General features: G+C 52.2%; 54 protein-coding genes and 1 other RNA gene (2 of these 55 running past the window's edge). 33 read left to right on the forward strand and 22 right to left on the reverse strand.

Going from position 1 to position 57671, the window contains the following annotated elements:
• On the reverse strand, nt 1-398 hold the 5' end (the start) of the coding sequence (locus EFA69_RS18415; protein ID WP_123134523.1) for a DegT/DnrJ/EryC1/StrS family aminotransferase. It extends 733 nt beyond the left edge of the window; the window shows 398 of its 1131 coding nt (coding positions 1-398); it begins with the start codon at nt 396-398; its stop codon lies beyond the left edge, outside the window.
• A gap of 228 nt (nt 399-626) precedes the next feature.
• Between EFA69_RS18415 and EFA69_RS18420 the strand changes: the two genes are divergently transcribed.
• A complete protein-coding gene (locus EFA69_RS18420) occupies nt 627-1484 on the forward strand; it encodes a DUF6565 domain-containing protein (protein ID WP_123134524.1) in 858 nt (285 codons plus the stop codon).
• A gap of 106 nt (nt 1485-1590) precedes the next feature.
• Here EFA69_RS18420 and EFA69_RS18425 read toward each other — a convergent pair whose 3' ends face one another.
• The 6 genes from EFA69_RS18425 to EFA69_RS18450 all read right to left on the reverse strand — a co-directional run bounded on the left by EFA69_RS18425 (nt 1591) and on the right by EFA69_RS18450 (nt 6039).
• Complete coding sequence (locus EFA69_RS18425; RefSeq protein ID WP_123134525.1) at nt 1591-2478, reverse strand: glycosyltransferase family 2 protein; 888 nt, start codon at nt 2476-2478, stop codon at nt 1591-1593.
• The gene (locus EFA69_RS18430; protein ID WP_123134913.1) at nt 2468-3178 is read right to left on the reverse strand and encodes a cell division ATP-binding protein FtsE; all 711 of its coding nucleotides are present in this window, start codon (nt 3176-3178) and stop codon (nt 2468-2470) included. Before EFA69_RS18430 ends, EFA69_RS18425 begins: the two co-directional genes overlap by 11 nt.
• A 90-nt stretch (nt 3179-3268) precedes the next feature.
• On the reverse strand, nt 3269-3472 hold the full coding sequence (locus EFA69_RS18435) for a fructose-6-phosphate aldolase (RefSeq protein WP_123134526.1): 204 nt from the start codon (nt 3470-3472) through the stop codon (nt 3269-3271).
• A 91-nt stretch (nt 3473-3563) separates the two neighbouring features.
• Complete coding sequence (gene fsa, locus EFA69_RS18440) at nt 3564-4220, reverse strand: fructose-6-phosphate aldolase (RefSeq protein ID WP_123134527.1); 657 nt, start codon at nt 4218-4220, stop codon at nt 3564-3566.
• Nucleotides 4221-5115: 895 nt separating this feature from the next.
• Nucleotides 5116-5215: signal recognition particle sRNA small type (gene ffs, locus EFA69_RS18445), an RNA gene on the reverse strand.
• Nucleotides 5216-5379: 164 nt separating this feature from the next.
• Nucleotides 5380-6039 (reverse strand): hypothetical protein, encoded by a 660-nt coding sequence (locus EFA69_RS18450; RefSeq protein ID WP_148041413.1) that lies wholly within the window; start codon nt 6037-6039, stop codon nt 5380-5382.
• A gap of 255 nt (nt 6040-6294) precedes the next feature.
• Here EFA69_RS18450 and guaA point away from each other — a divergent pair, with 255 nt between their 5' ends.
• From guaA to EFA69_RS18505, 11 genes are all read left to right on the forward strand, one after another.
• On the forward strand, nt 6295-7824 hold the full coding sequence (gene guaA / locus EFA69_RS18455; RefSeq protein ID WP_123134529.1) for a glutamine-hydrolyzing GMP synthase: 1530 nt from the start codon (nt 6295-6297) through the stop codon (nt 7822-7824).
• Between the two features lie 27 nt (nt 7825-7851).
• On the forward strand, nt 7852-9543 hold the full coding sequence (locus EFA69_RS18460; protein ID WP_123134530.1) for an ABC transporter substrate-binding protein: 1692 nt from the start codon (nt 7852-7854) through the stop codon (nt 9541-9543).
• 111 nt (nt 9544-9654) lie between these two features.
• Nucleotides 9655-10953 (forward strand): glutamate-1-semialdehyde 2,1-aminomutase, encoded by a 1299-nt coding sequence (hemL, locus tag EFA69_RS18465; RefSeq protein WP_123134531.1) that lies wholly within the window; start codon nt 9655-9657, stop codon nt 10951-10953.
• 228 nt (nt 10954-11181) lie between these two features.
• Nucleotides 11182-12501, forward strand: coding sequence for an NCS2 family permease (locus EFA69_RS18470; RefSeq protein ID WP_123134532.1), 1320 nt, complete (start codon nt 11182-11184; stop codon nt 12499-12501).
• Between the two features lie 83 nt (nt 12502-12584).
• Nucleotides 12585-12989: an acyl-CoA thioesterase gene (locus EFA69_RS18475; protein ID WP_123134533.1), complete on the forward strand. Its 405-nt coding sequence runs from the start codon at nt 12585-12587 to the stop codon at nt 12987-12989.
• Nucleotides 12990-13152: 163 nt separating this feature from the next.
• Nucleotides 13153-13542 carry a hypothetical protein gene (locus EFA69_RS20160; RefSeq protein ID WP_148041414.1) on the forward strand — a complete coding sequence of 130 codons (390 nt, stop codon included), beginning with the start codon at nt 13153-13155 and terminating at the stop codon, nt 13540-13542.
• Nucleotides 13543-13598: 56 nt separating this feature from the next.
• Complete coding sequence (locus tag EFA69_RS18480; protein WP_123134534.1) at nt 13599-14636, forward strand: TQO small subunit DoxD; 1038 nt, start codon at nt 13599-13601, stop codon at nt 14634-14636.
• Between the two features lie 85 nt (nt 14637-14721).
• Nucleotides 14722-15087, forward strand: coding sequence for a DsrE family protein (locus EFA69_RS18485; protein ID WP_123134914.1), 366 nt, complete (start codon nt 14722-14724; stop codon nt 15085-15087).
• Nucleotides 15088-15373: 286 nt separating this feature from the next.
• Complete coding sequence (locus EFA69_RS18495) at nt 15374-16363, forward strand: glycoside hydrolase family 5 protein (RefSeq protein ID WP_245964631.1); 990 nt, start codon at nt 15374-15376, stop codon at nt 16361-16363.
• A 169-nt stretch (nt 16364-16532) separates the two neighbouring features.
• Entirely contained in the window at nt 16533-17069 is a 537-nt protein-coding gene (gene dcd / locus EFA69_RS18500) for a dCTP deaminase (RefSeq protein ID WP_123134536.1), read from the forward strand.
• Between the two features lie 234 nt (nt 17070-17303).
• Nucleotides 17304-17783, forward strand: a complete 480-nt coding sequence (locus EFA69_RS18505; protein ID WP_123134537.1) for a hypothetical protein — start codon at nt 17304-17306, stop codon at nt 17781-17783.
• A 71-nt stretch (nt 17784-17854) separates the two neighbouring features.
• Here EFA69_RS18505 and gldC read toward each other — a convergent pair whose 3' ends face one another.
• Nucleotides 17855-18205, reverse strand: coding sequence for a gliding motility protein GldC (gldC, locus tag EFA69_RS18510; RefSeq protein WP_123134538.1), 351 nt, complete (start codon nt 18203-18205; stop codon nt 17855-17857).
• Nucleotides 18206-18816: 611 nt separating this feature from the next.
• Here gldC and EFA69_RS18515 point away from each other — a divergent pair.
• Both EFA69_RS18515 and EFA69_RS18520 read left to right on the forward strand, forming a co-directional pair.
• Nucleotides 18817-19119 (forward strand): hypothetical protein, encoded by a 303-nt coding sequence (locus tag EFA69_RS18515; protein WP_123134539.1) that lies wholly within the window; start codon nt 18817-18819, stop codon nt 19117-19119.
• Between the two features lie 63 nt (nt 19120-19182).
• On the forward strand, nt 19183-19671 hold the full coding sequence (locus EFA69_RS18520) for an energy transducer TonB (protein WP_148041415.1): 489 nt from the start codon (nt 19183-19185) through the stop codon (nt 19669-19671).
• A gap of 76 nt (nt 19672-19747) precedes the next feature.
• Here EFA69_RS18520 and dnaN read toward each other — a convergent pair whose 3' ends face one another.
• From dnaN to EFA69_RS18560, 8 genes are all read right to left on the reverse strand, one after another.
• On the reverse strand, nt 19748-20872 hold the full coding sequence (gene dnaN, locus EFA69_RS18525; protein WP_123134541.1) for a DNA polymerase III subunit beta: 1125 nt from the start codon (nt 20870-20872) through the stop codon (nt 19748-19750).
• Between the two features lie 213 nt (nt 20873-21085).
• A complete protein-coding gene (locus tag EFA69_RS18530; RefSeq protein WP_123134542.1) occupies nt 21086-21856 on the reverse strand; it encodes a hypothetical protein in 771 nt (256 codons plus the stop codon).
• 222 nt (nt 21857-22078) lie between these two features.
• On the reverse strand, nt 22079-23191 hold the full coding sequence (locus EFA69_RS18535) for an AMP-binding protein (RefSeq protein WP_245964632.1): 1113 nt from the start codon (nt 23189-23191) through the stop codon (nt 22079-22081).
• A 320-nt stretch (nt 23192-23511) separates the two neighbouring features.
• Nucleotides 23512-24336, reverse strand: coding sequence for a 1,4-dihydroxy-2-naphthoyl-CoA synthase (menB, locus tag EFA69_RS18540; protein ID WP_123134544.1), 825 nt, complete (start codon nt 24334-24336; stop codon nt 23512-23514).
• Between the two features lie 109 nt (nt 24337-24445).
• On the reverse strand, nt 24446-24889 hold the full coding sequence (locus tag EFA69_RS18545; protein WP_123134545.1) for a DoxX family protein: 444 nt from the start codon (nt 24887-24889) through the stop codon (nt 24446-24448).
• Between the two features lie 147 nt (nt 24890-25036).
• Nucleotides 25037-26749, reverse strand: coding sequence for a 2-succinyl-5-enolpyruvyl-6-hydroxy-3-cyclohexene-1-carboxylic-acid synthase (gene menD, locus EFA69_RS18550; RefSeq protein ID WP_123134546.1), 1713 nt, complete (start codon nt 26747-26749; stop codon nt 25037-25039).
• Nucleotides 26746-27966, reverse strand: coding sequence for a chorismate-binding protein (locus EFA69_RS18555; protein WP_123134547.1), 1221 nt, complete (start codon nt 27964-27966; stop codon nt 26746-26748). The genes menD and EFA69_RS18555 overlap by 4 nt, the downstream gene beginning before the upstream one ends.
• Before the next feature lie 8 nt (nt 27967-27974).
• Nucleotides 27975-28394 (reverse strand): hotdog fold thioesterase, encoded by a 420-nt coding sequence (locus tag EFA69_RS18560; protein ID WP_123134548.1) that lies wholly within the window; start codon nt 28392-28394, stop codon nt 27975-27977.
• 52 nt (nt 28395-28446) lie between these two features.
• Here EFA69_RS18560 and EFA69_RS18565 point away from each other — a divergent pair, with 52 nt between their 5' ends.
• Together EFA69_RS18565 and EFA69_RS18570 are read left to right on the forward strand one after the other, a co-directional pair.
• The gene (locus tag EFA69_RS18565) at nt 28447-29064 is read left to right on the forward strand and encodes a histidine phosphatase family protein (protein WP_123134549.1); all 618 of its coding nucleotides are present in this window, start codon (nt 28447-28449) and stop codon (nt 29062-29064) included.
• Between the two features lie 134 nt (nt 29065-29198).
• A complete protein-coding gene (locus EFA69_RS18570; protein WP_123134550.1) occupies nt 29199-30920 on the forward strand; it encodes a pyruvate dehydrogenase complex dihydrolipoamide acetyltransferase in 1722 nt (573 codons plus the stop codon).
• A gap of 329 nt (nt 30921-31249) precedes the next feature.
• On the opposite strand, the gene nagB is transcribed toward EFA69_RS18570, so the two are convergent.
• Nucleotides 31250-33229, reverse strand: a complete 1980-nt coding sequence (gene nagB / locus EFA69_RS18575; protein WP_262697000.1) for a glucosamine-6-phosphate deaminase — start codon at nt 33227-33229, stop codon at nt 31250-31252.
• A 249-nt stretch (nt 33230-33478) separates the two neighbouring features.
• On the opposite strand from nagB, the gene hslV reads away from it, so the two are divergent.
• The 4 genes from hslV (at nt 33479) to EFA69_RS18595 (ending at nt 37797) form a co-directional block, all read left to right on the forward strand.
• Nucleotides 33479-34018 carry an ATP-dependent protease subunit HslV gene (gene hslV / locus EFA69_RS18580; protein WP_123134552.1) on the forward strand — a complete coding sequence of 180 codons (540 nt, stop codon included), beginning with the start codon at nt 33479-33481 and terminating at the stop codon, nt 34016-34018.
• Nucleotides 34019-34107: 89 nt separating this feature from the next.
• Nucleotides 34108-35079 (forward strand): deoxyhypusine synthase family protein, encoded by a 972-nt coding sequence (locus EFA69_RS18585; protein WP_123134553.1) that lies wholly within the window; start codon nt 34108-34110, stop codon nt 35077-35079.
• Between the two features lie 395 nt (nt 35080-35474).
• Nucleotides 35475-36071, forward strand: coding sequence for a DUF4136 domain-containing protein (locus tag EFA69_RS18590; protein ID WP_123134554.1), 597 nt, complete (start codon nt 35475-35477; stop codon nt 36069-36071).
• Nucleotides 36072-36327: 256 nt separating this feature from the next.
• Nucleotides 36328-37797 (forward strand): pyridoxal phosphate-dependent decarboxylase family protein, encoded by a 1470-nt coding sequence (locus EFA69_RS18595; protein WP_123134555.1) that lies wholly within the window; start codon nt 36328-36330, stop codon nt 37795-37797.
• 56 nt (nt 37798-37853) lie between these two features.
• On the opposite strand, the gene EFA69_RS18600 is transcribed toward EFA69_RS18595, so the two are convergent.
• Nucleotides 37854-38429 (reverse strand): 2'-5' RNA ligase family protein, encoded by a 576-nt coding sequence (locus EFA69_RS18600; RefSeq protein WP_183906867.1) that lies wholly within the window; start codon nt 38427-38429, stop codon nt 37854-37856.
• A gap of 258 nt (nt 38430-38687) precedes the next feature.
• Between EFA69_RS18600 and abc-f the strand changes: the two genes are divergently transcribed.
• Both abc-f and EFA69_RS18610 read left to right on the forward strand, forming a co-directional pair.
• A complete protein-coding gene (abc-f, locus tag EFA69_RS18605) occupies nt 38688-40613 on the forward strand; it encodes a ribosomal protection-like ABC-F family protein (protein WP_123134557.1) in 1926 nt (641 codons plus the stop codon).
• A gap of 205 nt (nt 40614-40818) precedes the next feature.
• Nucleotides 40819-42147, forward strand: a complete 1329-nt coding sequence (locus EFA69_RS18610) for a type IX secretion system plug protein (protein ID WP_123134558.1) — start codon at nt 40819-40821, stop codon at nt 42145-42147.
• Nucleotides 42148-42232: 85 nt separating this feature from the next.
• Here the strand turns inward: EFA69_RS18610 and EFA69_RS18615 are convergent, their stop codons facing one another.
• The 3 genes from EFA69_RS18615 to rsmA are packed head-to-tail and all read right to left on the reverse strand — an operon-like array spanning nt 42233 to nt 45324.
• The gene (locus EFA69_RS18615) at nt 42233-43195 is read right to left on the reverse strand and encodes an NAD(P)-dependent oxidoreductase (protein WP_123134559.1); all 963 of its coding nucleotides are present in this window, start codon (nt 43193-43195) and stop codon (nt 42233-42235) included.
• A gap of 4 nt (nt 43196-43199) precedes the next feature.
• Complete coding sequence (gene mgtE / locus EFA69_RS18620; RefSeq protein ID WP_123134560.1) at nt 43200-44552, reverse strand: magnesium transporter; 1353 nt, start codon at nt 44550-44552, stop codon at nt 43200-43202.
• A complete protein-coding gene (gene rsmA, locus EFA69_RS18625; protein WP_123134561.1) occupies nt 44542-45324 on the reverse strand; it encodes a 16S rRNA (adenine(1518)-N(6)/adenine(1519)-N(6))-dimethyltransferase RsmA in 783 nt (260 codons plus the stop codon). The genes mgtE and rsmA overlap by 11 nt, the downstream gene beginning before the upstream one ends.
• Before the next feature lie 54 nt (nt 45325-45378).
• Here rsmA and EFA69_RS18630 point away from each other — a divergent pair, with 54 nt between their 5' ends.
• From EFA69_RS18630 to EFA69_RS18675, 10 genes are all read left to right on the forward strand, one after another.
• Complete coding sequence (locus EFA69_RS18630) at nt 45379-46815, forward strand: leucyl aminopeptidase family protein (RefSeq protein WP_123134562.1); 1437 nt, start codon at nt 45379-45381, stop codon at nt 46813-46815.
• A gap of 3 nt (nt 46816-46818) precedes the next feature.
• Complete coding sequence (gene pdxA / locus EFA69_RS18635; RefSeq protein WP_123134563.1) at nt 46819-47826, forward strand: 4-hydroxythreonine-4-phosphate dehydrogenase PdxA; 1008 nt, start codon at nt 46819-46821, stop codon at nt 47824-47826.
• A gap of 232 nt (nt 47827-48058) precedes the next feature.
• Nucleotides 48059-48613, forward strand: a complete 555-nt coding sequence (locus tag EFA69_RS18640; RefSeq protein ID WP_123134564.1) for a YceD family protein — start codon at nt 48059-48061, stop codon at nt 48611-48613.
• Nucleotides 48614-48644: 31 nt separating this feature from the next.
• Nucleotides 48645-48839, forward strand: coding sequence for a 50S ribosomal protein L32 (gene rpmF, locus EFA69_RS18645; protein ID WP_123134565.1), 195 nt, complete (start codon nt 48645-48647; stop codon nt 48837-48839).
• Nucleotides 48840-48903: 64 nt separating this feature from the next.
• Nucleotides 48904-49845: a phosphate acyltransferase PlsX gene (plsX, locus tag EFA69_RS18650; RefSeq protein ID WP_123134566.1), complete on the forward strand. Its 942-nt coding sequence runs from the start codon at nt 48904-48906 to the stop codon at nt 49843-49845.
• A 37-nt stretch (nt 49846-49882) separates the two neighbouring features.
• Nucleotides 49883-50881 (forward strand): beta-ketoacyl-ACP synthase III, encoded by a 999-nt coding sequence (locus EFA69_RS18655; protein WP_123134567.1) that lies wholly within the window; start codon nt 49883-49885, stop codon nt 50879-50881.
• A gap of 123 nt (nt 50882-51004) precedes the next feature.
• Complete coding sequence (efp, locus tag EFA69_RS18660) at nt 51005-51568, forward strand: elongation factor P (RefSeq protein WP_123134568.1); 564 nt, start codon at nt 51005-51007, stop codon at nt 51566-51568.
• Nucleotides 51569-51572: 4 nt separating this feature from the next.
• Nucleotides 51573-52064: an acetyl-CoA carboxylase biotin carboxyl carrier protein gene (accB, locus tag EFA69_RS18665; RefSeq protein ID WP_123134569.1), complete on the forward strand. Its 492-nt coding sequence runs from the start codon at nt 51573-51575 to the stop codon at nt 52062-52064.
• 267 nt (nt 52065-52331) lie between these two features.
• Complete coding sequence (gene accC, locus EFA69_RS18670; protein ID WP_123134570.1) at nt 52332-53675, forward strand: acetyl-CoA carboxylase biotin carboxylase subunit; 1344 nt, start codon at nt 52332-52334, stop codon at nt 53673-53675.
• A gap of 116 nt (nt 53676-53791) precedes the next feature.
• Complete coding sequence (locus EFA69_RS18675) at nt 53792-54667, forward strand: DUF6340 family protein (RefSeq protein WP_123134571.1); 876 nt, start codon at nt 53792-53794, stop codon at nt 54665-54667.
• A gap of 147 nt (nt 54668-54814) precedes the next feature.
• On the opposite strand, the gene EFA69_RS18680 is transcribed toward EFA69_RS18675, so the two are convergent.
• Nucleotides 54815-55390, reverse strand: coding sequence for a DUF3109 family protein (locus EFA69_RS18680; protein WP_123134572.1), 576 nt, complete (start codon nt 55388-55390; stop codon nt 54815-54817).
• Between the two features lie 326 nt (nt 55391-55716).
• On the opposite strand from EFA69_RS18680, the gene EFA69_RS18690 reads away from it, so the two are divergent.
• Nucleotides 55717-57671, forward strand: the 5' portion of a protein-coding gene (locus tag EFA69_RS18690; protein ID WP_123134574.1) for an ATP-dependent helicase. It continues 283 nt past the right edge of the window; only the first 1955 of its 2238 coding nucleotides appear in the window; the start codon lies at nt 55717-55719; its stop codon lies beyond the right edge, outside the window.

The following is a 57671-nucleotide window of genomic DNA, read 5'->3' on the forward strand; positions in this document are numbered from 1 at the left end:
TGCACCGGCATGATGGCCACCGTTCGCTCCGTGATGGCGGCACGCACTTTAGCGGGGTCAATACAGAAGGTGTCTGGCAGCACGTCCACAAACACCGGGGTTAGGCCCAACAGCGCAATCACTTCGGCGGTAGCCACATAATTGAAGGCTGGCACAATCACTTCACCACCCGCGGGCAAGTCCAGGGCCATGAGCGCAATCTGCAAGGCATCTGTGCCGTTGGCGCAAGGAATTACGTGGTCTACCTGTAGGTACTGGGCTAAATGCTGGGAGAAGGTTTTCACCTGTGGTCCGTTGATGAAAGCTGTGCTCTCTACCACTACCTGCATGGCGGCGTCTATCTCAGGTTTAAGGCGTTGGTACTGACCCTTGAGGTCCACCATCTGGAGTTGGTTCATGCGTAAAAATATTGCAGGCAAATATACAGATAGGAATCGGGAACCGTGCTTTCTAACCCCTGAATATTAAGAGCAGCCAATGCAAACCCAGCATTTCTTGAATATTAGTAAAGTTCAAAAGAAGTATTTATACGGTATACGTAAGCAACTTTTGAAACATACTTATTATACCCACGTTAAAAGACAAATTAATATGGATCGCTTTATTAAAACCACAAGCTACAACCTATGAAAAAGACTAATTTATTCAAAAAACATACGCTCATTTATGCGGCCTCCCTGTTCTTGGTTTCTGCCCAATTCGCCTGTAGCCGCACTGAAAACGCAGAGGGTAACCAAACCGCCCAAGGCACTGCCCAAACCAGCGATCAAGCGTATGAGGATTACAAGAACTATGTCTCACAGTTGGAGACTGATGTGAAACAGGGCTGGGATTCTACCGCCACCGACTGGGACCAGCGTATGGAGACCGCCCGCGCTGATTATGACGCCAGATATTCTGCCGTTAACCAATACGCCGGCGACTTTGACGAGAACCGCCGCAAAGAGTACGATGAACTGCAGTCTAGATACAACACCGCCTGGGCTACCCGTGAAGAGCAGTACAATACCTGGCGCATGAATCACCAGGGCGCCGGCATGGCCACTACCGGTACTTCATCGGTAGACATGTCTGCCTTAGACGAAAGCAAAATCCCGAGTTATACCGCCACCGACATCCGGAAGGCGTATGAAAACTTTGTAGCCCACGTGCAGAAACACAAGTCTGGCTTCAGCAATGAAGATTGGAGAACGGTAGAGAAATACTGGAACCAGCTGGATGACCGCAAAAATGCCATCCAGAGCCAGTTAAGCGATAAAGACAAGTGGGAAATTGCCAAGGCCAAGACCCAGTACATCACCATGAAGAACGCCAGCAAAGTGGGCAACACCGCCTCTAAATTTGGTTCAGACGCCAAAGAAGTTGGCAAAGATGTATCTAACAGCAAAGTAGGCGAAGCTGCCAAAGACGCCGGTAAAGCCGTAGGCAATACCGCCAAGAAAGCCGGCCAGAAAGTAGGCGACGCCTTTGACGGCAAAGAATAATCTTACCTTCCTTTCAATCCTGGAAAAAGCCTCTCTGCATGGGAGGCTTTTTTTATGGCTTCTGTTTTAGGCCTCTTTTCAGATAAAGAGCCCCTAAACCCATGGATCACTGCTGGAGATAACGCGCCAACAGCAGCAGACGGTACAGATCAAAAGCCCGCAGATTGGGGGTAGCCGAAACCAGATTTCTTTTGAGGAGAGGGAACAGCCAGTTTCTATTTTCCTGCAACAGGGCCTCCACTTTCCATTTCCTAAACCGCATATAGGCCTTGAAAAGCTTTGTGCCGGTGCCCAGGTGGTACCGTTGGTGCAACTGCACCAGATTATGGACAGCTTGCTGCGTTTTCAGAAGGTATACATCAGTGGGCTCCAGGCCCAGGTGCCAAACGGGATTATCAATGTGCAAGACCGGGATCTGCCGCTGCTCTAACCGCCAGGCAAACAAGGTATCTTCATGCCCGTACCCGCTCACTTCCGCCTGAGGGAAATGCTCCAGAAAAACCGTTTGGGGCACCAGCATATTGCTAAGAAACACCCGTTGGTAGGGAGTCTTTTGTCGTACGGCCGCCGGGGCTTCCTCACGGTTTTTGCCGTATTTCCAGCGAAGTTCCGCACCGGCAGGAGCTTTTGGTTTGTACGCCACCCCTCCCACGGTCACCGCCTCCCCTGCACTTTGCAAATAAGAGTGCAGGAAATCTGGCCGGGTGGGTAGCACATCATTGTCCAGGAAAAGGAGGGTTGGGTATTGGGCCTCGCGGGCCAGGAGCGCTCTTATTTGCGAACGGCCAATGTTCTGGGGAAGCTCTCGGTAATGTACGCAGGGCAGATGAGCTAATGCTTGGTTCTGGTGCCGGGTGGGGGGAGTGGATCCATCGTCATAGACCCTGATCTCATAGGGTACGGCAAGCGCCTGCGCTTCCTGCTGAAGTGTATGCACCAGGTCCAGTACGTTCTGGTTGTAGACCGGGATGAGAATGGAAATCTCAGATACCATCTAAGAGCGAGAACTCTTCACGGGCAGAATCCAGCACGCGGCCTCTCTCGCATTTGATGATACGGCGCGGAAACCTTTGCAGGATGTGGTGGTTGTGGGTGGCCATGAGAATAGCCGTACCGCTGTTGTTGATTTCCTGGAACAGATCCATGATGCCTTGGGTCACGTCGGGGTCCAGGTTACCGGTAGGCTCATCGGCGAACAGGATCACCGGCTCGTTGAGCAGGGCGCGGGCAATGACCACCCGTTGCTGCTCCCCCCCCGAAAGCTGGTGGGGCATTTTGTTGGCCACGGAATCCAGGCCTACCCGCATGAGCACCTCAGAGATGCGGTTTTTCATTCGGGACTTATCGCTCCAGCCGGTGGCTTTGAGCACGAACTTGAGGTTATCTGCCACGCTGCGGTCAAAGAGCAGCTGGAAGTCCTGGAACACTATCCCGATCTTGCGGCGCAGGAACGGAACCTGTTTCCAGGTAAGGGAATGAATGTTAAAACCGGCTACCTGGGCCGTGCCCACCTTCAGGGGAAGATCGGCGTACAGGGTTTTGAGCAGGGAGCTTTTCCCGCTGCCGGTTCGGCCCACCAGGTACACAAACTCGCCTTTCTCAATGCCAAAACTCACGTCGCTCAGGATGGTGTTCACATCCTGGAAAATAGAGACTTTGTGCAGCAAGACCACAGGGTTAGACGAGAATTCCATCATGGTAAAGGTATTATGAGGTAAGGAAGCCGGCGCAGCGGCAAAAGATCATGCAAGGTAAAGGGAGCGGTGCCTCTCAGAGGTAGAACACTAGAGTTCCAGTTTCTGCAGTTTCCCAAACTCAAGCCCAGAGATGAGGGCAGCCAATTGCTCCTCCTTGTTCTCCAGACCATAGCGGTCCAGATTCTTCAACGGGCGGTCTGCCCTGAAATACGCAATCAGGACGAAGTTCTCATCGCGCAGCTGAATGTAATCCGGAATCTTGGCCTTGCCTTTTACCTTAATGATGTACACCGTTTTTTAATTAGGAATTAGGAATTAAGAATTAGGAATGCCTGAAAACACCTTCCAATTCTTAATTCCTAATTCTAAATTCTCAATTAAATTATCCGTTCGCTTTTTTGTGGTCTGCCAGGAATTTGGCCAGGCCGCTGTCGGTGAGCGGGTGGTTCAGGAGGGCAGTGATCACGTTCAATGGGCAGGTTACCACATCGGCTCCAATCTCGGCGCACTGCACCAGGTGCATCACGTGGCGCACAGACGCGGCCAATACTTCGGTTGGGTAGCCGTAGTTCTGGTAGATCTGCACAATCTGCTCAATCAGCGCGATCCCGTCGGTGGCGATGTCGTCTAAACGGCCCACGAACGGAGACACGTACGTGGCACCGGCTTTGGCGGCCAACAAGGCCTGTCCGGCGGTGAATACCAGCGTACAGTTGGTTTTGATTCCTTTGTCAGTGAAATATTTGATGGCCTTTACCCCGTCTCTGGTCATAGGCACTTTTACCACAATGTTAGGGTGCAGCTGGGCCAGTTCATCCCCTTCTTTCACCATATTCTCGAAATCTGTGGCGATCACTTCGGCACTGATGTCGCCGTCTACGATCTCGCAGATGTCTCTGTAGTGCTTCATGACGTTGTCATAGCCTACAATGCCCTCTTTGGCCATCAAAGATGGGTTGGTGGTCACGCCGTCCAATACACCTAGGTCGTGGGCTTCGCGGATTTCGTTCAGATTTGCGGTATCAATGAAAAATTTCATAACAAAAATGGTTTTGGACACAAATCTACTTTAATCCACTTGGAAAACCGAACCCGCAGGGGAAGTATTTTAACAAGAAACAGAGAGGGAAAGGCAGGGGCGTTTAGGGGCTGTTTTTCTGAAAAGAGGCGCTAAACGGGATTTTCTTGGGTTAATGCCTGGGCTGTGGCGTTTGTCTAGGGCTTTATGGGCGGTGCTGTTTCATCTTTGGCGGTAAGCGCTCACGGCCGCGGGGCCCCGTCTTCCCCTCTCGCACTGCCCTTGCGGCCAAGTGAATGCAGTTTTCTCTTAGTTTCTTTCCTGCTTGGCCACAAGCGAGGCGCTCTAGGGAAAGACTGGAGATGGTGCGGGTAGTAAAGGCCGTTGCGGGATGAGGCAAATATTCTGCTGGAGATAACGGAAGCTCAGCAGGAGTACACCCACCCCTACCCCTCTAAGGAGGGGAATAACGGCTGAAAGCGGCTAGTGCAGCACTGGTGGTAAGTGAACGTTGGCGTAACGGCGGCAGAAAACTTACGGCATGAACTGAGCTCCCCAGCAATTTCCTTACTCGTGCAGATGATTCCCCTCCCGGGAGGGGCAGGGGTGGGTTCTTCCGTTTAGCGGCTGTTTTTCTCAAATCAAGGCAAAACCGGGCTCTTGACTTAGAACTCAACACTTATAACTAACAAAGACCTCTTAGCGTCTTCGCCGATTTCCGTTTAGCGGCTGTTTTTCTCAAATTAACTTGAAACCAGAGTGCCCGGCTAATCCTGAGACAGCTGGGGATTGGGAAACGGCATTTGTGTTTAGGGGCTGTTTTTGGAAAAACAGCCCCTAAACACAAATGCCGTGGGTAAAGCAATATTGATATGGAGATCACTAACGGAAGAGAATCCGTTGGGGTATGGGCAAAAAAAGCGGCAAACCGAGTATCGCGCCGCTCAACCACTTACCCTTGCTCCCTTCCGGGCCTGGGGGAGTTCAGTAGGAGCTGGCCGTACCGATTTGCCGTTGCAAAGATACAAACGGTTTCTTTCTCCGCAAGCTATTTTTGCCCTGTTTTCAGAAAAAGAGCCGCTAAGCCCATTCCGTTCGGCCGCCTATAAACAATAAGCCACAGATTCCTAAAAGTTTAGAACCTGTGGCTTGCGGCGTATTCCCTTAAAAAGAAGTTTGTTTATTTTTTCCGCCTTACGTTTTTGAATGAGATGCTGAGGTTTCGGCTAGAGCCGCTGTTCTTGAAAACGTTTGACTCCAGGTTGGGGAAAGAGTAATCCGGCACATAATATTCCAGCGGGAGCTTCAGGTTAGTGATGGAACCACTGATCACATCGGTGGCGGGGTCATAGTGGAGGTTGATGGTTCCGTCCAGCACGGCGTTACAGCCCGGTGATAGCACCGTGGAGCCATCAGCGAAGTTCTGTCCGTCTTCCACGCAAACCACGCCCGCCTCCCGGGCCAATAGCGTGGTGGGCAAATGGTTCACGGCTCTGTCTTTGAACGTGAACGCCACCCAAGGCCGCTCCACCCCATTGGCGACGGCCCTAAAATAAAGCACCACGCCTTGGCGGTCTTCCTGGAAAAAAGCCTCTACCTGGTCATTAGCGGTCATAGAGTAAGTTTTGCCGTTCAACGCGAAGGCATGGGCGTACGCATGCTGGAACGTAGCGTCTACCTTAATACTGTCCACCAAAGAGAAGCTCGCCTGTTGCGGGGCGGCGGCCATAAGCACTGGTTCTTCTTCCTCACTTTCTGAACTACAGGAAACCAGCGCAAGAGAGAGCGCCAGCCCTGTCAAAAGTGATTTCACCTTATATATGAGTAAAGTTTTGTTCATTTTATAGTAGCTGTGTTTTCGTAGCTCGGGTTCTCCATTGCCAATTTCTTGCCACAGTTCGTTTCAAGTGCAAAATTTACGGATAATCTTTCAAAAGATAGCCAGAATGGCCGGATATTGACAGAATAGCGGTGCGGCTGTGTGCTTAACCTCTCTAGAGACAAAGCGGTATCCCCTTGCCCCTATCCGCCGCGGCAAAGACATAACTCTTTATTTTTAGCTTTCAAGTTTTAGTTAGGGCTCTTACCTTTGCACATGCCAGAAAAAATTCTCATTCTCGATTTCGGGTCCCAGTACACCCAACTGATTGCCCGTCGCGTTCGCGAGCTCAATGTTTACTGCGAAATCCATCCGTTCAACAAAGTTCCGGAGCTTACCCCAGATCTGAAAGGGGTCATCCTTTCGGGGAGTCCATGCTCTGTGCGGGATGTTGATTACCCTAACCCAGACCTGACGCCGTTTTTGGGCAATCTGCCGGTGTTGGGCGTTTGCTACGGGGCGCAGCTCATGGCACAGGAAGGCGGCGGCGAGGTCATTGCCTCTACCATTAGAGAATACGGAAGAGCAAAGCTCAACTACGTAGACCAGCACAACCGCCTGTTCAAAGAAATCACCTTAGACTCCCAGGTGTGGATGAGCCACGGCGATACCATCAAACGCATCGCCGACAATTTTGAAATCATCGCCAGCACAGAATCTGTGCAGGTAGCCGCCTATAAAGTAAAAGACCAGGAAACCTACGGCATTCAGTTCCACCCAGAGGTTACGCACTCCACAGAAGGCAAGCGCTTGCTCAGAAACTTTGTGGTGCACATCTGCGGCTGCGCCCAGGACTGGACCCCAGATCAATTCATTGAAAGCACCGTAGCCGAGCTGCGCGAACAGATTGGCAACGATAAAGTGATCCTGGGCCTTTCAGGCGGGGTAGACTCCAGTGTGGCGGCCATGCTCATTCACCAGGCTATTGGAAAGAATCTGTACTGCATCTTCGTGGACAACGGATTGCTGCGTAAGAATGAGTTTGAGGATGTGTTGCACTCCTATAAAGACATGGGCCTCAACGTGAAAGGCGTAGATGCCAAAGACCAATTCTACACCGCGTTGGCCGGCCTCACAGACCCCGAAGCCAAACGCAAAGCCATTGGCAAGATCTTCGTGGATGTGTTTGACCAGGAATCGCACCAGGTGGAAGACGCCAAATGGCTGGGCCAGGGCACCATTTACCCAGACGTGATCGAGTCAGTTTCGGTGAAAGGGCCATCGGCTACCATTAAATCGCACCACAACGTAGGCGGTTTGCCAGATTACATGAAACTGAAAGTGGTGGAGCCGCTCAAGACCTTGTTCAAAGACGAGGTGCGCCTGGTGGGCAAAACCCTGGGAATTTCTGAGAATATCATCGGTCGGCACCCCTTCCCGGGTCCCGGATTGGCCATCCGTATCTTAGGCGACATCACCCCGGAGAAAGTAGCCATCTTACAGGAAGTAGACCACATCTTTATCTCGTCTCTGAAGAAAACCGGCCTGTACGACCAGGTTTGGCAGGCGGGTGCTATGCTATTGCCTATCCAGAGTGTAGGCGTGATGGGCGATGAGCGCACCTATGAGCGCGTGGTGGCCCTGCGCGCCGTTACCAGCGTAGACGGCATGACCGCCGACTGGTGCCATTTGCCGTATGAGTTTCTGGCAGATGTCTCCAATGAGATCATCAATAAGGTGCGCGGGGTAAACCGCGTGGTCTATGACATCAGCTCTAAACCACCAGCTACTATTGAGTGGGAATAGCGTGTTAGGCTTACTATTCTGAAAGAGATGAAAAAACGAATTGTTCTGTCGGCGTTACTGGGCTTGTCCCTGGGTTGGAACGTGCAGGCGCAAAGCAACGGTGAATTGAGCACCCGCCTGGAAAACGGGCGGCTTTTGGTTGACCAGCAGAAGTATGAATTGGCCATGGCCGAGCTTCTGCCCCTCACCACTGCCGCCACCGGGAAAACCTATGCGCCAGATGCCGCTTACCTGTACAGCGTGGCCGCCTCCAGAAACAAAAAATGGTCTGAGGCCGATAAAATGCTCACCCAGCTCATCAGCGGGCACCCCACCTGGGGCGGCCTCGCCGATGCGCAGTACCTGCACGGGTATATCCTGTTTGAGAAGAAAGAATACCTGCGGGCGCTTAATGCGTTGGCGGCCATTCAGGGGAACACTCTGCAGGATGAGGTGGCCAACATGAAGCGCCACTACCTGCTGCAGCTCCCCGACAAGGCCACGTTCCAATACCTGCTGCGCCAGTTCGCAGATGATGCCACTTTGTCAAAAACCTACGCAGACAAACTGGTGAGCGGCTGGTTCACGGAGCAGGACAGAAGTCAGCTGGAGGGAATCGTGAACCGCTTCAAACTGGACAGGAGCTATTTGCAGCGCTCAGCCAACATCAAGAAGAATGAGTACAATGTGGCGGTGCTTCTCCCCTTCCAGCTGCCTGAGAACGGGGTGCGGGTAGACAAGAAGAACCTTTTCATCACAGACTTCTACGCGGGCATGCTGTCGGCACAGGACTCTCTGCAGAAGCGGGGCGTACGGGTAAACATTTACCCCTATGATACTAAAAACGATACTGCCCAGGTACGGAAAGTGATGGAGCTGCCAGAACTGGCATCTATGGATCTGGTGGTGGGGCCTATCTACAAAAGCAACAGTGCCGTTGCCGCCAAGATAGCCCAGCAGCGCAACCTGAACATGGTCAATCCTTTTTCAGATGATCTGGAGGTAACTAAAGGCAACCCATATCTCTACCTCATGGAAGCCTCTGTCGCTACTCAGGGACAACGGGCCGCGGCGTACGCGTACCAGACGTTCCCTAAGAAAACGGCTGTTCTCATTTTTGATAGCGGCAAAGACGACACCACCTTTGCCGGTAACTTCCGGCGTACTTATACCGCCCTGGGAGGGAAAGTGCTGGTGGCGCAGAAAATCAATTCTAAAACCGGAGCCGGCATCAGTGGCATTTTGGGCAATGTAAACCTGAAAGATCTGGGAGCTCTGGTGATTCAGTCTACTGCCCAGAACGTGGCTACCAACACCGTGAGTTATCTGGAGCAACGTGCCTCTAAAGTGCCGGTTCTGGTACCGCAGGCGTGGCTGGAGCATCCGCAGATCAGCCTCTCACAGCTAGACTTTCTGGAATTTTACTTCCTGGCGCCTAAGTTCATAGATGCAGAGAACCCCACGGTGCAGCAATTCAGGCAAGCCTACGCGGCCAAGTATAAATTGCCTCCCTCCTCGTTCACCTATAGTGGTTTTGAGCTTATGAACTACTATGGCCGGCAGTTGCAGGAAAACGGTTATGCCGCCCCACCCAAACTTAGCGGCGTACAGCCCGGCACTTTCTACCAGGGAATAGGCTATCTGAACAATGCCACTGCTAAACAAACCCAGGACAACCAATACGTACCCATCCTTAAATTGGAGAATGGTCGCGTGCTGGTAGTGAATCCGGTGTTTTAATTATCAATTGAGTGCCGATGGCGGAAAGGCGAAAGGAATAGAGCCAGCTTTTTGCTTCACCTTTTTTTCTCTCCTTTCCGCTGCCACTCCTCCACCCAATCTACTTTAACCATGTCACTTACCCATACCACCAGTCAAGAACTGTTTCAACGGGCCCAGCAATCCATTCCCGGAGGCGTTAACTCGCCGGTGCGGGCGTTTAGGGCAGTGGGCGGCCAGCCCCTGTTTATGACCTCGGCCAAAGGTGCCTATCTCTTTGATGAAGACGGAAATCAATACCTGGACTTAATCAATTCCTGGGGACCCATGATTCTGGGGCACGCCCACGAAGTCATTGAGAAAGCCGTGCGTGATGCCTTGCCTGGCTCTCTATCTTTTGGAGCTCCCACCCGCCGTGAAGTAGAGATGGCCGAGCTCATCATCAGCATGATTCAGGGGGTGGAGAAAGTACGCATGGTAAACTCCGGCACGGAGGCCACCATGAGCGCCATACGGGTAGCGCGGGGCTATACCGGCCGGGACAAGATCATCAAGTTTGAAGGCTGCTACCACGGCCATGGCGATTCTTTTCTGATTGCCGCCGGAAGCGGTGCGGTGACCTTGGGCGTACCAGACAGCCCCGGGGTAACCAAAGGCGTGGCCAATGACACCCTTACCGCTCCGTACAATGATTTAGCGGCCATACAAACGCTTATAGAGGCCAACCCAGCCCAAATTGCGGCCATCATTCTGGAGCCGGTAGTGGGGAACATGGGCTTGGTTCCGCCCGCCCAGGGCTTCCTGCAAGGCCTCCGCGATCTCTGCACCAAAGAAGGAATCGTGCTCATCTTTGACGAGGTAATGACTGGTTTCCGTTTAGCCAGAGGCGGAGCGCAGGAGTTGTTCGGGGTAACGCCAGACATGACTACGTTGGGCAAGATCATTGGCGGCGGCATGCCTGTGGGTGCCTACGGCGGAAAGCTGGAGATCATGAACGCCGTGGCCCCGGCCGGACCGGTGTATCAGGCAGGTACTCTCTCCGGTAACCCCATCGCCATGTCAGCGGGGATGGCGGCTCTCACGTACCTGAACGAGCATCCGGAAGTATACACGCAGCTCCAGCACATCACAGATAAACTGGTGAGCGGCACAAAGCAGAATATGCAGCAACTGGGGCTGAACTACACCATCAACCAGGTAGGCTCCATGTACAGCTTGTTCTTCACGGAGCAGCCGGTCACTGATTTCGCCTCGGCGAAGACCTCAGACTTACAGTTGTTCGGGAAATATTTCCATGAGATGCTGCAGCGGGGCATTTACCTGGCGCCGTCGCAGTTTGAGACCTTGTTCGTTTCCGCGGCCATCACCGAAGAATTAGCCGATCAGTACCTTGCCGCTAACCTGCAAGCCCTGAAAGCAATACAGGCTTAGGAAGTACATTGGCATTGAATGAAGCAGCGGCACTTGGGCAGTCAGGTGCCGCTGTTGCTTTTATAGAGGAATGAAGCCTTTCCAACGGTTACCTCCCCTCTTCGCGTTTAGGGCCTCTTTTTCCAAAAACAGCCCCTAAACGCAAACCCAACTGTCATCCGCAATACCATTGTATTTACAGTTCTTTTCCTTTTTACGTACCTTTCTTATTATCACCCTATCTCACCCATGGCTTCCTATTTTGACCTGAAGAAGAACGGCACCACCCTGCAAACCGAGATCATTGCCGGCATCTCTTCGTTTCTGGCCACGTCTTACATCATTGTTGTGAACCCCAGCATCCTGAGCCAGGCGGGCATGCCTTTTTCAGCGGTACTCACGGCTACGGTACTGGTCTGTTTCTTCAGCAGTTGCATGATGGGGCTGTACGCCAAGAACCCTATTCTGGTGGCGCCGGGTATGGGTTTGAACGCGTTCTTCACCTTCACGGCGGTTTTGGGTATGAAGGTGCCGTGGCCCGTGGCTTTGGGGGCGGTGTTCTGGTCCGGCATTGTGTTTCTGCTGCTATCGGCGTTTAACGTGCGCACGTACATTGTGCAGGCCATTCCCAGACCCCTGCGCTACGCCATTGCGGCGGGCATAGGGTTGTTCATCTCGCTCATCGGGTTTTCCAACGCCAAATTTGTGGTTTCTAATCCGGCTACCATCATTGGCATGGGCGAATTAACCCCGGCGGTGCTCACCTTCATTGCCGGTTTATTGATCACGGCGGTACTGGTGACCAAACAGGTGAAAGGCGGAATTCTGCTGGGCATTCTGTTCACGACGCTGGCCGCCTACCCTATTGGCCGCTGGTGGGGATTGGAAGCTGCGGGCGGCGTTCCCGCCACGCTGATTAACTGGAACGGCATTTTCTCGGCCCCAGACTTCAGCCTTTTCTTTCAGTTGGACCTGGTGAACTCGCTGCAATGGTCGGTGGTGCCGGTTATTTTTGCCTTCGTCTTCACCGATATGTTTGACAGCCTCTCCACGTTAGTAGGCTTAGCCGAGGCCGCCAATCTGCTGGATGAGCGCGGCGAACCGCGCAACGTGAAGCGCTCCCTGATGGTAGATGCGTTCGCGACCACCATGGCCGGTTTGGTGGGTTCCAGTCCCGGCACGGCCTATATTGAATCGGCGGTGGGCATTGAGGCGGGCGGGCGTACCGGGCTCACGGCCGTAGTAGGCGGACTGCTGTTTCTGCCCTTCCTGTTTCTGGCGCCTTTGCTGTCTATGGTGCCGGCCATTGCCACCGCTCCCGCTGTGGTGCTGGTAGGCGTGTTCATGGTTAGACCGGTCATCAAAATCAATTGGCAGCAATTGGATGAGGCTATTCCGGCGTTTCTGGCCATGGTGCTCATTCCGTTCTCCTACTCCATCACGCAAGGCATTATCTGGGGCTTCCTTTCCTGGACGGCTCTTAAACTGATCATGGGCAAGAAAGAAGATGTTCCCCTTCCCCTGCTCATTGTGGATGTGTTCTGTGTGATCGCCCTTATTTTGGAATAGTTTGCGTTTAGGGGCCATTTTTGGAAAAAGAGCCCCTAAACGCAAATTCACTTTCTCATCTATGTCAACCAGCCTAAACGCATATGTCACCCCAAGATCACACTGGTAAATTTCAGCTCACCATTACGGTCACTCCCTCTGATATTGATGCTTTGGGGCACGTGAACAATGTGGTGTACCTGCGGTGGGTGCAGGAGGTGTCTGCCGCGCACTGGGAACACGTGGCGCCCCAAGAAATGCAGGAAAAGTACCTGTGGGTAGTGCTCCGCCACGAGATAGATTTTCATAAACCCGCCATGCCCCAGGACACCGTTACTGGCTACACGTGGGTAGGCGAACACCAGGGCGCGAAGTTTGACCGCTACGTGAGCCTCTACCGCGCCGGCACCCAAGAGCTACTGGCCGCCGCCAAAACCACCTGGTGCCTGGTAGATGCCCAAACCCTTCGCCCCAGAAGGATTGAGCAGGAAATGCTGGCGTTGTTGTGACGTAGCTGGGCATTGCGTGGGCCCCTGGCTTGCTTCAGGAACTCATTCCACTGCTAAAAACCATTTCCTGCTTGTTCCAGAGGTAATTTTCCCTATACTTGCTCTTGAAAGAAGAGCCAAAGAAACCTGTTTCCTTCCTGCTGCTTCCCCCGTCTATACAGGCATGACCAGTCAATTACCAGATAAGCATAAAGTTCTAGCCCGGTTCCTTAGCCTGGCCTTTCTGCTTGTATTGACGCTTTTCTCCTCCTGCTCTATCCGGAAGGCGGTGCAGGAAACCCTAGACGTAGCGGCAGTAAGTACCCTCAATGTGGCCAAAGCCACTGTTCAGTCAAGCGACCACTGCCCAGGTGCACCTGATCAGGCAACGGTCAGTAGCCTGAACCATCAACATGATCATCAACAAGCCCTTGTTCCCCCTTTCCTTAGCCTTCCAACCCGGCAGTTCCTTCGGCTGTCTGGCAAGAGGCCTATTCTTGCTTCTTCAGACGGGCCATCGGCATCGTCTGTTCCTCTCTACCTTATGTATAAAAAACTGAAACTATTGGCGTAGCAGGTACTCCTCTATGAGGACTTTTTGCGTCATTTTTTCACCTTTTTATACATAACATGCAGCATTTATCTTCTGGAATCAAAGATTCCCAGCCATACTATATGGCTGGGTTGTTCACCCTGTCGCTCCGTTTGGTGGTGGGCTGGACTTACTTCTCCGCCTTCTGGCGCAGACTGGTCTTAGAAAACAAATTAGACCCTGACACCGCAGGCTACATTGGCGAGAAGTTCAACCATTTCTTACCCAATGCCTTGGGCATCAAACCTATCATTGAATACCTGGTCACCCACCCGGAGGCGCTGTGGTGGGCAATGACCATTTTTACCATCACAGAGGCCATTGTGGGTTTATTTTTCCTGCTGGGACTGTTCACCCGATTCATGAGTATTGGCGTGTTCGGTCTGGCCATGGGAATACTACTGGGAGCGGGTTGGCTGGGGACTACCTGCCTGGACGAGTGGCAAATAGGCGTTTTGGGAATTGCGGCTGGCTTTACCATCTTTCTTTCCGGCAGCGGCAGGCACTCTTTGGACTATTGGCTATCTGCCACCGCAGAGCCATTTACGCGCCAGAAATGGTTTGCCTGGTTTGGCTCCGGTCCAATACCGCTGCCTCAAAACAGGTTGCATCACATTGGTTTTGCAGGAGCCGTTCTTATTCTGTTGCTCACTCTTTTCACCAATCAATATTTCCACGGGGGTATTTGGGGTACACTGCACAACAAGTCGGTGAAGCCGAAGTTGGAGATTTCAGGTACTTCCATCAAGCAGGGGCAGCTCTCTTTTACTTTATCCAGAGTTGAGGGCGCAGATGTATATGGTTCCTTCCTGATTGGGATCTCCCTGAAAGACAAAGCGGGCAATGTTTTACTGGCGAAAGACGGAGAAGCATTAGCGGCACTATCCAAATCCTACATCCAAAACCACTATGTTGCCAAAATAAAACCCGGGAAACATAGTCTGGAGATTCCGTTGGGAGCCAAAGCTGAACTCCTTTTCAGGGAGGAAGCATTACAAAACCTGCCAGCCGGAGAATACCTGCTCCAGCTGACGGACATAAGCGGGGCAACGTGGGAAGATACCATCATCTTATAAGGCTATCAACATGAACAGTATTCTTAGATCGGTCATTTTCATTGTCGTCGCCTTGTTTCCTGCTAAAACTATAACTGCCCAAACTATGGGAAATAATACGAAACAGCAAAAGGTAGTCTTCCAACTTTCTAACCATGACCCGCTTGTCCATAAAGCGATGGTGAAGCAACTGAACAACCTGCTCACTGCTTTTGAGAAAGGAAACATTCAAACGGAAGTGGTGGTACACGGCCCGGGCATTGAGCTGCTCCTTCAGGAATCTCCGCTCAAAAACAACCTGGAGTCACTCCACCGCAAAGGTGTTTTATTTCTAGTTTGCCAAAACACACTGCAGGAAAAAAAGATAGCACCTGATCGGTTGCTTCCTTTTAGCCAGATCATTCCGGCAGGCATTGCGCATGTGATTGTACGGCAAAGTGAGGGCTGGAGCTATATCAAAGTGGGCTTTTAGAACACCCTTTTTAGAGAAGAGCAGGCGCAGCTTATTGCGCCTGCTCTTTTGTACCTCTCTAGTAATCAGAAAAGATAAAAGGCATTATAGCTTGATTTAAGCCTTTTTTTGAAAAAAGAGCCGCTAAACCTAAAGAATGCTACCAACACGGGTTTTGCGGGTTTGACAGCTACGGGAGTGCTAAACAGGCATTCACATCACGTAGATCAGACTATAAGGCAGGAATGGCAAAAGAATGCTAAAGAAGTGCTATATCTCGCTTCAGGAAAAATCATTATTTTATGGTATGACTAAACAAGCTGTCAAGATGACTCTTAAGAAAGCATTTGCTTCCCTCCTTCTCTGCGGTGCCAGTTTTTTGGCAGCTGGGCAAACGGTGAAAGAACACGGTGCCTTACGCGTGGAGGGAACCCAACTGAAAGACAAAGCGGGCAACCCGATGATGCTGCGGGGCATGAGCTTCGGGTGGCACAATTTCTGGCCGAGGTTCTACACGCCCCAGACGGTGAGCTGGCTCAAGAAAGACTGGAACGTAAATGTGGTGAGGGCGGCCATGGGTGTGGAACCCAACAACGGTTATCTTCAAAAGCCTGAGTGGTCTAAAGAGCGAATTAAAACGGTGGTAGAGGCGGCCATCAAAGAAGACCTGTACGTGATCATTGACTGGCACAGCCACAACATCAACCTACCGGAGGCTAAAGCGTTTTTCCAGGAAATGGCCCAGACCTACGGTAAGCACCCGCACGTGATCTACGAGATCTTCAATGAACCCGATGAGGAAACCTGGCCGCAGGTAAGAGCCTATTCCCAGGAACTTATCTCCACCATAAGGGCCATAGACCCAGACAACCTCATTCTGGTGGGCACCCCGCACTGGGACCAGGATGTGCACCTGGCCGCCGATGATCCTATTAAGGGAGTTAGCAACATTATGTACACCCTGCATTTCTACGCTGCCACCCATAAACAGGAACTCCGCGACCGCGCCGATTACGCCCTGAAAAAAGGGCTTCCTATTTTTATCTCAGAATCGGCGGGCATGGAGGCTACGGGAGACGGACCGCTAAATGAAACCGAATGGCAGAAATGGATTGATTGGGCCGAGCAGCGGAAAATCAGTTGGGTCACCTGGTCGGTGTCAGACAAAGACGAAACCTGCTCCGTGCTACTTCCTTCGGCGGCGGCCACCGGAAACTGGAAAGACAGTGACCTGAAGCCATCTGGCCTTAAAACCAGGGCGCTCCTACGCAAGTATAACCGCCCCAACCGGAAATAAGCGCCCCCACTGGTGCGTATTAAACGCCCGCCGTTGCCCTATTTGGCAGCAGCGGGCGTTTTGGCTTTGTTTTGGGAAAAAGATGCCAAAAACGCTTTCGCACAGGCGCATCGGTGGTAAGAAATAGATTTTACCCGTACCTTGCATCTTCAAAACAAGCACCAACCGCATGATCCTCACCGACCGTCAGATTCTGGAAGAAATTGAGAAAGGCACTATTCTGATTGAGCCGTATGACCGCACCTGCCTGGGCACCAATTCCTATGACGTGCATCTGGGGAAATACCTGGCCATGTACAAAGACGAAGTGCTGGATGCCCGCCAACACAACCAGATTGAAGTCTTTGAGATACCTGAGGAAGGTTACGTGCTAGAGCCGGGCAAACTTTATTTAGGCGTGACCGAGGAATACACGGAGACCCATGCCCACGTGCCGTTCCTGGAGGGGAAATCCAGCGTGGGACGCCTGGGAATAGACATTCATGCCACCGCCGGAAAGGGAGACGTAGGGTTCTGCAACCACTGGACGCTGGAGATCTCTGTAAGCCAGAAAGTGCGCGTGTACCACAACATGCCTATTGGCCAATTGATCTACTTTGTGGTGAACGGCGGCATTGAGAACTACTACAACCAGAAAAGCAACGCCAAATATAATCAGCGCTCAGTGTACCCGGTGGAGTCAATGATGTGGAAGAATAAATTCTAACGCTGGCGCTGTTACCCCTGTTTTTCAGTTCGATGCTCTCAATTTTGAAGAAATTTTAGAAGAGTTTTGCAATAGAGCAAGAACTTTATTCTCAGCGGGTTCAATATGGGATCTATGAGAAACAAATAGCTTCTTTCCACGTTCTTTTTTCAGATAGCCAACTTTTTCGCCTTCGGTTTTGTTCTAAAATAGATGGCACGGGAATTGTGTAGAAACCTCAAAACTGAAAGAACCATGAAAAGATTTGCGTATACCTTAGTACTTGTTCTGTTTGTAAGTATTGCCTCTTTTGCGCAAAGCGGCACCACCGCAGAGCAACGTGCCAAGAACCTATCTGATAAAATGATCAGGGAACTGCAGTTGAATAACTACCAGTCTCGGAAGCTGCGGGAAATCAACCTCAAAAACGCCAAGAAGATGGTGGAGTTTGAGGAGATGCACGCCAACAATCCTAAAGAGCTGGAAAAATGTATCAACGGGGTTTGTAAAGAGCGCGACGTTGAGCTGGAAAACCTGCTGAGCACAGCCCAATACTCACAGTATTACGGCTCCCGTAAAAGCTTCAACACCTATGACCGCGAGTACGCCGTTCTCCTCCAGAAACAGAACGGTAAGGTAGCCAAAACGCTAGTGGCACAAGACAAAGCCGATGCCAAGCGCACGTTCTCCCAGCCAGAGACAGCCGTCATCAAAGAGGCATCACCTAGAAACTAATGATATTACTAACAACAGAAAAGCCGCTCTACAAAGGGCGGCTTTTCTGTTGTATAAGGCAATGGAACTACTTACAGCGGGCTCTGGGCGTTACGCTTCTGTTGCTCCTCCACGTGCTGAATGAGTTCCTGGCAAAGGCTTCTCATCTTCTCTGCCATCATTTTATCGCTGGTGGCGGTTTCAATGCTCTGCGCCATGGCCCCAATGGTATCAATGGTGAAGTATTTCATCTCATCTACGGGCATGTCCTTGGTCCAGAGATCAATCTTCATGGTACCAGAGTCATTGCGGTCCCAGAGGGAAATATTGATGGCTTTAGCGAAGTGAATGTCTTTGCCCGCATCGGTGGCGGTCCAGCTAATGGCCTCCGGAACGTGCTGATCATCTAAGGCAATGCTGAAGTGTATTTCTGATTTTTTCATCTGTTTCATTGATTTCACGCCAAGCGTGTGCGTTCAAACCACAAAGGTAAAACGTTTTTCAGTAATGCAAGCAGATTCACCGGTTCCTTCCTTTATACTTCACTTAGTCTGGTAGGGAGCCTTCAACAACTCTCTTATTTAAGGACTCTAAAAAGATAAATTCTCTCTTCGTTGTTTAGCGCCTGTTTTTGGAAAAAGAGCCTCTAAACGTAAATTTAGTTTGGTAAGAGTGTCCTTTATTGGGCTGCTCCTGCCTTTAGCGCTAAAAACCTCTCCAGAAGATTTAATCTAGAACCTGTTCCGTAAAAAAAATTCAACGGGTAAATAAGCTGCATTTGTTGGTGATCTCACAGACAAACCCAGTGAAAGTGACTATCCTGCTTGTTGGTGAGAACACCAACAAGGGAAAAATCGCCTTCTACATATAATAACGTTTAGCGCCTGTTTTAGGAAAAAGAGCCGCTAAACGTAATGAATACATTTTAACCAAGCAGTACTGTAACGGAAAGTGATATTAACTTAATATGTATTGTTGTTACTATTAATTCAAATGTGATTACATTAGACAATTCTATTCTAATATCTATATCCATACTTATTCTTACAGATCAATGAAAAACGTAATCATCACCGGTATCTTAGCCATGGTTACCTACGCCGCTGCAGGGCAGGCAGACACAACCTATCTTGATAAATATTACAGAGGTCTCCCCAGCAGAGCAACTGCTGAGTATTATAGGTTCACCACATACGGCCCCCAGAAAAAGCACCGGCAACTCCATACATATTATATCACGGGTGAGAAGTTTTATGAAGAGGAGGCGGTAAAAGATAAAAAAGATATTTACCAACCTGTGGGCGCTGTTAGGTATTATTATAAAAATGGTCAGTTAAAGGAAGAAAGGTTGCATTAAGAACAACAGGTACAAATAACCAAATGGCACCATAACGGTCAGGTGTACTACAAGTACACTAAAGTGAATAACAAGACGGAAGGCGAAGCCATAGGATATTATGCCAACGGGCAGGTAAAAAGACAGGAAACCTATAAAGATGGTGAGCTTGTGACGGGCGCGTGTTTTGCCGAAGACGGGAGCAGCATCAAATACTTTTCCCATTTCACACATCCAGACTTCCCGGGTGGTACGGCTATCTTAATGAAACTTGTCTCGAGTAATTTCAAGCTTCCGGCAGAGGCAATACAACGCGGCGTTTCTGGCGTGACGGTGGTTGGGTTCAACGTTACTAAAAACGGTGATGTAGAGGATATAAGGTTCCTTAAATCAGTACACCCTTCCTTAGACACAGAGGCCTTAAGGGTGGTTAACCTCTTGCCCAAGTTTACTCCCGCCACCGAAGAAGGAAACCCGATAGACTTCACCTATTCCCTGCCAATCAGAGTGAAACTAAATAAACCCTCTCATCAGAAACCAAATCACCTAGACAGAACCAGTTTCAGACGTTAGTTCAACTTTAAAGCCTAAAAGGAAAGCCCCAAGAATCTGTAGATTCTTGGGGCTTTCCTTTTAGGCTTTATTTTGCTTACACGTAGTTGTTGAGCATTACCGGCATTACCAGCATTAAGATGTTTTCTTCCTCATCATTGGAAGAAGGCATCAATAAACCGGCGCGGTTAGGCGTGGAAAGCTCCAGTGTGATTTCGTCAGAGTCAATGTTGCTCAGCATTTCGGTGAGGAACTTGGCGTTGAAGCCAATCTCCATGTCCTCGCCGTCGTACTGGCAGGTCAGGCGCTCGCTGGCTTCGTTGGAGAAGTCAAGATCCTCGGCTGAGATCTGCAGCTCGCTGCCGGTGATGCGCAGGCGAACCTGGTGCGTGGTTTTGTTGGAGTAGATGGAGATACGCTTCACAGAGCTCAGGAAGTCATACCGATCAATGGTGAGTTTGTTGGGGTTCTGCGCCGGGATCACGTTCTCATAATCTGGGTAGCGCTCATCAATGAGGCGGCAGATCATTCTAATGTTGTCAAAGCTGAAGAACGCGTTAGACGTATTGAACTCCACTCTCACCGCCGTAGCCTCATTGGGCAACGTAGACTTGAGCAGGTTGAAAGCCTTCTTAGGAATGATGATGGAAGCGGCATTGTCACTGCTCACATCCTGACGGCGGTAACGCAGCAGGCGGTGTCCGTCTGTGGCCACAAACGTGATGTTCCCGCTGTTGAGCTGCACAAAAATACCGGTCATGGCCGGGCGAAGCTCATCGCTGCTCACCGCGAAGATGGTTTTGTTGATGGCGCGGCTCAATACATTTGACGGAATCTCAATGGCGTTGCCACCGCGTACCACCGGTACTTTAGGAAAGTCAGTGGCATTCTCACCGGAAAGCTTGTACCGGCCATTGGATGAACTGATCTCAATGGTGTAGGTTTCCTCATCTATGGTGAAGGTCACCGGCTGGTCTGGCAGGTTCTTGAGGGTATCAATGAGAATACGGGCTGGGGCGGCAATACGGCCGTTCTCCCGAGCCTCCACGTGTATCTCCGTGATCATGGAGGTCTCCAGGTCACTCGCGGTGATGGTCAGGACCCCGTCGTTGATCTCAAACAAGAAGTTCTCCAAAATCGGCACCACCGGGTTGTTGGCCACTACCCCGTTGATGCTGGTAAGCTGCTTTAGCAGCGCCGTAGAAGATACAATGAATTTCATCCGATATATGTAGGTTTGGCTAAGGTCAAATACCCGGCAAAGTTAACCAAAAAAGGTTTTTTTCCTATTGGCACGGCAGTTTTGTTTTACGGCCTGTTGGCGTTTAGGGGCTCTTTTTGGAAAAAGAGCCCCTAAACGCCAACAGGTAGAATCCTAGCCAGAATTATCCAGTAAAAGACACCGCCCCCGCCCAAGCAGAAGTGCCAACAGCTGCTATTTTTGCTGCATTAATCTATGCTTCACGGCTTTGAAATTTCCCTTCTTAAAGATCTTGGCACTTTGGGCCGCCACGGGAGTTTCCTCTAACTCCAGGGGAGGAAATTTGTAGATCACGTTAGGCTCCGCCGCCTGAACAAAGCCCTGGAGGTTGAAGATGGAGCATAAGGCCAACACGTTTCCGGTCGATTTCTTGTCTGAGGTAATCACGTGCACTTCGTCTGAGAAGGAAAATAGGATTTTGGTATTGGTAATGGCCACCAGCTTTTCTAAATGTTTTAGGGTGCCGGCTTCAATGGAAACCATGAACTCATTGGTTAAGCCTAAGGCCGGCTCCTCTGGGTCTGCGGTCTTTTTCTCAAACACCGGATAGGCGAAGGAAACTGTCTTCTCCTTCAGAAGCTTGGATATCAGTTTTTCGGCATCAAAACAGGTGGCGCCCGGTACCAATTTCACTTCGGTGATGATTCCTGAGTCTAAGGCTACTTCCCCGTCAATGCTTTGGAACTGGCTGTATTTGGAAAGCACTTTCTGGCGGGCTTCCAAAGACAAGCCTTCCTGAAAACCAACCAACACCACTTCTCCGGCGGCTTTGCCATAGTTTACTTTTCCATAGACTTTATGGAAGTAAAAATATTGATCGCAGCTGGCCGTACGGGCTTCAGCCTGAGTAGTGGTTTCTAGCGTAGGCTCAATGTATTCTTTTTCACAGGAGAATAACGAAAGGGCTAGTATGGAAAAGGAGGCGAGAGATAAAAATCTGTTCATAGGAAGATGGATTATAAATTCAAAGACCCTCCTACTACGGAATTAACTTAAAAACGGAGCATTAATATGATATAATTAATCCAAACAAAACACATAAACCTGTTTTACAATACTTTAAATTTTTAATTTTTATATTTACACCTTTCACTTTCAATTAAATTCCCTGCTTATGAGGATGAATTCCGTTTAGGGGCTGTTTTTGAAAAAACAGCCCCTAAACGCTTACAGCAGGGCCATTCCGCCGCGCCGGTCTAGTTTGCCTGATGCGGTCTCTGGGAGGCGGGGCAAGTAGCCTAATTGTTTCGGGATTTCGTATTTTGTTAGGGTTTCGCTTAGTTTCCCTTTGAGGTTCTCCTCTTCCACCTCTGTCAGCGGACTGCCTTCCAGTACCGCGATGAGGCGCTCCCCCAGAGTCTCATCCGGTAGGGCTGCCGCAAAATAACGGCGGGCCATCCCCAGTTGCGTTAGAGCCTCGCCTAAAGCCGCCTCTACTTTCTCCAGCTGCACTTTCACCCCCCCGGAGTTGATGGTATTATCGGCGCGGCCAATCCAACGGAAGGTGTGCTCATCCAGCAGGTGCACCAGATCATTGGTAACCAAAGTTTCGCCGCCGGTTACCTCGGCGGCAATGGTGAGGCAGCCGCGCTCATCCAATCCTAATCTCACTTCGGGCGGGGCCGTGTAATAGTCAGTCCGCTCATCGCCGTTCAGGCGCCGCACGGCTATGTGGGAGATGGTCTCGGTCATGCCGTAGCTCTGGTAAACCGGCACTTCCAGCACCTGCACCAACTTCTCCAGTTGCGCGCCCACCGGCGCCCCGCCCAGCAAAATGGCTTTCATCTGGTTCAGCTTGGTTACTTTCTCCGGGGTTTGCTCCAGAATAGTCTGCAGCTGCAATGGCACCATGGCAATAAAATCAAAATTAGCCTCCGGGTCTACGTTCGCCAGCGGATTGCCAATGGGTTCTATGATGGTCATGTGCAGGTTGCCCACCAGGCCGCGCACCAGCATCATCATGCCGGCAATGTAGTCGGTGTTCATGCAGACCAGCACCCGGTCTTCGGGCTTTAGGTCAAAGATGCGTAAGGTGCGTTGGGCACTGGCCTCCATTCTATCCCGTTGCAGTTCCAGCAGCTTGGGAACACCCGTACTCCCCGACGTCTGCACCGGAAACTCCTGCACACCTTGTAACCAGTTTTTACAGAACTCCAGCGTTTTGGCTTCATACCCGTTCAGCGGAATGCTCTCCCGGAACGAATAATGCTGTATTTCATCCAAGAAAAATTTCTTACCGTTGAGGAGCAGGTAGTCTGGCATAGTAGTATCAAGTAGCACGTATCAAGAATCAAGACGAAGGAAATACTTAATGAGAGTGATTAAAGTTTTCCCTTTCATTTCTTCTTACTGGCGCAAGCGTTCACTTGTGTCATACACATTTCTGATTTTGGCCTGTTTTTGAAAAAGGAGCCTCTATTCAGGAACACAACAGACACAGGCGTTAGCGACCGTATGATTTATGCAAAGAAACATAACCTGTAAAAGAAAACGGAGCAGTTCTGAGGTTTTCACCCAAAACTGCTCCGTGGTTAGACTTGACTTTGTACGCTCGTACCAAAAGTCATGCTACCTGATACGTGCTACGTGCTACTAATTCATCATGGGAACTTAGGATACTTAGAGAAGTCTGGTTTGCGTTTCTCCAGGAAAGCGTTTTTCCCTTCTTTGGCTTCGTCTGAGAGGTAGTAGAGCAGTGTGGCATCACCAGCCAGCTGCTGCACCCCGGCCTGACCGTCCAGCTCGGCGTTGAAAGAGGCTTTGAGCATGCGGAGCGCCAGCGGGCTTTTCTCCAGAATTTTCTGGCACCACTCCACCGTGGTTTCTTCCAGCTGCTCCAAAGGCACCACCTTGTTCACCAAGCCCATGTCCAGCGCTTCCTGGGCATTGTATTGGTCGCAGAGGTACCAGATCTCACGGGCTTTCTTCTGCCCTACAATACGGGCCAGGTAAGACGCCCCAAACCCGCCGTCAAAAGACCCAACTTTAGGACCAGTCTGTCCGAATCGGGCATTCTCCGCGGCAATAGAAAGGTCGCACACCACGTGCAGCACGTGACCGCCGCCAATGGCCCAACCGGCCACCATGGCAATCACCGGCTTCGGAATCCGGCGGATCTGCATCTGCAGGTCCAGCACGTTCAAGCGCGGCACGGTGTCTTCGCCAATGTACCCGCCGTGGCCACGCACACTTTGGTCACCCCCGGAGCAGAAAGCCTTGCCTCCCTCACCGGTTAGGATGATCACCCCAATGTCAGAATTGTCGCGGCAGATGTTCATGGCATCAATCATCTCGGCCACGGTGCGGGGCGTGAACGCGTTGTGCACCTGCGGACGGTTAATGCTGATTTTGGCAATGCCGTTATAAAATTGAAACAGTATCTCTTGGTATTCTTTAAGCGTTGTCCAGTTGAAGTTGCTTTGCATGAACCTTACTTTTAAGTGAAACTTGACGGGCATGAAGGTCCTGTGCCCTTGCAGGATGCCACAAAGGTAAACGTAGAATCTGAACCCGCCTACAAACCAATGCGTCCTTTTACTTCATACGCCTCTCGTTCATTTTAAATTTATGGTCTACAGAGTAGTAGCCAGAACCGCCCACGAAGAAGAAAATGAGCGCCAGGAGCGTAACCAAAGAAAGGGCGAACTGCGGGTCCACGGAGAAGAAGCCCTGGCCTGGGTTGAAGAAAAACACCGCCCCCACCAGTACCGGAATCTGGAACGCAATGGCTAACCGCGTAATGAGTCCAAGAGCAATCAGGAGCCCGCCCACCAGATGCGCAAACGCCACGTAATGGGCCAAACCCAAGGCCACAAACTGAAACTGGCTGTTCTGGATGATCTGCGCCAGCCCTGAGGTGTCTGCAATAAACGTGAGCCCTTTGTAGAAAATAAACAGCCCCAGCACCATCCGTCCCGCATCATACAGCGCCGGATGGTGCTCATGCTGCCATTGGTCTACCTGTTGTACCCAATTCATCTTTTTAACGCCGTTTTAGAAGCGCCTCCAGGAGAATTATACGTTTATTATCAGATAGATATAATTTAAAGGCTAAACTTTTTGGTGAGTTTGCAGTAGTGGGTTTTCAACATTCTTATCTGCGCAGCGGACAGGGAACAACCAAGCCTAAAGCTTTATCCTCTGTGCTACCTGCTCCCGGTAAGCGGCAAACACGGCATAATTTTCGGCGCTGTCGGTTTCCACTTCCAGCAGTTGCGGGCCTGCCGCCAGATCAAAGAAAGACGGAAGAGCCTGAGCCAGTGACGCCGCATCGGTCACTTTGGTGTAGGTGAGCCCCATGTCCTCGGCGGTTTTCTGGGCCGTCTGCCGCTGTTCCGTCTCAAAATAAGTGCGTAGTTCAGGTTGGCTGCGCGGCCCCTCTATCATTCTGAAAATGCCGCCGCCGTGGTTGTTGAGCACCACAATGCGCAAGTTCTGGGGCAGGTAGTTGTGCCAAAGCGCGTTCCGGTCATACAGAAACGCCATGTCACCGGTCAGGAAGGTAACTATTTGGTCCGTGCTCAACGCTGAGCCCACAGCGGTGCTGGTACTTCCGTCAATGCCGCTGGTCCCGCGGTTGGCGAACACCTCCACCCCTTCCCTTTCGGCTACGCCGATGAGGTTGGCATACCGCACGCTCATGCTGTTGGCCAGGTGCAGCAGGCTGTTGTTGGGCAGGCTTCTGAGCACCAGATAGCAGGCGTTGAATTCTGAATAGGGGCTGTTTTTCTGGAATTGGGTCAAAACCAGTTTTCCCTGTCGGTCCAGGTCGTGCCATGCCTGGGTAAAGTCGGGCGCTACCTGAAGCAGGTTCTCCCTTGCCGCCACCTTCCCGAAGAAATCCAGAGGAGAAGTCCGGATGATGCGGGTGAGTGACTGAAAGGTATCGGCCACCATGCCGGCGGGCTGCAGGTGCCAGTGGTGCATTCCCTTCTGCTTCCGCAGGAACAGCTTTAGGCTTTTTGAAATCAGTGACTTATGGAAAGTAATAAGAAGATCTGGTTGAAGCTGCTCCTGGCTGTGCAGATGCTTGGCCCCCAGAAAAACATCATGGTAATTAATGCTCTCACCGGCCGTTTGCTGGTTACTGATGGTGTCTGTGATGTAGACGGCACCGGTGTTGCGGCAAAAGGTGGCAATAGCGGCTTGCAAGGCCTCGTCCCGCGCCCCCTGCCCGGCTACCACCACCACTCGTCTGTACTGCTGCAACTCCTTTTTCAGGGCCGCCCACGTCTGCTCCGGCAAACCATACCCCGATGGCAACTCTTCAATGATCTTTACGTTCTTGGAGTACGCAAACTCCTCTTCTGGCTCAGGGTAAAACGGCTCCCGCAACGGGATATTCACATGCACCGGCCCCTCTGGGAAAGCTACTGCTTCATTCAAGGCTTCGTTTAATAGCCTCACCCCATACCACTGGGCATCAGAATGATTTGTTTCTACCGGAAAATCAATACTTCTCTTCACGTGCCCCCCGTAAATGCGCGACTGCCGGATGGTTTGACCGTCTAGCTGGTCTATCCATTCCGGGGGTCTGTCGGCGGTGAGGACGAGCAGGGGAATGTTTTGGTAGAAGGCTTCGGCCACGGCGGGAGCATAGTTGTAGGCGGCGGTACCGGAGGTACACACCAGCACCACGGGCTTCTTGGTTTTCTGGGCAATTCCCAAGCCAATGAAAGCGGCACTGCGCTCATCTGGCACGGTGCGCACCCGCAGCTTCGGATGGCGGGCGAACGCCAGCGTCAAAGGCGCACACCGCGACCCAGGCGACAACACCACATCCTGTACACCTTTGCGGGCGCAGATCTCGGCAATATCTATAATGGCTTGTAGAATCATGATTCAGAGGCTTGAAAAAGGCGGAGCACCGTTTGCATTTTGAGCTCCGTTTCCTGCCACTCCTGGGCAGGGTTGGAATCGGCGGTCATGCCGGCGCCGGCATAGGCGGTCACGGTGTGGGCGCCCAGTTCCACGCAACGCAGGTTCACGAACAAATTGGTTTCCTGCCCCACCTGCACCGGCCCCAGGTAGCCGCTGTAATAACGGCGGTCGTGCCCTTCCAGTTGGTTGATCATTTGCAGGGCGGCGGCTTTGGGCATGCCCCCCACCGCCGAGGTTGGGTGCAGCAGTTCCAGCATATGGGTACCTAGCTTGGGGAAGCCCACTTCGGCCATAGCCGCGCTGAAATCGGTGCGGAGGTGCAGCAGGTTCCCGGCGCGTACGGTTCTGGGGCCCATCTCCACGTACTCGTGCAGCCGCAGGTGCCGGAAGCAGCTCACCACGTACCGTTGCACCAGGGCCTGCTCCTCAATTTCCTTCTGCCGCCAGATGGCGTCGGCGGGCGTGAGTCCGTCTACCAACGGCTGGGTTCCGGCCAAGGCCACCGTCCTGAAGACCTGGTGCCGGTCTATCTGCACCAACAGCTCCGGCGTAGCCCCCAGCCAGGTGCCCACCCCCGGAATAGCGACGAGCGAGACGAAGGCGGTAGGATACAGTCTGGTCAGTTGGGTAAAAGCCTGCAGCAGATCAAACCCTTCAAACAAGGGCAAGGTCTTGGTTCTGGACAGCACCACTTTCTCCAGGCAGCCTTCCTGCATGGCCTTCACCGCCGTGGCCACGGTTTGCTCAAAGGCATCGCGGGGAATTGCTTTGGCGGCTCCGCCCGGGTGGCTGGGCCAACCGCCGCCCACGGTGGGTTTAGCGGCCGTTTTTTCTAAATCAGCCCAAAACTGGCTGGGCAGGTGGCCTTCCCCCTTCTCTGGCACGGCATCGGCTTTGCCGGAAAAATAAAGCTGGGCGGGCAGGAAAAGTACCGGGGCGTTTTCTGAGGGCTGGAACGGGCAGAAAGCGAATCCTCTGGTGGGGCCTTCCAGGGGCGGCAGGGCGTCTGCCAGTTGGGCGGCTACCACCGCCTGCACCTCTGTGCCGTTGGGTAAACGCCAGAGCGCCACGGGCAGTTGGGCGCGCAGGGCGGCACTGAAGATGGAATGCGCCGTCTCCTCCGGGGAGGAATGGGCGGGTGGCTGGGCTATGGAAGCAGGGTTCTCTTGGGACATGTACTCAATTATCTATCCAGTACGGCCATGGTGATACGGCTGATGCAGACCAGATCGCCGGCCTCTGAGGTGATACGGATTTCCCAGACTTGGGTCTTGCGCCCCACGTGCACTGCCGTGGCTTTGCCATAGACGTACCCGCTGCGTACGCTCTTGATGTGGTTGGCGTTGATCTCCAGCCCCACACAGTACTGCTTCTCCAGGTCCAGGAACATGGTGGCTCCCACGCTGCCCAGGGTTTCGGCCAGGGCCACTGAGGCGCCGCCGTGCAGCAGGCCCAGGGGCTGGTGGGTGCGGTGGTCCACAGGCATACGGCCCACCAGGTAATCTTCGCCTATCTCTGTGTATTCTATGCCTATGTGTTCACCCAACGTATTTTTGTTCCAGCCGTTCAACTGTTCCAGGGTCACATCTGTGCGTCTTTTCATCCGTTGTTGTCGTAATTATGGCCTATCTTAGGGCCTGCAAATTAGCGTAAAATTGAGCCTCAAAAAAATCTACCTCATCCGCCACGGCCAGACAGAGCTGAACTTGCAGGGCATTGTGCAGGGCAGCGGCGTGGACAGTTCCCTTAATGAAACCGGCTTCTGGCAGGCCCAGAAATTCTTCCAGGCCTATAAAGACGTTCCCTTTGACAGAATCTACACCTCAGTGCTCCAACGCAGCGTGCAGAGCGTGCAGGAGTTCATAGACCTGGGTATTCCGCATGAGCGGCACGCGGGCCTGAACGAGATCTGCTGGGGCCACCGCGAGGGCACCCGCATCACCCCGGAGGAAGATGCCTATTACTTTGACATGCTGCAGCGCTGGCAGAACGGCGAGACTTCTGTGCCCATTGAAGGCGGCGAAAGTCCCCAGGACGTGGCCGACCGGCAGAAGCCTGTGATAGACCTCATCCTGTCGCGTCCAGAAGAGAAGACTATCCTGGTCTGCATGCACGGGCGCGCCATGCGGGTGCTGCTGGCCCAGCTGCTCAGATACCCCCTGCACCAGATGGACCGCTTCCTGCACCAGAACCTCTGCCTCTACCAGCTCCACTACACCGGCTCCATGTTCTGGGTAGAACGCTTTGCCGATGTCTCACATTTAGCCCGGTAAAAGCAACAGCTTGTGCGTTTAGCGGCTCTTTTTTTGAAAATAGCCCAAAACCACGTGCACATTCTCTTCCCCCCTTATTTGTATTAGAGCTTTTTTGCCTCTATTTTTGAAGCCTTAAAACCGAGCAAAAAACTATGGCCGAAATCATCCGAATGCCCAAGATGAGCGATACTATGACCGAAGGGGTCATTGCCTCTTGGTTGAAGAAAGTTGGTGACTCTGTGAAATCTGGGGACGTTCTAGCTGAAGTGGAAACCGACAAGGCAACCATGGAATTGGAGTCTTACGAAGACGGGACGTTACTGTACATCGGCCCGAAAGATGGTGAATCTGTACCGGTAGACGGCGTACTCGCCATCATCGGGAAACAAGGGGAGGATATCTCCGGCCTTATGGGCCAGGTAAACGGCGGAGCCGCTCCGGCCCCTGCCCAGGAAGCCCCTAAAGCAGAGGCCCCCAAAGAAGAACCTAAGAAAGAAGCCGCTCCTGCCGCCCAGCCGGCTGCCGCCGCCAATGTGAACGCGTCTGTGGTGACCATGCCCAAGATGAGCGACACCATGCAGGAAGGCACCATTGTGGCCTGGCACAAGAAAGTGGGCGACAAAGTGAAATCAGGTGATCTGCTGGCCGAGGTGGAAACCGACAAAGCCACCATGGAACTGGAGTCTTATGAAGACGGGACTCTTTTATATATTGGCGTGGAGGCTGGTGCTTCCGTAGCCGTAGACGGCGTACTTTGCATCATCGGCGAAGCCGGTGCCGATTACCAGGCCCTGCTCAACGGCGGCGCCAATACATCTGGCGGCAACGCCAACCCGGCAGAGGCTGCCAACAACGAGGAAGCTACCCGCCGCGAAGAACATAAAACCGAAGCCCAGTCTCAGTCTGGTGACGGCGTGAACCAATCTGCCGGTGCTCCGGTACCTGGCCAAGGCACGTCTGGCGCAGCTGCTTCCGGCACGGCCAACCAGGGCCGCATCCTGGCTTCTCCGTTGGCCAAAAAAGTTGCCCAGGAAAAAGGCATCAGTTTAGCTGACGTAAAAGGAAGCGGTGAGAACGGCCGCATTGTGCTGCGTGACGTGGAGAGCTTCACCCCTAGTGCGGCTGCCCCTAAAGCCCAGCCACAGCAAGCCGCCCCTGCTCCTCAGGCCGCTGCCGCTCCGGTTGCCTCCGGCGAAGAGTACACCGAGGTTCCGGTGTCGCAGATGCGCAAAGTGATTGCCCGCCGTCTGGCCGAAAGCAAATTTGGCGCGCCGCACTTCTACCTCACCATGGAAATTGACATGGACAACGCCATGAAAGCCCGCACCAGCATCAATGAGGTGTCGCCGGTGAAAGTGTCGTTCAATGACCTGGTGATCAAAGCCGCCGCCGCCGCCCTGCGTAAGCACCCTGCCGTGAACTCGTCTTGGTTAGGCGACAAAATCCGCTACAACAACGTGGTGAACATTGGCGTGGCCGTAGCCGTGGAAGAAGGTCTGTTGGTACCCGTTGTGCGTAACGCCGATGTGAAGCCACTTTCGGCTATCTCCGCTGAGGTGAAAGACCTGGGTGGTAAAGCCAAGTCCAAAAAGCTGCAGCCCGCTGAGATGACCGGCAATACCTTCACCATCTCAAACCTGGGTATGTTCGGGATTGAAGAGTTCACCGCCATCATCAACCCACCAGATGCGTGCATCCTGGCCGTGGGCGGTATTAAGCAGACGCCAGTGGTGAAGAACGGTCAGATCCAGATTGGCAACGTGATGAAAGTAACCCTTTCCTGCGACCACCGCGTGGTAGACGGCGCCGTTGGTTCCGCCTTCCTGCAGACCTTGAAGGGCTTCCTGGAAGACCCGGTGAGAATGTTAGTGTAAATTCATCGTCCGTAGACGAAACATAGAGTACAGCAAGAGCCGAGGGAGCAATTCTTCGGCTCTTGCTGTTTTAGGCCTTTTTTCAGAAAAAGAGCCGCTAAACACATCATTGCATCTCTTTAGAGGCTAGAGGCTAGAGGCTCGCTCGTCTCCCGGAGACTATGAGCATGAACTACCAGTGCTACTCTCTCTACCTCTACTCCTTGCGTTTAGCGGCTCTTTTTCCGGAATCAAGCCAAAACCAGCCTGATCTTTGCACGAAACCACTATACACAAAAAAGCCGCTCCAGGGAAGTGAAGCGGCTCTTTCTCTTTAAAACCTTATGCTATTAAAATTTGAACCTTACAAATGCCTCCATGGCCTCGTAGTTGGCTAAACCTAAGTCATCATAACGGCGGGCAGTTTCGCGGTTACGCTCCTGAGCCCGTAGCCAGAACTCACGCTCATCATCGCCGGGGAAGACCGGCGTATCTTTCTGGGACTGGTGCTTGAAGATGGCCATTTTCTTGCGCTGCACTTCCTGCGGAGAAAGCGGAACGGCCATTTCAATCTCATGGGTCTCAAATTCGTGCCAGGCACCGCGGTACATCCACAGCCAGCAGTCCTCCACCCAGGTCTCGCCGTTGGCACGTAATCTTTTCAGAGCCTCCACAATGATGTTGAAGCAGACAATGTGCGTGCCGTGCGGGTCTTCAAAATCGCCGGCGGCGAACACCTGGTGCGGTTTAATGCTTTGTAGCAGGGTCATGGTCATCTCAATGTCCACATCCGTTACCGGATTTTTCTTGGTCTTGCCGCTCTCATAGAAAGGCAGCGCCTGGAAATGGATATGATCGTCTTCCAGACCGGCGTAGCGGGCACCGGCAATGGCTTCGCTCTTCCTGATGAAGGCTTTCACGTTCTGGATCTCCGGGGTATCTACCTGGTTAGGCTGCTTCTGCTCAATGAAAGCGCGCATGTCCTCATAGATAGCCGTCAGTTGCTTGCCGTCTTGGCCCACGCTCTTGGAGAAGTCAATGGCGAACTCCATGTAGCGCAGCACGTCATCATCCCAAACGGCGGTATTGCCGGAGGTCTGGTAGGCCACGTGCACGTCATGGCCTTGGTCTACCAACCGGATGAACGTACCGCCCATGGAGATCACATCATCATCTGGGTGCGGCGAGAAGATAATGGAACGTTTCTGCGCAGGCAGGGCTCGCTCAGGACGCTGTGAGTCATCTGAGTTCGGCTTGCCGCCTGGCCAGCCGGTAATAGTATGTTGCAGCTTGTTGAAGACATCAATGTTGATGTTGTACACCGGGCCGCGGTCTACGGCCAGTTGGGCCATGCCATGGTTGTTATAGTCTTCCTCAGTCAGTTTTAAAATTGGCTTCTTCAGGGTGCTGGACAGCCAGATCACCGCTTTCTTGGTTAGTTGCTCATCCCAAACGCAGTCTCTGGTAAGCCAAGGCGTACCGAAACGGGTGAGTTCAGAGGCGGCATCTTGGTCCAACACAAACTCCACGTTGTCTGAGAGTTGCAGATAGGTGGCCGGAACGTCACTGGAGATCTCCCCTTCCACGGCTTTCTTGATGATGGAGGCTTTCTTGCCGTTCCAGGCCATCAACACAATCTCGCGGGCCTTGAAGATGGTCCCAATCCCCATGGTGATGGCCTTGGTAGGCACATTCTCCTTGCCCCCGAAATCACGGGAGGCATCACGGCGGGTCAGGTCATCCAGGGTTACCAGGCGGGTACCGGAGTTAGGCGCAGAACCAGGCTCATTGAAACCAATGTGACCGGTACGGCCAATCCCCAGGATTTGCAGATCCAGTCCGCCCAGGGCCTCAATTTTACGCTCATACTCCAAGCAGAAGGCCGGAATCTCCTCCAGCGGCAACGTTCCGTCTGGGATGTTGATATTCTGGCGCTCAATGTCAATGTGATCGAACAGATTCTCGTTCATGAACGTCACATAGCTCTGATTGGCCGTAGGCAGCATGGGGTAATACTCGTCCAGGTTGAACGTGATCACTTCCTTAAAGCTCAAGCCCTCTTCGCGGTGCAGGCGAACCAGTTCGTTGTAAACTCTTACGGGGGTGGCACCGGTGGCAAGACCCAAGACGGTCTTCTCACCTTTCTGCTGTTTGCTTTTAATTAAATCGGCAATACGTCTTGCAACCGTTACGGAGGCGATGTCCTGGTTGGGGTAAACGGTTACCGGGAGTTTCTCGAATCGGGTTTCTTCAAGGAGGTTTAAACGACTCATAGTTTGGAAAGGTGTTTTAGCTTCTTTGGAACTCGCAAAGGTATAAAGACCTGGCAAAGGACAATTGTTAGGCTGAAAACTTTTTTATTTTTTTTAGAAAGTCCGATTCCGGGATGAAGTACAGGCCGATAAAACGAGATTCCGCCGCATTCATAAAGAGGTTTTCCCTTGGGCGTATGCAACTTGGTCCTTCTTGCCCGCGCTGCCGGTCTACCGTGTAGGCACGGCTCGTGAATTCCAAAAGAATGTCGTAGTTTCGCACCAGATTCTTACGTTGTAAGAGACTTACCTTAAGAAGACCTACACATGGTAAAAATACGTTCAACTACGGTGCTGGGCATCTACCACAACGGCGAAGTGGCCGTGGGGGCAGACGGACAGGCCACTATGGATAAATACGTTGCCAAAAGCAATGTGCGCAAAATAAGAAAGCTGCAGGACGGGAAGATTGTGACCGGGTTTGCCGGTTCCACCGCCGATGCCTTCACCCTGCTGGAGCGCTTTGAGGAGAAACTGGCCGCCTACAGTAACAACATGAAGCGCGCCGCCATTGAGTTGGCCAAAGACTGGCGCAAAGACCAGTACCTGCGCAAGCTGGAAGCCATGATGGTGGTAGCCAACAAAGAAGAGCTGTTGATCATCTCGGGCACCGGCGATGTGCTGGAACCAGACCACCAGATCGCCTCCATCGGCTCCGGCAGCACCTATGCGCAGTCGGCGGCGTTGGCCTTGAAGAAACACGCCCCTCACCTCACGGCAGAGGAAATGGTGCGCGAGGCCCTCACCATTGCGGCAGACATCTGCATCTATACAAACCACAATTTCATAATAGAGAAACCGAACTAACCCCCGGGTTAGGGTGTTTGATTTTCGCAGCCCCAAACGGTTGCCCGCTTATTTACCACAGCATTATTTAAAACAACAGAAGAAAAAGAATGAAGGTAACGCAGTTCCTGAAAGATCACTACAAGCATTTTAACGCCGCCGCGCTCATTGATGCCGCTGAAGGCTACAAAACCCATTTGAACAATGGCGGAAAGATGATGATTACCCTGGCCGGTGCCATGAGTACCGCTGAGTTGGGCATCATCTTGGCTGAGATGATCCGGGAAGATAAAGTGCAGGCCATTACCTGTACCGGTGCCAACTTGGAAGAGGATATCTTCAACCTGGTGGCCCATGATTTCTATGAGCGAATTCCGCATTACCGTGACCTTACCCCGCAGGACGAGCAAGCCCTGCTGGACCGTCACCTGAACCGTGTCACTGATACCTGTATTCCGGAGGAAGAGGCCATGCGCCGCCTGGAGCACACCGTATTGAAATACTGGCAGAAAGCCGACCAGGCTGGTGAGGCCTATTTCCCGCACCAGTTCTTCTACCAGATCCTGCTCTCCGGTGATTTGGAACAGTATTACCAGATTGACCCTAAAAACAGCTGGATGCTGGAAGCAGCCAAGAAAAACCTGCCCATCTTCGTGCCGGGCTGGGAAGATTCAACGCTAGGTAACATCTATACTGGCCACGTGATCAGCGGCGATGTGAAGAATGTACACACCGTGAAAACCGGTATCCAGTACATGATGGAACTGGCCGAGTGGTACACCCAAACCGCCACCGATGAATCTACCATTGGTTTCTTCCAGATTGGCGGTGGTATTGCCGGTGACTTCCCTATCTGCGTGGTGCCTATGCTGCACCAGGACTTACAGCGTACGGGCGTTCCATTGTGGGGCTACTTCGCGCAGATCTCAGACTCTACCACCAGCTACGGCTCTTACTCAGGCGCAGTGCCCAACGAGAAAATCACCTGGGGTAAACTGGGCATTGATACGCCTAAATACGTGATAGAATCAGACGCTACCATTGTGGCGCCACTCATCTTCGCCATAGTGCTGGATATATAATCTCAACAGAGATCCATCTTTAGCTGTAAAGGCTATTCAATATAAAAGCGGGGCTAGTTGCTCCGCTTTTTTTATGTACTACCGTAACCGACGCAGGTATAACTTCCTGCTAACGCCGTTCAGTTTGGCCCTGATTTAGGAAAAAGGGGCGCTAAACACCCATGGCTGCTTCTTTCCCCTTTCAGTGGCCCAATCGCCTCCTGAGGGAATACCGTAATGTCCGGAACAACCTGAAAGCCACCTTCCTTCGCCGTAAAATCAACTTAAATCTCATTTTATAAAGCCTATGAAGATTTTAAGAAAAATATTTTCATTTTCTAAGTATTTTTTAAACCTTACTGCTTTACAACACCGTAAGTACCGGAGATACAGAAACTTAACACAACGGTCAAAAAATGGGAAAACAGTACATTTTATCCAGAGTAGTTATCTTGATGGTAGCGGTTGGGCTTAGCAGCTGCCTTGGGTTCAAGAACCGGAAATTCGGCTCCGATTACAGTTACACCGGAGCTTTCCACAAGTACAAGACCTTCAATTTTATTACCCACGCCTCTGCTGAAGACAGCTTAACGCTACAGCAGTACAACATCCTTAAAAAGTACATAAAGGAGCGGCTGGAGATCCAGGGCTACGAGTTCACTGAGAAGAAACCTGATCTGCTGGTGAGTTACTACCTCTACTATGATGACCTGAACATGAAAGGCTATGAGCAGGAGGAATTTGATATCTGGCTCATGAACAAACCTGAGGAAGAGCTCAAAGAGCATGACCCTTACCGACCCATCAAAATGTACATGAGCCAGGGCACGCTGCTGGTGACTTTGTTAGATCACAAGAAGCAGAACGCCGTCTGGCAAGGCTATACCTCCGGCGTCATGGCCGACCGTACCACCGAAAGCACTGCCTACCTCAACCGCGCCGTAAGAACCATATTTGACCAATACCGGGTCTTCCGGAAAGGCTACTTGCGTGAAACCTCTTACTCCAATTAAACCATTCCACTAGAGCAGACCAATCACAGAAACATTCCGTTTAGCGGCTCTTTTTCCAGAAACAGCCTTAAAACAGCGGTAACCTAATATATTGAATCTCTGAATGTTTGATTGCTGCGCATTTTGCTGTGGTTATCTAACTTTATAATACGGCGGGCTGGCACTATTCTACAAGTGCCAGCCCGACGTATTTTTTATGCCTTGCATCTACAGAGATAGTGATATTTCACTACTTTGGACATGTAATTCCTATTTCATGTCAACTCCCCCCTTAGAACCTACGCTGCGTCACCTGGAGAACCTCTCCCAAACCTTGGAACCAAATTTTGCTGAAAGGGCACTGGTACAGACCGCCGTGGAACAGTACCTCCAGACGTTTCTCACCCAACTCCCCACGCTTCCCTCTTACACCGCACAGCCAGAAATGGGTGGCGGCCTGCTGGAGAGTCCTATTGCGGAAGAACCTGTTCCGGTGCAGGAAGCCCTGCAGCTCCTGAAAACTCAGGTAGATACCCCGGGCCTTAACCCCGCCTCTGCTGGGCACATGGGCTATATTCCGGGCGGAGGACTTTATTATGCGGGCTTAGGCGATTATCTGGCAGCCGTGACCAACCGGTACGCTGGCTTGTTTTACTCGGCCCCCGGGGCGGTGCGGATGGAGAATATGCTCCTGCGCTGGATGGCTGGCATCATTGGTTTTCCCGAGGATGCGGCAGGTAACCTCACCTCCGGCGGAAGCATCGCAAGCCTTATTGCCCTGGCCACCGCCCGTGATGCCCACCACATCTCCGCGGCCCTCATCCCCAAAGCCGTCGTCTATACCACCGCCCACGCGCACCATTGCTTGGACAAAGCCCTCCGGATTACCGGCTTAGGCGAATGCCCGGTGCGCCACATTGCCATGGACGCCCAGTTCAGACTCCAGCCAGATGCGCTGGAAGAAACGATTGCCCAAGACAAGGCAGCTGGGTTCACGCCCTGGATCATCATTGCCTCGGCAGGCACCACAGACGTGGGCGCCGTTGATCCGCTGCCCCAGATTGCCACCATTGCCCAACGCCACCAGCTGTGGTTCCATGTAGATGCCGCCTACGGCGGATTCTTCGCCCTGGCTCCGTCTGGGCTGCCTACATTGAAAGGCATAGAACAAGCCGATTCTGTGGTGATGGACCCGCACAAGGGGCTCTTTATTCCGTATGGTTTGGGAGCGGTACTGATCAAAAACCGGCAACAGCTGGCCCACACCCACCATTACCAGGCCAACTACATGCAAGACACGCTCTCTGCCACAGAGGAAGCCTCCCCCGCCGATCTGTCGCCGGAGCTGAGCAAACACTTTAGGGGCCTTCGGCTTTGGCTACCGCTTAAATTGCACGGGGTGGCAGCGTTCAGGAGTGCGTTGGAAGAGAAACTGCTCCTGGCCCAATACGCTTACCAACGGCTTCAGGAGTTGAAGAGCTTTGAGACGCCGGTAGTGCCCGCTCTGTCGGTGGTAATTTTCCGGTACCTGCCTTCCGAAGGGTTCGACGCCAACACCTTTAATCAGCGCCTGATCAGGGCGGTGCAGGTAGATGGGCGGGTGTTCCTGTCTTCCACTATGCTGGGCAACAATTTCATGCTCCGGATGGCGATCCTCTCGTTCAGGACCCACCAGACAACCGTTGATCTGGCGCTGCAGATTTTACAGGAAAAGGTGTTAGAACTGGAAGAGAACTGGCAGGAATAACCTTTCCGTTTAGCGGCTCTTTTTCAAAAAAGAGCCGCTAAACGGAGTTAGATAACTTAATATTTGGTGCTGAGCTTGAAAGCAGCTTCTTCCTCCACCCCCACCAGCGGGAACTCCCCGTCTTTGAGGAATTTGTCCTGGCGTTTGGTCAGGAGGGCCAGGTTGTCCAGCTCTATGTGCCAGTCAAAATTCTCCTGGTTGAGGTAAAGCAGGGCCTGGCTCACCACTTCGGGGGAGGTGTCTCCTAAGGCCAGGGAGAGGTGCGGCATCCAGATGCTGGGGTGGTAATGTTTGCCTATTTCCTGGCAGAAGGAAGCAACGGCTTCGTGCAGCTGCCCATGGAAACGGTTCACGCCCTGCGTCCGGATCACGGGGATATACAGAACAGGTTTCGGACCCGGGAAAACGCCCAGGCCGGTGGTATTGATCCTGAACTTGCAACAGATGCCCGCCGCGTGCCCCAACGTCTGTTTTAGGTTCTGTAGACTTCCATCGTTCACGGTAAGCCAAGTCAAGTGCGGGTACGGGGTAGTTTGCACCTCCTTCAGCCCAAATTCCCTCTCTAACCTATGAATCAGGCTGTTCATGCGGTCAGTACTTTCTGCGTCAAGCAAAGATACAATGGCTACCATAGAAGGTAAGTTTAGCATTTTAGGCCTTATTTTCAAAAAACGGCCTCTAAACGGGGCTGTGTCTCTGAAAGAACGATGAAGTGCTTCTATTGTTTGCGTTACCTTTCATTTCACCCTCATGACTCATTTCTTAGGATTTCTGCAGCTGTTAAATTACACGTGCAACGCAATGACTAACTCCAGCAAGAACAAGAGGTAAATCAGACTCTTTGGCTGCCTTAAAATTCACTACCTTTGCGGTTTGAGAAGAATTGACCAATGATTTCCATAAATAACCTTAACTTCCATTTCGGGAGCCGCACCCTGTACGAAGACGCCAACCTGCACATCAAACCCAAAGACAAAATAGGGTTAGTGGGGCTCAACGGAACAGGTAAATCCACTTTGTTGCGCCTACTGGTGGGCGAATACAAGCCTGATGCGGGCAGCATCCAGATGAGCCGCGAAACCACGCTTGGTTTCCTGAACCAGGACCTTCTGTCTTATGATACGCATGAGAGCATCCTGAAAGTGGCCATGCAGGCCTTTGAAGAAGCCATACAGCTGCAGCACAAGATTGACGAGGTGCTCCACGAGATGGAAACCAATTACCAGGACGAGCACATAGACAAACTGGCCAAGCTGCAGGAACAGTTTGAGGCGCTGGACGGCTATAACATACAGGTGAAGGCCGAGGAGATTCTGGAAGGCTTGGGCTTCAGCACGGAGGAACTGCAGCAGCCGCTCCGTACCTTCTCCGGGGGCTGGCGCATGCGCGTGATGCTGGCCAAAATCCTCTTGCAGAAACCCTCGCTCCTGCTCCTGGATGAGCCTACCAACCACCTGGACCTACCGTCTATCAAGTGGATTGAGAATTATCTGAGCGCGTATGAAGGCGCCCTGGTGATTGTTTCCCACGACCGGGAGTTCCTGGACCGGACCACCAACACCACGGTAGAAGTGTCCGGTGCTAAACTCAATGTGTACGCCGGTAACTACAGCTTTTATCTGGAGGAAAAAGAGCTGCGCAACGAGATCCAGAAGGGAGCCTTTGAGAACCAGCAGCAGCAGATAAAGCAGGCCGAACAATTCATTGCCCGCTTCAAAGCCAAGGCTACCAAGGCCAAGCAAGCCCAGAGCCGCATGAAAATGCTGGAAAAGATGGACCGCATTGAAGACGTAGCCGCCGATGCCCCGGTAGTGAACTTCAAGTTCCAGTTCACCGTGCAACCGGGCCGCCACATCCTGCGCCTGGAGGACATGAGCAAAAGCTACGGCGAGAAACTCATCTTCCGGAACACGCACGTGAACATTGAGCGCGGCGACAAGATCGCTTTGATTGGCGCCAACGGGAAAGGGAAATCTACGCTCATGCGGATCATTGCCGGCGATGAACCTATTCAGGGCAACCGCCAGTTAGGACATAACGTGATCATGGCCTTTTACGCGCAGCACCAGCTGGAAAGCCTCAACGTGGAGAACGAGATACTGCAAGAGATGGTACAGGCGGGCAGTAAACGTACCGAAATGGAATTACGCGGCGTGCTGGGTTCCTTCCTCTTCACCGGCGACACCGTTTTCAAAAAGATCAAAGTCCTCTCCGGGGGCGAGAAAAGCCGCGTGGCCTTGGCCAAGACCTTGATCTCAGAAGCCAACTTCCTGCTCCTGGATGAGCCTACCAACCACCTGGACATGCAGAGTGTGAACATCCTGATCCAGGCCTTGCAGCAGTATGAGGGAACTTTCGTGGTGATTTCCCACGACCGTTACTTTGTGGAGAACGTGGCCAACAAGATCTGGTACATTGAAAACCATGAGCTGAAGGAGTACCCCGGCACTTACCATGAATACGAGTACTGGATGGAGCAGCGCGAGAAAGATGGCAAACGGAATGCCCCAACAGCCGCAACCGCTAAAGCGGCTCCCAAACCCAAGCCCACTGCCAGCCAGCAGCAGGAACTGGAGCAGGAGCTTAAAAAGGCAAACCAGAAACTGAAACAGGTGGAAGGCTTGGTGAATGAGCTGGAAGGCAAACTGAAAAACTGCGAAAACAAACTCGCCCTGCCCAGCACCTACGCAGACCCTAACGCCCTGCATGAAGCCACCCAGCAGTTCAACAAGATCAAGGCCCAGCTAGACAAAGAACAGGCCACTTGGGAACAGCTTATGGAACAGGTAGACGAGCTGGAAAGCCAGCTGAAATAATTTGAGCAAAACCTCACGGCCTTACACGTCTGTGAGGTTTTGCGTTTAGGGGCTGTTTTTCCAAAAACAGCCCCTAAACGCAAAGGAAGCTTACCTGAATCACTTGCAGGACACGATAACCTCACCACAAGGCGTTCTGTGACCAGAGACGGTCTAAGTCTACAAAAGCACAATCAATAATAAACGCGCTACCCAAACGCATTACATGATACCAAAGAAAAATTGGAGAACTAGTCTCTTAACAATCCTACTGGCTGCCGCCACCGTGTCGGGCTGTGTTCCCGTGGAGGGCACCGGCTCTGGCACCGGAGCAACGGGTTACGGCGTTTCCCTGCGCTATGATGATGCCGTGTACGCCTCAGATGTGCGCTCGGTACAGTTGTACACTCAGAATTACAACGTGGGCGATGTGCTGGCGCCGCCGGTGGTATCCATTGCCCAATCCAGCCCCCTCACCCTGGAGTTCGACCGTATGTCGGCGCCGCGGGCCCGGGCGGTGGTCAAGCTTCACCACTGTGACGTGAACTGGCAGCCTTCCCAGCTCCAGCCGCTCCAGTACGTGCAGGACTACAATGAATTTTTCATCATGGAAGTGGAGCCCTCTGCGGGTACCAAGGTGCCCTACTGGCACTACCGCTTTCAGGTACCACGCGTGAAATTGAGCGGAAACTACGTTCTGGAGGTCGCTGAGGAAGGCGGTAACCTGTTGCTGAGCCGCAGGTTTGTGGTGTTTGAGGAAAATGTGAACGTGGTCATCAGGCCGGTGGCTACCCCGGGCGCCGGCGACAGGTACGTGCGACAACAGATGGATTTCAACATCTTCTATGCGCAGTACCCGCTGGTGAACCCTGCCCAGGAAATAAAGGTAGTGCTGCGCCAGAACCACCGCTGGGACAACGCCAAATATTTCACCCGCCCCACCTTTGTGCAGGAAGCGCAGCGCCGCCTGGAGTACCAGCTCTTTGAAGTGGAACAGTCTTTCCTGGGTCTGAACGAGTTCAGGGCCCTGGATACGCGCAGTGAGCGGTTCAGCGGCATTGGGGTGGAGCGCCGCGATGTCACCACCAGCCCCGACCGCGTGTTTGCAGTCACCGGGAAAAGCCGCGCCCAACAGGCCTACAGCACCCAGCCAGACGCCAACGGGAAGTTCCTCTTCGGGAGCCGCGAGTACGGCAACGCCCCTCTCAACGCCGATTACCAACAGGTCACCTTCCAACTGCACGCTCCAGAACCCGCCCCCGGTCCGGTTTACGTCTACGGCGGTTTATCTGACTGGCAACTGCAGGAGCCATACCGGCTGACGTATGATGCCGAAAAGCAGCTGTACACCGGTTCTGCACTCCTGAAACAGGGATACTATAATTACTACTTCGTCATGAAAGGTGCCAATGGCCAAGCCGATGCCCGTTATTTTGAAGGCAGCCACTTTGCCACTGAGAATGTCTATGACGTGCTGGTGTATTACCGCCCGCCCGGCACCCGTGCCGATCTCATCATTGGCTACTCCACTATCCAATTCAATCCGCAGAAATAAAAAGAGAAGGCTCCTTAACCGGTTAAGGAGCCTTCTCTTTTTATTTCTGTTTTAGGCCTTTTTTCAGAAAAAGAGCCCCTAAACGCTATTTGGCTTTGGTTTGAAGATACGCTTTCAATTTGGCTACCAACACTTCATTAATCCGGAGGTAAGATTCCTGCGTCCAGCCGGCAATGTGCGGGGTAAATATTACCTGGGGGTGTTCTTCCAGATAAGCTAAACGGGACTGCTGTTCCGGGGTGAGGGTTTTCAGTTTTTCGTTTTCCAACACATCCAGCGCGGCTCCTTTTACCTTGCCGGCTTGCATGGCGGCCACCAGCGCGGCATGGTCAAGAACTTCGCCGCGGGCAGTATTCAGTAGCCAAAACGGCTGTTGGAACCCCATCAGGACCTGCTCGTTGATGAAATGGTGGTTCTCTTTATTGTAAGGGAAATGAAGACTCAGCACTTGCGCCCGCGCCTGAATTTCTTCCAGGGTGGTAAGCCGCACATGCGGATAAGGGTTTTCCACCTCCTGTTGGTCAAAGGCCAGCACCTCACAGTCAAAACCCATCAGCCGTTTAGCGAAGGATTTCCCCATGTGCCCGTAGCCGATGAGGCCGATGGTTTTCCCCCCAATCTCCTCGCCCCGGTTTTCTTCCCGCAGCCACTGGCCCTGCCTAATCTGGCGGTCGCCTTGCGTAATTTTCCGGAACAGCGCCAGCAGCAGACCTAACGTGTGGTCACCCACGGCGTCTCGGTTCCCTTCCGGGGCGTTGAGCAGGGTAATCTTCCTGGCCTCCAGCACGCCATCATCAATGTTGTCTACTCCGGCTCCGGCGCGGGCCACTACTTCCAGTTTAGGGGCGTGTTCCAGCAAAGCTGCGGTCACCCGCATCTTGCTGCGCACCACCAGCATGTGGTACTCTGGCAACAAAGCGGGCACTTCTTCTTTTTTGATTTCCGGTACGTACGTGACCTCCACGCCAAGCCCTTGCAGCATAGGCAGCAGGCTTTCATGCATGAGGTCAATGACCAGGCAACGGAACGGTGATTCTGATGAAGACATGGTATTAGAGATTTAACAGGACATGCGCCACCAGAAAATAGACGGCCAGCCCTAACAGGTCATTGGCGGTGGTAATGAACGGCCCGGCGGCCACGGCGGGGTTAATTCCGTATTTATCCAGAATCATGGGCGTTACCGTACCCATGAACGAGGCTAACAGCACCACACTGAACAAAGCCACGGCCACTACCACAGACAAAGTAAACTGCACCCCAAACAGGATATTAAAACCCAGCACCAGACCAGACATGACCAATCCGTTAATAATGGCCACCAATAGTACTTTCACAATCCGGGAGGTGAAGTTGTCAAACAAGACGGTTTTGTTGGCCAGCGTCTGAATAATGATGGACGAGGACTGGATGCCTACGTTGCCACCGGTGGCGGTGATAAGCGGCGTGAACATAGCCAGCGCCGGGATCACAGAAATATCGCCTTCAAAAAGCCCGATGAAACGGGCGCCCAACAGACCGCCTACCATGCCCACCATCAGCCAGGGCAGCCGCGCGCGCGAAAGCCGGAACACGCTGTCATCTTCCTCAATGTTCTCGGTGATACCCGTCATGAGCTGCCTGCTCAGTTCGGCTTGCTCCTGAATCACATCAATCACGTCGTCAATGGTGATGCGGCCCAGCAATCGGCCCTGGATGTTGACCACCGGAATAGCGTCCAAATCATACTTCTGCATGACCGTGGCCACCTCCTGCTCATCTTTGTAAGACTCAATGGAAATCACATCGGGGTCGTAGACTTTGGAGATGGGAGTCTCATCGCCGCAAAGAATGAGGGTTTTCATGCTCAGGCGCCCCACCAGTTTGTCGCGTTCGTCCACCACGTAAATGGCGTAGACTTTCTCCACGTCCTCGGCCTGGCGTCTTATTTCATCAATACATTGCCCTACGCGCCAGTTAATGTTCACTTTGATCAACTCCTTTGCCATGAGACCTCCGGCGCAGTCTTCGTCATAGTGCAAGAGGTCAATAATATCGGCTACATGCTCCTGGTCTTCCAGCAGGGCTATGATTTCCTCTTTGCGCTGCACCGGCTGCTCATTGAGCAAATCCACGGCATCATCAGAGTCCATTTCGCCAATGTAGCGGGCAATCTCCTCGGTGGTGAAATTCTTGAGGAAATTGGTGCGCACGTCAGAGTCCAGGTCGCTCAGGATTTCAGCGCCCACATCGGGCGGCAGCACGTCCATCACGTATTTGCTTTGCTCCGTGTTGAGCTCGTACAAAACGGTGGTGATGTCTACCGCATACATTTCCTCCATGTTGGAGAGAATGAACTCAGCGTCGCGGCGCTCAATGGCGTCTTCTATCTGGGCAATGAACTCGCGGGTAATTTCAGACTGCATGCTGCTGGATCAGGAGGGTCAGGTGAATGAAATCTTCTACGGAAAGTTGCTCCGCCCTTTTATCGAAAACCGGTTGCTGCGTCACCTCGGCCGGCAGGCCGAAGGGCTTGAGGCAGTTCCGAAGGGTTTTACGGCGCGTCCCGAAACTGGTCTTCACTACGCTGAAAAACAGTTTCTCGTCGCAGGGCAGCTGGGTCACCTCATTGCGCGTTAACCGCACCACCGCGCTTTTCACCTTGGGCGGCGGGTTAAACACGTGCTCGTGCACCGTGAACAGGTACTCTATAGAATAAAACGCCTGCAAAAGCACACTCATGATGCCGTATGTCTTGGAACCGTGCGGGGCGGCAATACGCTCAGCCACTTCTTTCTGGATCATGCCCACCACTTCCGGCACCTGATCACGGTGCTCCAGCACTTTGAAGAAGATCTGGCTGGAGATGTTGTAGGGAAAATTGCCTATGATGGCGAACGGTCCGGTAAAGAGCGTTTTCAGATCGGTTTTCAGAAAATCGGCAAAAAGCACACGCCCCTCCAGCTGCGGAAAATGCTCGTTGAGCCAGGCAATGGATTCGCGGTCAATGTCTACCACGGTAGTTTTATAGGCAGGGTTCTGCGCCAGGTATTGCGTGAGCACCCCCATGCCGGGCCCTACCTCCAACACCTCCCGCACCCCCTTGGGAAGCTGCAGGGCCTCCACAATCTTCTGGGCAATGTTGAGGTCTGTGAGGAAGTGCTGACCTAGGTGTTTCTTGGGTTGGACGGGCTTCACTGGTTTTCGGTTTCCGTTTGTTAAGGCTATATTGCAGCCAAAGATACACATCTTATGCGCACAGAACTGACTTACTCCGCAACATTACCGGCAAATACCAGCACCGCCGTGCTCGTGCCGGGCCGGGATCAACTCCCCGTAGAGCTTTTCTCCGCCGATGAACTGAACTACATCAACCGCCAACTGGAGCTGAAAAGCACCTTGGTATCTCTTAATAAATACACGCACCAGCTGTACCTGCTGCTCACTGAGCCTAAAAAGAAGGAAACACAAACGCAGGAGGCCCTCCGTAAAGCCGGACACGCCCTCCAGCAGCGCCTCCTCGCGGATAAGGTTGAAAACGTGGTGCTGTTAGACGGTGCCGACGGGGAAGCCGCTCTCTATGTAGCCGAAGGATTGGTGCTGAGCAATTACTCTTTCCAACGGTATAAAACGGAGAAAGCCACACCGCCCTGCCTCAAGACGGTGACCATTACAGGCGTGGGCGTTACCCAAACCCAGGTAATGGAGCTTTCCCACTTATTGGAGGCGGTCTACCAAACCCGCGACCTCATCAACACTCCGCCTAATATGCAGACCGCTAGCATGCTGAGTGATCAGATTCAGGAGATGCTGCAAGGGTCTGGCGTGGAAGTGGAAGTACTGGACCAGGTACAGATCCAGTCCCTGAAAATGGGCGGTTTGCTCAGTGTGAACCAAGCCTCAGATGAATCGGCTACCTTTAATATATTAGAGTGGAAACCAGCCAACGCCACCAATGCGCAACCCGTGATCTTGGTGGGCAAAGGCGTGGTCTATGATACCGGTGGGCTCAGCCTGAAACCTACGCCCAACTCCATGGACTACATGAAATCAGACATGTCTGGCGCCGCCGCCGTGGCGGGCACTTTGTATGCCCTGGCCAAGAATGAAGTGCCCCTGCACGTCATCGGGCTTATCCCGGCCACCGACAATCTGATCAGCGGCAAAGGGTTCGCCCCCGGCGATGTCATTACCATGCACAGCGGCCACACCGTGGAGGTGCTGAACACCGATGCCGAAGGTCGCCTGATTCTGGCCGATGCCCTGCACTTTGCCAAACGGTATAATCCAGCTCTGGTGATTGACATAGCCACGCTTACCGGAGCCGCAGCCAGGGCCATCGGTCGGGAGGGTATTGCCATGATGGGCACTGCCGATGACCTGCTGAAAACCGACCTGAAGCTGGCCGGGGAAATGGCCCATGAGCGCCTGGTGGAGTTCCCGCTTTGGGAAGAGTACCAAGACCACCTCAAATCTGAGATCGCGGACCTGAAGAACATCGGCGGAGCCGAAGCGGGCGCCATCTCAGCGGGCAAGTTCCTGGAGTTCTTCACCAACTACCCCTGGATTCACCTGGACATTGCCGGCACCGCTTACCTGCTCAGCCCAGATTCTTACCGCGGCAAACATGCCACCGGGAGCAGCGTACGGCTGCTGTACCACTTCCTTACTTCGCAAGCCACCGCTTAACCAATGGACCAAAGAACTAAACCTAGAATAGGAATCACCATAGGAGATGTTGCCGGCATTGGTCCGGAAGTAATCTTAAAAACCCTCCTGGATAACCGGGTGCTGCACTTTTGCGCGCCGGTCATTTACGGAACTGCGGCAGCCCTAAACCACTACCGCAAGCTTTTGAACCTGGAGAACTTTACTTTTCAGACGGTACAGGGTTTTGACCAACTGCACCCCAAGAAAGTGAGCGTCATCAACTGCCTGGAAGAGGAGATGGAGTTCACGCCCGGCTCCCCTACTGCCGCCACCGGCACCCTGGCCCGCACCGCTCTCCTGCGTGCCGCCCAGGATTTGAAGGACGGTCACCTCCAAGCGGTGGTCACAGCCCCCATTGACAAAGACAACACCCAGGGCGAAGGTTTCCAGTTTCCGGGCCATACAGAGTTCTTCACCACCTACTTTGACGCCCCCGAAAGCCTCATGTTCCTGGTGGCCGAAGGATTCAGAGTGGCCACCGTGACGGGGCACCTGCCGCTCAAAGAGGTAGCCAACCGCCTTACCCCGGAGCTGCTTATCAGAAAGCTCACCATCCTGGACAACTCCCTGCGGCGCGACTTTGGGATACAGAAACCGAAAATTGCGGTGCTGGGCCTTAATCCACACGCCGGCGAGAACGGACTTTTGGGCACTGAGGAGACCGAAATAGTGATTCCGGTCATTGAGCAGCTGAAAAACAAGGGCAACCTGGTCTTCGGTCCCTTCCCCGCCGATGGTTTCTTTGGCACGCGCAGCTATCAGAAATTTGACGCTACGCTGGCTTTATACCATGACCAGGGCCTTATCCCGTTCAAGACCATCGCGTTTGAGCGGGGCGTGAACTTCACGGCAGGTCTGCCCATTGTGCGCACCTCGCCAGACCACGGCACCGCCTATGACATTGCCGGGCAGAACCGGGCAGATGAAACCTCGTTCAGGGAAGCGTTGTTTGCCGCCATTGATATTCTACGGGCCAGAGCCAACGCATAGGAGCTTTTTACGTAGGGGCTGTTTTTAGAAAAACAGCCCCTAAACGTAAAAAACAACAGATGAAATGTCTTTAGCACAGCTATCTTCCTCAGAATGAACTAGTGCTGTTTTAAGGCTGTTTTGAGAAAAGGAGCCGCTAAACGGCTAATGACTAACCCTCGCAAAAAAGGCAATTGTATTTTATAATTCAGATATTTCTGCTAATTTTGCGACTTGCAAAAAAAGAGGCAACGTGAAGGAGATAAAAAAATACGATATCAACCTGGTACGACTGGGCAACAAAAGCCACAGCTACGAGTTTGAATTGGATGACCACTTCTTTGAGTTGTTCAGCCAGCAGTTAATCCATGGCGGCAACTTGAAGGCAGAGGTGGTGTTACACAAGTCTGAGCTTCTTTTGCAGTTTGATTTCCACATTGCGGGCAAGGTTCGCCTTACCTGTGACCGGAGCTTAGAGGAATTTGAGTACCCGCTGGAAGTAAAACAAACCCTGCATGTGCGTTTTGGCCAGGAAGAAGTAGAACTGGATGAGAACGTGTTGCAGATCTTGCCGGAGACGCAGTACATCAACATTGCCCAGCACCTATATGACTACATTGGTCTGGCGGTGCCCATGAAGAAACTGCACCCCCGGTTTGTGGAAGAAGACCAAGACCTGGAGGATGACCCAGAGGCAGAAGGCCTCCTGATCTATTCCACCGGTTCTGACGGAGAAGAGGAGGACGACGATGACGATGAGGACGGTCCGCTGGACCCTCGCTTCGCCGCCCTTAAGAAGTTAAAATAGTTTTAAACCAATTTTGTAATAATTACCTGAGATGGCACATCCAAAGCGAAAAATCTCCAAAACCAGAAGAGATAAGAGAAGAACGCATGACAAACTGACTCCAAAGGCGATTTCTATCTGCCCTAACACCGGAGAGGTACACCAGTATCACAGAGCTTATGTGGTAGACGGTGATTTATACCACAAAGGGAAAGTGGCCATCAAAAATTATACCTCTGTTGCCTAATAAAGCTTGCCTGATCGGGCTTTATTTTAGTTACTTGTAGGATAATTTACGAAATACGCTTTACATGAAAATAGCTCTGGATGCAATGGGCGGCGACTTCGCCCCCGACGCAGTTGTAGAAGGCGCACTTTTGGCAGCTGAGACATTAAAGGATGGATTTGAGATTTTCCTCATTGGGGATGAGAACACAATCCATTCACTCCTGCAAAAGCACGGCTACACCGGTTCCAGAGTAAAGGTTGTTCACGCATCCCAGGTAATTGGGATGGGTGAACACCCTACTAAAGCCCTCACCCAGAAACCAGATTCCAGCATTGCGGTAGGTTACGGCATGTTGGCATCCAAGAAGGTAGACGCCTTCTGCAGCGCCGGTAACACCGGCGCCATGCTAGTGGGCGCCGTCTTCAGCGTGAAACAGGTAGAGGGCATTCTGCGGCCGGCCCTGGCCAGCTTTATCCCCAAATTATCTGGGGGCTTGGGCGTACTACTGGATGTAGGCGCCATTGCCGACTGCAAGCCGGAGATTCTGGAGCAGTTTGGCGAAATAGGTTCTATCTGCGCAGAGAATATCCTGGATATCAAAAACCCGCGCATAGGCCTCATGAACCTGGGAGAAGAGGAAGGCAAGGGAACCATGGTTACCCAGCCGGCCCACAAACTCCTCAAGGAAAACAAATCCATTAACTTTATCGGGAACATTGAAGGACGCGACCTGTTTAACGACAAGGCCGATGTGATTGTATGTGACGGGTTCACCGGTAACGTGATTCTAAAAATGGCAGAGTCTATCTATGACATCCTGCTGGAGAAAAAGATCAAAGACCCTTTCTTTGACCGCTTCAACTATGAAGCGGTAGGTGGTAGCCCCATCTTGGGCGTGAACGGCAATGCCGTGATAGGGCACGGGGTTTCCAGCCCTACCGCTATCTGCAATATGCTGCACCTGGCCAATAAAATGGCTGAGTCGCACATTTCAGATAAACTGAAAAAATACTTCAGCGCCTAAACGTGCGCTCCTTCACCAGACAATCCTTCAGAACAATATGAGCAAAATTACCGCCGCGATCACCGGTGTGAGCGGATATGCCCCAGAGTATGTGTTAACCAACCAGGAGTTGGAGACAATGGTAGAAACCAACGACGAATGGATCGTTAGCCGCACGGGCATCAAGGAAAGGCGCATCCTGAAGGGCGAAGACCAGGGAACATCGGCCATCGCCATTCCGGCGGTACTGGAGCTTCTCCAAAAAACCAACACCAAACCAGAGGAAGTAGATTTACTTATCTGCGCCACCACCACCCCAGACATGGTATTCCCGGCTACGGCCAACATTATCTGCGCCGAGGTGGGTGCCGTAAACGCCTTTGGTTATGATTTACAGGCCGCCTGCTCCGGTTTCTTATTTGCCTTGAGCACCGGCGCCCAGTTTGTGGAGACTGGCAAGTATAAGAAAGTGGTTGTGGTAGGCGCTGATAAGATGTCTGCCATTGTAGACTATACAGACCGTGCTACCTGCATCATCTTCGGTGATGGTGGCGGCGCCGTGATGCTGGAACCCAACACCGAAGGCCTGGGCATTCAGGACAGCATCCTGAAGTCTGACGGCACCGGTGCTCAGTTCCTCCACATGAAAGCCGGTGGCAGCCGCAGACCAGCCACCGCAGAGACTGTGGCCCGCCGGGAGCATTACGCTTTCCAGGAAGGCCAGCAGGTATTCAAATTTGCCGTAAAGGGCATGGCCGATGTTTCTGCCGAAGTGATGGAGCGCAACAACCTCACCGCCGATGACATTGCCTGGTTAGTGCCTCACCAGGCCAACAAGCGCATCATTGACGCCACCGCCAACCGTATGGGCGTTGGTCCTGATAAAGTGATGCTCAACATCCAGAAATACGGCAACACCACCAGCGGTACTATCCCGCTGTGCCTGTGGGAGTACGAAAAACAGCTGAAGAAAGGCGACAACTTAGTGCTGGCTGCTTTTGGCGGCGGGTTCACCTGGGGTGCTATTTACCTGAAGTGGGCATATGATCCTAAGTAATCGCTTCGTTTTTAAGACAGTTTTCTAAAATGAATAAAAAAATTCGGCTATCTTTGGCCGAATTTTTTTATGTCAAAACGGGAAAAACCCGCCGACATCTTAAACCGAAACGCACACACAACTATGGCAACCACCGCTGATTTCCGCAACGGGCTTTGCATTGAATTTAACGGCGATTTATGGCTCATCACTGAGTTTCAGCACGTGAAACCAGGTAAAGGACCAGCCTTTGTTCGTACCAAACTGAAGAATATCAAAACCGGTAAAGTAGTAGACAACACGTTTACCGCCGGTGTAAAAGTAACCACGGCTCGGGTGGAGCAGCGTCCGCACCAATTCATCTTCAAAGATGACTATGGCTACAATTTCATGGACCTGAACAATTTTGAGCAGGTGACCTTGAACGAGAAGCTGGTTCCATTCGCAGACCTCATGAAAGAAGGCCAGGAAGTGACCATCCTTTTCCACGCTGAAACCGAGACTCCGCTCACGGCTGAATTGCCTACCTACGTAGAGCTTACCATCACGTATACAGAGCCTGGCATCAAAGGAGACACTGCCACCAACGCTTCAAAACCAGCCACCGTAGAAACCGGTGCTACTATCTCTGTCCCGCTGTTTATTGGGCAAGATGAAAAAATTAAGGTAGATACGCGTACCTATACCTACGCCGAACGAGTAAAATAGAACTATGAAAGCAAAGGAAATCCAAGAACTGATTGATTTCATCGCGAAATCAGGCCTGAATAAAGTGGACATTGAGACGGAAGAATTCAAAATCTCAGTGGAACGCGAAGCTAGCCAAAAAGTAAAATTCGTGTCTGGGGCTGCCCCTGCCGCGGCTCCGGCCCCTGCCCCACAGATTGCGGCTCCGGCACCACAACCGGTTGCCGCAGCCGCTCCGGCTGCGCCAGCCCAGCCGGCTGCTGATGACACCAGCAAATACATCACCATCAAAGCGCCAATGATAGGCACGCTGTACCGCTCTGCTAACCCAGAGTCCCCTGCCTTTGTAAACGTAGGTGATGAGGTGAAAAAAGGTCAGGTAATCTGCATCATTGAGGCCATGAAACTGTTCAATGAGATTGAATCTGAAGTTTCTGGCCGTATTGTGAAGGTGTTGGTAGACAATGCCTCCCCAGTGGAGTACGACCAGCCGTTGTTCTTGGTAGATCCCAGCTAAATAATTATGAATTAAAAATTAAGAATTATGAATGAGCCTTCTCTTCATAATTCTTTAGTTTAAAGAACCTTTCTGGCTCTCACCTTCACCAGATAAATAAGTCATTGCTAGCGATGCTCCCCGCTTTTGGTTTTCTTTTCTAAAAAATAAGCCAGAAAACAGGGAGCATCACTAGAATATAACCTAACAGTTTTGGTTGTGAAGGAATGAAAGACGGCTGGTTCTTCAATTTTTAATTCTTAATTTCTAATTCTTAATTAAAAAGAAGTGTTCAAAAAAATACTAATCGCCAACCGTGGTGAAATTGCGCTTAGGGTAATCCGGACGTGCAAAGAGATGGGAATTAAAACGGTAGCTGTGTATTCTACCGCCGACAAAGAAAGCTTACACGTTCGTTTCGCAGACGAAGCGGTATGTATCGGTCCCGCTCCCAGCGCGCAGTCTTACCTGAACATCCCTAATTTGATTGCCGCCGCAGAAATCACCAATGCAGACGCCATTCACCCAGGCTACGGTTTCCTTTCTGAAAACGCCGAATTTTCCAGAATCTGCGCCGAGAACGGTATCAAATTCATTGGTGCCAGTCCAGAAATGATTAACTCCATGGGCGATAAATCATCGGCTAAGGATTTCATGAAAAAAGCTGGGGTGCCTACCATTCCGGGGTCAGACGGCTTGCTTACTTCTGCGGAGCAAGGCAAAAAACTGGCTGCAAAGATCAAGTACCCGGTGATTATCAAAGCTACCGCCGGTGGTGGTGGACGCGGTATGCGGATCATCAAATCTGCGGAAGAATTTGATAAGGCTTGGAATGATGCCCGCCAGGAAGCCAAAGCGGCTTTCGGGAATGACGGCATGTATCTGGAGAAATTTGTGGAGGAACCCCGCCACATAGAGATCCAGATTGTGGGTGACCAATTTGGCAATGTTTGCCACTTATCTGAGCGGGATTGCAGCATCCAGCGCCGCCACCAGAAACTGATTGAGGAAACTCCTTCTCCGTTCATCTCAGATGAACTGCGTGAAAGAATGGGCCAGGCGGCCATTGCCGGGGCTAAAGCGATCAACTACGAAGGCGTAGGTACCATTGAATTCCTGGTAGACAAGCACAAAGATTTCTACTTCATGGAGATGAACACCCGTATTCAGGTGGAGCATCCTATCACAGAAGAGGTAGTGAACTATGACTTGATCAAAGAGCAAATTAAAGTGGCCGCTGGCGTTCCTATTTCGGGTAAAAACTACTACCCACAGATGCACGCCATTGAGTGCCGGATCAACGCTGAGGACCCGAAAGCCGGTTTCCGTCCAAGCCCCGGCAAGATCAACGTGTTGCACATACCGGGCGGCCACGGGGTACGCGTAGACACGCACGTATATGCGGGCTACACCATTCCGGCCAACTATGACTCCATGATTGCCAAACTGATTGTAAGCGCCCAGACCCGGGAAGAAGCCATTGTAAAGATGAAGCGCGCCTTGAGTGAGTTTGTGATTGAAGGGGTGAAAACCACCATTCCGTTCCACCTGGCCATGATGGATGATAAGAACTTCAACGAGGGAGATTTCACGACCAGCTATCTGGATAGCTACGATTTCACTCAGGTTTAACCTAAGCCTCAGATAAAATGAAAAAAGCAGCTCCAAAGCTGCTTTTTTCATTTTGCAGATAGGGGTAAAGCGAGCATAAGCTGTTTACAAAGTACCCTTACATGAAATAGTACTGCATGAAAACATATTCCCCCCGCCTGGTCATAGCCTGCCTCTGTCTTTTTCTTTCCAGCTGCACCTCAGTCCTATATTTAGACAGAGAGGAACCCGCCATAGTGCAGATCCCCGACGAGATTGCTAGGATTCTCTTGGTTCAGCGCTATGATGCGTCTCTTCTGCCTTATAAGAAAGAGCGAAAAGTTGAGGTGTTTAGAGACGGGGCCATAAACGCGATGGAAGCCGTGCGGCATGAGTTAGCCTTAGACACTACCTTTCAGGTGGTGCTGGCAGATACAAGCTTGTTTTTACAGAAACCTGTTGCGGACCGGCTGATAACTAAAGCGAAGGCACAACAGCTCTGCCGCGAGTACAACGCTTCCCTCCTGCTGGTGCTGGACACCTTGGATGCCTATATGGACCAGGCTTCCGTGACCCGTGAAAAGGATGAGCAAGGCAATGTCTCAAAAATCGCTGATTATTTCCTGGTGGTCTCCACCAAATGGAGACTGTATACCCAAGAGGGAGAACTCTTGGATGAAGCCACGCTTACGCACAGCGAACCTTACGGCAGCCGAGGTGTTATTAGTGGATTGCTTGCCATTGGCCCAGCCATGGCAAATGCCGGCGAGGCCGTGAACCGCAATGCTGCCATCACCGGCAAAATGTACGCCGACAGGTTTTACCCTACCAAATTCACCATTACCAAAGAATACTTCCACCAGAAAGAACTTGCCCAGGCAGCCGAATACATCAGGCTGTATGAGTGGGAAAAAGCTTCAGAGCTACTAGTCCCGCTTGCCAAGGGAAAATCCACATCCCTAGCCGGGAAAGCCGCTTACAACCTTGCTGTTATCCATGAGGTTCAGGGTAACCTTGAAGAGGCCAGAAAATAGGCCGAAGTGGCCCGAAAAGCGGGTCTGAAGAAAGCCCATTTCCTGTTGGCTGACCTGAGCCAAACCCATTAAAACAAAACTCCCGTTTAGGACCTGTTTTTGGAAAAACAGGTCCTAAACGGGAGTTTGATTATCAAGAGGAGTATCTTATTTGACCAATGCTTCCTTAGCCACCAGCTCATCCAGTTCATTGAACCATTCCTCGCCGAATTTCCGGATCAAAGGCTCGCGCAGGAACTTGTACACCGGCACGCCCAACTCCTGCCCGAAGGAACAGGCGGGGTTGCAGATTTCCCAGCGGTCGTAGTTCAGGGCCTCAAACCCGTCGTACTTCGTGATCCGGATGGGGTACAGATGGCAGGAAATGGGTTTCTTCCAGGAGATCTTACCATCCAGGTACGCCTGTTCAATGGCGCACTTGAGCGTGAGGTTATCGTCATAGATGGCGTAGGCGCACTCGCGGTCGCCAATGGTGGGCGTGCTATAGTCCCCTTCAAAGTCTTCTACGTAGAGACCTTGTTCCGTAACGGCTTTCACTCCCTCCGCAGACATGTAGGGTTTTACGTGCTCATAAACCTCGGCTAAGAGCGGGAGTTCTTCTTTGTCCAGAGGGGCGCCCAGGTCTCCTTCCACGCAGCAGGCCCCTTTGCATTTCTCTAGGTTACAGACAAAGAACTTGTCTTTGAGGTCGTCAGAGAGAACAGTATTTTGCAGTACAATCATGAGCTAATTCTTTTAGCAGAAAGACAAAAGTACCGCTATTTAAGTTCGGCCGCAAAGCCTTAGCGCAAAGTGTGCAAGACGGCAAATGCGTTTAGCGGCTCTTTTTCTGAAAAAAGGCCCAAAACGGCTGCTTCTTCCCTACCCCATCTATCACCCACCGTAAACGCGAGGCGAATGGCCCAGAACAAGAGCTTGGGTGCCTCCTCCTTTGGGCAGCGGAAGGATGGTCCAAGAAATGGAGCAGTGAATACCAAAGCTTCTGAGCAGAATGCGACCTTTCTTTCGTAATTTTGTGTTCCTTCTACAAGAAAGAACCTTTCGTACACATGGATTACTTAAAACTCCTGAATGAGTCACAGCGCGCTGCTGTTTTAAATACCGAAGGCCCTTGTATGATCATCGCCGGTGCGGGCTCCGGCAAGACCCGGGTGCTTACCTACCGCATCGCGCACTTGCTGGAAAAAGGCGTTGATCCGTTTAACATCCTCTCCCTTACCTTTACCAACAAGGCCGCCAAGGAAATGCGCGGCCGGATTGAGAAAGTGGTGGGGCCCGAGGCCAAGAATCTTTGGATGGGCACCTTCCACTCCGTCTTCTCCCGTATCCTTCGGGCCGAGGCCCAGAAGATTGGCTATCCCAGCCACTTCACCATCTATGATTCTGATGACTCTAAAACGCTCATCCGGAACATTGTGAAGGAGATGAACCTGGACGATAAGCTCTACAAACCCAATGTGGTGCTGGGCCGAATCTCGGCGGCCAAAAACAAACTCATCTCCGTGGCGCAGTACCTGCGGGACCCCGCCATCCAGGCCGATGACGAGGCAGCGCTGAGACCTAAGATTGGGCAGATTTTCAAAACCTATGCCGAACGTTGCTTCAAAGCCGGGGCCATGGACTTTGACGACCTTCTGTTCAACACCAACGTGCTGTTCAGAGACCACGTGGATGTGCTCAACAAATACCAGCACATCTTCAAATACGTGATGGTAGATGAGTACCAGGATACCAACTACTCCCAGTACCTGATTACCCGCAAGCTGTCTGCCAAAGACCGCAATATCTGCGTGGTAGGTGATGATGCGCAAAGTATTTATGCCTTCCGGGGCGCAGACATCCAGAACATCCTCAACTTTGAGCGCGACTATCCGGAGCTGGAGGTGTTCAAACTGGAGCAGAACTACCGCTCTACCCAGCATATTGTGAAGGCCGCAAACTCCGTGATCAAGAATAACAAGGCGCAGCTGCGCAAGAGCGTGTTCTCTGAAAACGAGGAAGGTCAGCTGATAGACGTGATCAAAGCCAGTTCAGATAACGAGGAAGGCAAACTGGTGGCCCACGCCATCTTTGAGGAGAAAATGAACCAGCACCTCTCCTATGAAGATTTCGCCATTCTGTACCGCACCAACGCGCAAAGCCGGGCCATGGAAGAGGCCTTGCGCAAGATGAACATCAAGTACCGCATTGTAGGTGGCCTGTCTTTCTACCAGCGCAAGGAGATTAAAGACCTAATCTCGTACCTGCGTTTGGCCATCAACCACAATGATGAGCAGGCGTTGCGCCGGGTCATCAACTACCCTAAGCGCGGTATTGGGGACACCACCATAGAGAAACTCATTGTCACGGCCAATGAAACCAACCACAGCATCTGGGAAGTAGTGAGCCACGCCAACCAGTTGGTGGGCGGAAGAGCCGGGGCCGCCATTGATGACTTCGCCACCAAGATCAAAAGCTTTGCCGTTATAGCCGAGCAGAAAGACGCGTTTGAAGCTGCCACCTATATTGCGAAACATTCCGGGCTGGTAGATGATCTGTACGCCGATAAATCGGTGGAGGGGCTGGCCCGCTATGAGAACATCCAGGAGTTGCTGAACGCCATCAAGGAGTTCGTGGACGATCCGGAGAAGGAAGACAAGTCGCTGGCCCTGTTCCTCCAGGACATTGCCCTGCTCACCGATGCCGACACCAAAAAGGAAGAGGAAGGCGAGTACGTGACCATGATGACCATTCACTCGGCCAAAGGTCTGGAGTTCAGGAACGTGTTCATTGTGGGCATGGAGGAAAACCTGTTCCCCAGCCAGATGATGCTGCAAAGCCGCGCCGATCTGGAAGAGGAGCGCCGTCTGTTTTACGTGGCCATTACCCGCGCCGAGAAAAAACTGACCCTCTCCTACGCCACCAGCCGCTACCAGTGGGGTAATCTGCGGGCCGCCGAGAAGAGTCGCTTCATTGATGAGATTGACCCTACGTTCCTTAACTTCAAATTCGGGGATGAGCGCGG

The organism is Rufibacter immobilis, assembly GCF_003721565.1.
In the GTDB taxonomy this organism is placed as follows: domain Bacteria; phylum Bacteroidota; class Bacteroidia; order Cytophagales; family Hymenobacteraceae; genus Nibribacter; species Nibribacter immobilis.

What these genes read in the sequence shown, in the direction of transcription:
- EFA69_RS18450 (WP_148041413.1), bottom strand. Translation starts at nt 6,039, where the DNA reads ATGAACAAAACTTTACTCATATATAAGGTGAAATCACTTTTGACAGGG.
- EFA69_RS18615 (WP_123134559.1), bottom strand. Translation starts at nt 43,195, where the DNA reads ATGTCTTCATCAGAATCACCGTTCCGTTGCCTGGTCATTGACCTCATG.
- EFA69_RS18560 (WP_123134548.1), bottom strand. Translation starts at nt 28,394, where the DNA reads ATGAAAAGACGCACAGATGTGACCCTGGAACAGTTGAACGGCTGGAAC.
- plsX (WP_123134566.1), top strand. Translation starts at nt 48,904, where the DNA reads ATGAAAATAGCTCTGGATGCAATGGGCGGCGACTTCGCCCCCGACGCA.
- menD (WP_123134546.1), bottom strand. Translation starts at nt 26,749, where the DNA reads ATGATTCTACAAGCCATTATAGATATTGCCGAGATCTGCGCCCGCAAA.
- fsa (WP_123134527.1), bottom strand. Translation starts at nt 4,220, where the DNA reads ATGAAATTTTTCATTGATACCGCAAATCTGAACGAAATCCGCGAAGCC.
- EFA69_RS18585 (WP_123134553.1), top strand. Translation starts at nt 34,108, where the DNA reads ATGAAGGTAACGCAGTTCCTGAAAGATCACTACAAGCATTTTAACGCC.
- hemL (WP_123134531.1), top strand. Translation starts at nt 9,655, where the DNA reads ATGTCACTTACCCATACCACCAGTCAAGAACTGTTTCAACGGGCCCAG.
- guaA (WP_123134529.1), top strand. Translation starts at nt 6,295, where the DNA reads ATGCCAGAAAAAATTCTCATTCTCGATTTCGGGTCCCAGTACACCCAA.
- EFA69_RS18460 (WP_123134530.1), top strand. Translation starts at nt 7,852, where the DNA reads ATGAAAAAACGAATTGTTCTGTCGGCGTTACTGGGCTTGTCCCTGGGT.
- EFA69_RS18430 (WP_123134913.1), bottom strand. Translation starts at nt 3,178, where the DNA reads ATGGAATTCTCGTCTAACCCTGTGGTCTTGCTGCACAAAGTCTCTATT.
- EFA69_RS18680 (WP_123134572.1), bottom strand. Translation starts at nt 55,390, where the DNA reads ATGATTGTACTGCAAAATACTGTTCTCTCTGACGACCTCAAAGACAAG.
- EFA69_RS18515 (WP_123134539.1), top strand. Translation starts at nt 18,817, where the DNA reads ATGAAAAACGTAATCATCACCGGTATCTTAGCCATGGTTACCTACGCC.
- abc-f (WP_123134557.1), top strand. Translation starts at nt 38,688, where the DNA reads ATGATTTCCATAAATAACCTTAACTTCCATTTCGGGAGCCGCACCCTG.
- EFA69_RS18595 (WP_123134555.1), top strand. Translation starts at nt 36,328, where the DNA reads ATGTCAACTCCCCCCTTAGAACCTACGCTGCGTCACCTGGAGAACCTC.
- pdxA (WP_123134563.1), top strand. Translation starts at nt 46,819, where the DNA reads ATGGACCAAAGAACTAAACCTAGAATAGGAATCACCATAGGAGATGTT.
- EFA69_RS18475 (WP_123134533.1), top strand. Translation starts at nt 12,585, where the DNA reads ATGTCACCCCAAGATCACACTGGTAAATTTCAGCTCACCATTACGGTC.
- accB (WP_123134569.1), top strand. Translation starts at nt 51,573, where the DNA reads ATGAAAGCAAAGGAAATCCAAGAACTGATTGATTTCATCGCGAAATCA.
- EFA69_RS18420 (WP_123134524.1), top strand. Translation starts at nt 627, where the DNA reads ATGAAAAAGACTAATTTATTCAAAAAACATACGCTCATTTATGCGGCC.
- hslV (WP_123134552.1), top strand. Translation starts at nt 33,479, where the DNA reads ATGGTAAAAATACGTTCAACTACGGTGCTGGGCATCTACCACAACGGC.
- EFA69_RS18600 (WP_183906867.1), bottom strand. Translation starts at nt 38,429, where the DNA reads ATGGTAGCCATTGTATCTTTGCTTGACGCAGAAAGTACTGACCGCATG.
- dcd (WP_123134536.1), top strand. Translation starts at nt 16,533, where the DNA reads ATGATCCTCACCGACCGTCAGATTCTGGAAGAAATTGAGAAAGGCACT.
- EFA69_RS20160 (WP_148041414.1), top strand. Translation starts at nt 13,153, where the DNA reads ATGACCAGTCAATTACCAGATAAGCATAAAGTTCTAGCCCGGTTCCTT.
- mgtE (WP_123134560.1), bottom strand. Translation starts at nt 44,552, where the DNA reads ATGCAGTCTGAAATTACCCGCGAGTTCATTGCCCAGATAGAAGACGCC.
- EFA69_RS18570 (WP_123134550.1), top strand. Translation starts at nt 29,199, where the DNA reads ATGGCCGAAATCATCCGAATGCCCAAGATGAGCGATACTATGACCGAA.
- EFA69_RS18555 (WP_123134547.1), bottom strand. Translation starts at nt 27,966, where the DNA reads ATGTCCCAAGAGAACCCTGCTTCCATAGCCCAGCCACCCGCCCATTCC.
- efp (WP_123134568.1), top strand. Translation starts at nt 51,005, where the DNA reads ATGGCAACCACCGCTGATTTCCGCAACGGGCTTTGCATTGAATTTAAC.
- EFA69_RS18630 (WP_123134562.1), top strand. Translation starts at nt 45,379, where the DNA reads ATGCGCACAGAACTGACTTACTCCGCAACATTACCGGCAAATACCAGC.
- EFA69_RS18480 (WP_123134534.1), top strand. Translation starts at nt 13,599, where the DNA reads ATGCAGCATTTATCTTCTGGAATCAAAGATTCCCAGCCATACTATATG.
- EFA69_RS18675 (WP_123134571.1), top strand. Translation starts at nt 53,792, where the DNA reads ATGAAAACATATTCCCCCCGCCTGGTCATAGCCTGCCTCTGTCTTTTT.
- EFA69_RS18610 (WP_123134558.1), top strand. Translation starts at nt 40,819, where the DNA reads ATGATACCAAAGAAAAATTGGAGAACTAGTCTCTTAACAATCCTACTG.
- menB (WP_123134544.1), bottom strand. Translation starts at nt 24,336, where the DNA reads ATGCAAAGCAACTTCAACTGGACAACGCTTAAAGAATACCAAGAGATA.
- EFA69_RS18505 (WP_123134537.1), top strand. Translation starts at nt 17,304, where the DNA reads ATGAAAAGATTTGCGTATACCTTAGTACTTGTTCTGTTTGTAAGTATT.
- EFA69_RS18470 (WP_123134532.1), top strand. Translation starts at nt 11,182, where the DNA reads ATGGCTTCCTATTTTGACCTGAAGAAGAACGGCACCACCCTGCAAACC.
- rpmF (WP_123134565.1), top strand. Translation starts at nt 48,645, where the DNA reads ATGGCACATCCAAAGCGAAAAATCTCCAAAACCAGAAGAGATAAGAGA.
- EFA69_RS18530 (WP_123134542.1), bottom strand. Translation starts at nt 21,856, where the DNA reads ATGAACAGATTTTTATCTCTCGCCTCCTTTTCCATACTAGCCCTTTCG.
- EFA69_RS18545 (WP_123134545.1), bottom strand. Translation starts at nt 24,889, where the DNA reads ATGAATTGGGTACAACAGGTAGACCAATGGCAGCATGAGCACCATCCG.
- EFA69_RS18485 (WP_123134914.1), top strand. Translation starts at nt 14,722, where the DNA reads ATGGGAAATAATACGAAACAGCAAAAGGTAGTCTTCCAACTTTCTAAC.
- dnaN (WP_123134541.1), bottom strand. Translation starts at nt 20,872, where the DNA reads ATGAAATTCATTGTATCTTCTACGGCGCTGCTAAAGCAGCTTACCAGC.
- EFA69_RS18655 (WP_123134567.1), top strand. Translation starts at nt 49,883, where the DNA reads ATGAGCAAAATTACCGCCGCGATCACCGGTGTGAGCGGATATGCCCCA.
- EFA69_RS18425 (WP_123134525.1), bottom strand. Translation starts at nt 2,478, where the DNA reads ATGGTATCTGAGATTTCCATTCTCATCCCGGTCTACAACCAGAACGTA.
- EFA69_RS18590 (WP_123134554.1), top strand. Translation starts at nt 35,475, where the DNA reads ATGGGAAAACAGTACATTTTATCCAGAGTAGTTATCTTGATGGTAGCG.
- EFA69_RS18495 (WP_245964631.1), top strand. Translation starts at nt 15,374, where the DNA reads ATGACTAAACAAGCTGTCAAGATGACTCTTAAGAAAGCATTTGCTTCC.
- gldC (WP_123134538.1), bottom strand. Translation starts at nt 18,205, where the DNA reads ATGAAAAAATCAGAAATACACTTCAGCATTGCCTTAGATGATCAGCAC.